Here is a 57,671-nt window from a genome sequence, read left to right as displayed (position 1 = left end):
GTATTGCCTGGAAGGCGCCACCCGGCAGGCCGCGGAAGAAAGGATGCGCAACGTAGTGATCGAAGGCACGGCCGCCAATTCGCTGGAACTGGCGAAACGTATCGTACGGGACGGCATTACGGGCAAGGTGATCTTTTTCAGCGGCAACATCCGCCGGCCGGACCTGCCGGATTACCTGCAGGAAAATGGCATTGCGCTGGAGGAAATGGTGGTATACAATACGGTGGAAACGCCCGCCGCGCTGGATGAAGATTACGACGGCGTGATGTTTTTCAGTCCCAGCAGCGTGCGCAGTTTTTTCACCAGCAATTCGCTGCCGGCCGATACGGCATGTTTCGCCATCGGCAGCACCACGGCCACCGCCATCGCGGCGTTTACGGCCAACCGGGTGATCACCAGCCCCGGGCCCTCCGTGGCCAAGCTGGTCGAAACAGCTATTTTTTACTTTGACAATATCAATTGCTACGAATGAGCGGATTACAGAATGACTTACTGCTGAAAGCGCTGGCCGGGGCCCCGGTTTCCCGCCCGCCTGTATGGATGATGCGCCAGGCCGGCCGTTTCCTGCCCGATTATATCAAACTGCGCGATAAATATTCCTTCTTCGAACGTTGCCAGACGCCCGAACTGGCCACCGAGATCACCGTAATGCCGGTAGACCAGGTAGGCGTAGACGCCGCCATCATCTTCTCCGACATCCTCGTGGTGCCGCAGGCGATGGGCATGGAAGTGCAGCTGGTGGAAAAGGTGGGCCCGCTGCTGCCGCAACCCATCAAATCCGCCGCAGACCTGGCCCGCATCGAAATACCCGATGTGAACGACCGTCTGCATTATGTAATGGACGCGCTGAAGCTCACCAAACAAACGCTGGCGGGCCGCGTGCCCCTCATCGGGTTTGCCGGCGCGCCCTGGACGCTGCTGTGTTACATGGTGCAGGGCAAAGGCTCCAAAACTTTCGACGAAGCAAAAACATTCTGTTATACACAGCCGGAAGTGGCGCATGAGCTGCTTAACCGTGTGACCGAAACCACCATCGCCTACCTGAAAGCGCAGGTGCTGGCCGGCGCGGACGTGGTGCAGATATTCGATTCATGGGGAGGGCTGCTGAGCCCGGAAGACTTCGAAGAGTTTTCTCTCCGCTACATCCGCCGCATCGTGGCTGCTTTGCAGGGCGTTGCCCCGGTGATCGTGTTCGCCAAAGGCGCATGGTTCGCGCTGGAAGAAATGGCCGCCACCGGCGCGCAGGGCCTCGGCCTCGACTGGTGCATCAAACCGCAGCTGGCACGCCAGTTTGCCGGCCCCGGCGTAACTTTGCAGGGCAACTTCGATCCCGCACAGCTGATGAAGCCGATCCCGGAGATACAGAAATCCGTGAAAAATATGATCAACGCGTTTGGCCCGCAACGTTACATCGCCAACCTGGGCCACGGCATTTTGCCCAACATCCCCGTCGATCACGCGAAAGCGTTCGTGGAAGCGGTGAAGAGTTTTGCTTAAATTGACCAGGCCATGAGCATCAAAGACGAATTTATTTCCTTCATACACCAGCTGCAGAACGATATCTGCCACGGCCTCGAAACGGCCGACGGCAAGGCGAAGTTCCGTGAAGACCGCTGGGAGCGCGCGGGCGGCGGCGGGGGCATTACCCGCGTGATCGCCGATGGCAACGTATTCCAGAAAGGCGGCGTGAACACCTCCGTGGTGCACGGCACGCTGCCCGCCGTGATGGCGCAGCAGTTCAACGTTGCAGACAACAGCAGCTTCCTGGCGGCGGGCATTTCGCTGGTCATTCATCCCCAAAATCCCTTCGTGCCCACTGTACACGCCAACTGGCGGTATTTTGAGCTGTACGGGGAAAACGGTGAAGTGAAAGACAGCTGGTTCGGCGGCGGCGCCGATCTTACGCCGTATTACATTTTCGAGGAAGACGGCGCACATTTCCATCGTACCTTTAAGGATGCCTGCGACCCGTTCGGCAAAGAACTGTACCCGCAGTATAAAAAACATTGCGACGAATATTTCATCAATAAACACCGCAACAACGAAGCGCGCGGCATCGGGGGCATCTTTTACGATTACCTCCGCCCGCAGCCTGAACGCACGGCGGAAGACCTCCTGAAATTCCAGGTGGCGGTGGGCGGTTCGTTCATCGCGTCTTACCTGCCGCTGGTGAACAAACGCAAAGAGCTGCCGTACACCGAAGCGCAGACGGACTGGCAGGAATACAGGCGCGGCCGTTACGTAGAGTTTAATCTGATACACGACCGCGGCACGCTGTTCGGCCTGAAAACGAACGGAAGGATAGAATCCATTTTGATGAGCCTTCCGCCCAGGGCCCGCTGGGAGTACGACTTTCAGCCCGAGCCGGGCAGCGAGGAAGCCAGGTTGCTGGAATACCTCAAACCGCGTGAATGGGTAAAAGATTAGCAGACAACATAAACAGAAAGTGATGATCAGAAGAAACAGAATCTTACGCACGACCCCTGCCATCCGCGCGATGGTGGCGGAAACCATTTTGACGCCCAACGATTTCATCGCCCCGTTGTTTATCACGGAAGGAAAAGGCGTGAAAGAAGAGATCTCCTCCATGCCCGGTTATTTCCGCCATTCGCTGGACGGTACCGTGCAGGAAACAAAAGAACTCTGGAGCATGGGCATCAAAAGCGTGCTGCTGTTCGTAAAATGTGCGGATGAACTGAAAGACAACAAAGGCACCGAAGCCCTGAATCCCGACGGTCTTATGCAAAGGGCCATCAAAGCCGTGAAAGACGCTGTGCCCGGCATGGTGGTAATGACGGATGTGGCGCTCGACCCCTTCTCTTCTTACGGTCACGACGGCATCGTGGAAAACGAAGAGATCGTGAACGACGCGACCGTGGAAGTGCTCGCGCAGATGAGCGTAAGCCATGCACAGGCCGGGGCGGACGTTGTGGCGCCGAGCGATATGATGGACGGCCGCATCCTGGCAATCCGCGAGGCATTGGAAGAAAACAACTTTACGAAGACCGGCATCATGGCCTACAGCGCCAAATACGCCAGTTGTTTCTACGGCCCTTTCCGCGACGCGCTGGATTCCGCGCCCGGTTTCGGCGATAAAAAAACTTACCAGATGGATTTCGCCAACGCCCGGGAAGCGCTGCGCGAAACGCTGATGGATGTGGACGAAGGGGCGGACATCGTGATGGTGAAACCCGCCATGGCTTACCTGGACATCATCCGCCTCATTAAAGACAGTGTAACCCTTCCCGTGAGCGCTTACCACGTCAGCGGCGAATACGCGATGATCAAAGCCGCCGCCAAAATGGGATGGATCAATGAAGAAAAGGCCATCATCGAAAGCCTCACCAGCATCAAAAGAGCCGGTGCGGACCTGATCGCCACTTACTTCGCAAAAGACGCGGTGCGCCTGTTAAACCAATAAAAACCTTATTCCGCATGTATACCAAAAGCAAAACATTATTCGAGAAAGCCCGGCAGGTAATACCCGGCGGCGTTAACTCGCCCGTGCGCGCCTTCAGGAGCGTGGGCGGCACGCCCGTGTTCATGCAGCACGCGAAAGGAGCTTACATGTACGACGTAGACGGCAACCGTTATATCGATTACATCAACTCCTGGGGCCCGATGATCCTTGGTCATGCCTACGAACCGGTAGTAAAGGCCATCCAGGAATACGCGACGTATTCCACTTCGTTCGGCGCGCCTACCGAGCTGGAAATAGCCATGGCGGAGCTGATCGTAAGCATGGTGCCGAATATCGACATGGTGCGGATGGTGAACTCGGGCACGGAAGCCTGCATGTCCGCCCTGCGCCTGGCCCGCGGCTTCACCGGCCGCAATAAGGTGATCAAGTTCGAAGGCAATTACCATGGCCATGCGGATTCGTTCCTCGTGAGCGCGGGCAGCGGCGTTGCCACCCTCGGCATTCAGTCTGTGCCCGGCGTAACGGCCACTGTGGCTGAAGACACGCTGAGCGTGCCTTACAACAATCTTCCCGCGGTAGAACAGCTCGTGGCTGAATACCCCGAACAGATAGCGGCCATCATCGTAGAACCGGTGGCCGGCAATATGGGCTGCATCCTGCCGCAGCCGGGCTTCCTGGAAGGCCTCCGCACGCTGTGCGATACGCACGGCATCGTGTTTATCATGGACGAGGTGATGACCGGCTTCAGGCTGGCGAAAGGCGGCGCACAGGAACTGCTCGGCGTAAAAGCGGACATCGTGACATTCGGCAAGATCATCGGCGGAGGCATGCCGGTAGGCGCTTTCGCGGGCCGCCGCGAGATCATGGAGCACATTGCGCCTTCGGGCAAAATATACCAGGCGGGCACGCTCAGCGGCAACCCCATCGCGATGATCGCGGGTTACACGCTGCTGAAAACGCTGCAGGAACGCCCGGCCATCTACACACAGCTGGAAGAAAAAACTTCCCAGCTGGTGGCAGGCCTCCGCGAAACGTTCGGCGCCGCCGGCGTAGTGTACCAGATCAACCACATCGGTTCGATGATGAGCGTGCATTTCGCGGAATATCCCATCGTCGACTTCACCGCCGCTTCCGGCGCGAACAACGAACTGTTCAGGCGTTTCTTCCACGCCATGCTCGAGAGAGGCGTATACCTGCCGCCCAGCGCATTCGAAAGCTGGTTCATCAGTCATGCCCTCGGCCAGGAAGACATCGAATTTACCATCAATGCCGCCAAAGCGTCTATGCAGGCGATCAAATAAGAAGTTAACGATCAAGATCAATCCAGGAATGTGAAGAGTGGCCCCGGTACTTGCCGGGGTTTTTCCATAAATAAAAATGTCCCGGCGCTTGCGGGACATTTTTATTTATGCGTTCGTTTTTGTTCAGAGATGATGGGAGAACAGCCATGGCAGCAGTTCCGGTTCGGCGAAAGCATTGTCCCAACTGTTGTGCCCCACGCCCGGGTATTCCGTGTAACGCACGTCGGCGCCGGCTTGTTTGAGCAGTTCGTAAAATTTGCGGGAAGAGCCTGGCGGCACTACATTATCGTCGCCGCCGTGGAAGATCCAGAGGGCGGTATTTTTAGCGTAACGGTTGCTGAGCGTTTCGTTGCCTGCGCCGCAAATGGGGAAGGCCGCCGCGAAACGCGAAGGGAAACGCGACAACATGTCGAACGTGCCCATGCCGCCCATGGACAGGCCGCCCACGTACACGCGTTTGGTGTCTACGCTTTTGGAAGCGAGCAGGCTGTCGATCAACTTGTATAAAAGCATAGAAGGCACGGTGGGCGCGGCTTCCGCGGGAAACAGGAAGCCGGTGCGGTTGCCCGCGCTGTCCAGCTGCGGGCGAAGCGTGGCCCAGGAAGTATTTTTAGCGCATTGCGGGAAAATCACGATAGCAGGAAACTCCTTGCGCACGCTGTCTTTCAGGAAAAGCGCGCTGCCGTGCGTGAGCTGCGCCTGGTTGTCGTTGCCTCTTTCGCCCGCGCCATGCATAAATACGACCAGCGGGTATTTTCTTACGGCGCTGTAATTTTCAGGCATCAGGATGCGGTATGGCAGGGTATCGGCGCCGCGGAGGAACAGTTTTGCTTCAAAATCCTGCGCCCCGGCAAGGAAAGGGCAACACAGGAACAGGTACAAAAAGATGTGTCTCATGGTGCAAATGTGGGTTTAAGCCCATTAATTTACAATTTTCCGCAGGTCTTTTGCTTTATGTTCCCAATAATATCCTTTAGTTTGACTAAAATTTAACGTGCTGACGTTCTCTTTCGTTTCGATCTGCACCCCTTTGAACCGGTTGCGGTACTGCAGCGCGAAATACACGGCGCCCTGCGGCGGCATGGCCATTGCTTCGTATTCCAGCTTCACTTCCCGCTCCTTTCCGAAACGAAAACCTTTAAAACTTTGCAGGTATTCCCAGCGGTCTAGCAGCTTTTCGCCGGTACGGTCGAAATGATAATAAAATTCTCCGCCGTACATGGCTACTTCAGCGGGTTGCAAGGCCGGCAGCAGCCAGATGGTGATAGTTTGATCGGCATGGCAGCGCACGAACTTGTTGAAACGCACGTACGATTTCCCCAGCCGTGAGCCGGCTTCAGCATACGCGGCGTTGATCGCTTTGGAAACGGCAATGAGCAGGGTGCTGTCCACCTTTTCTTCCTCCACTATTGCGATGGAATCGGCTTCGATGATGCGGTAATGAATGACGAGATCGTAGCGGTCGTCTTTATATTTCCCGTAAACACCATTCCAGAGGCTATCCGGCCCGCGGAAGCAGAACCATTCGCGGCCCATGCGGGCGAGCAGGTCGTTGTCTATATGCGTAACGAGGTCAGACATGCGCCAGGCGGCGCTGTCGTAGGCCAGCATCCATTCTGCCGTACGCACTTTATCGTTGAAATCGGCGATGGGAAAGGTCTTTACGGCTGGCTGCGAAAAATTCAGCTGCAGCAGGAAAAAGGCCAGGAATTGGAGGGTATTCATAGGCAAGGCGCTAATTCAACCCAAATATATGAAATTAATAACACATATGTCATGTAAATTACCTGATCCGGGAAAACAGCCATGCATGTAATTCCACACATTCCACAGTCAAAGGCTTGTAAAACAGCGGTGTAGGCGGATGGCATAATCTTTTCACTATTATTTGCGAATCGAAAAACCGAAACAATGAAAAACCTAACCACATTATTATTGCCGCTGGCCATTACCGGGCTGTTCGCCTGTAACAGCGGCGCCAACCGCAATGCAAACGATACGACGACGGCAGCGGACACGGGCATTACGCAGGACCTTGCGCAGGACGTGAACAAGGATATGCTGGAGGGCGATAGCCTTCGCGGCGATTCCAAAGCCATGACGGAAGCGGCTGAAGACGGGCTGTGGGAAGTAAAAGTATCTACCGACGCGCAGACCAAAACTACCAATGCCGGCGTGAAGAATGTAGCCAAACACATGCAGGAGGCGCATGAAAAAGCGAATAAGGAGTTGATGGACCTTGCAGGAAAGAAAAACGTGATTTTGCCGACGGCCATTTCCGATGCGAAAGCTAAAGACGTTTCGGACCTGTTTGCAAAAAGCGGCACGGATTTCGATAAAGCTTATTTAGAGGAATTGAAAGACGCGCACGAAAGAGCCATCAACCTGTTTGACAAAACAGCGGCCGACGCAAATGACCCGGATGTGAAGGCATGGTTCGGCAAAACGTTGCCAGAGTTGCGCAAGCATTTGGACATGATCAAAAAAGAACAGGAGAAGATAAAATAAGAGTTTACTCACTTTTTCTCAATAAGGGTGGCAACTTCAAGCCTGAGATTACACCTTTAGAACCTGATCCGGGTAATTCCGGCGCAGGGAAATGGGAGAGTGAAGTAGAGACTCCGGCCTTTTGGGGCCGGAGTTTTTTTGTCCGTGAATTACATGATATACCAGCCGGAACCCATCCCGACCAGCCGCAGCACCTGGTTATTGTCGGTTAGTGTTGCGGAGGTTTGACCGTCTATTTTTTCCGAGCCGTACGGGGTGAGCGTTACAACGTTCGCTGCGTGTACCTTTTTAAACATCAGTACCCGGCCGACTGTTGAAGGAGGAAGAGCAATCGTGATATTCTGGAATTGTGTATTCATCGCAAAGAAGTATCCTTTTTTTCCAATCGTATGGTTCATTAGAAGGAGCATAAAATCCATTGTCACAGCCCCTTCCAGCCGGACACCCGGACTCATGCTCGTACTTGCCCCCACGGAGAGGGATGCGCTATCAACCATGAGCAGCGCCCGACCAACATCCAATTGCATAGACACCACCCGTGTACCCGAACTGAGCAAATCCCAGTTACTTTGCCCACCCTGCAGGAGCAAACTGGCTTGCGTGTTATTTTGACCACCGACAACGCTGACCAAATTCCCTTTTGCTCTGAATTGATTCAGCGAGTCCAATGTCAAACTATAAGCACGGCCGCTTCCAAGCAGAACCCGGTTACCGGTTAGCGTTCCATCTGCTGTATAGATATTTGCGCCTCCTCCTGAACCGGGTGCCGATACGCCATAAGCTACCCCGTTCTTCACATATATCAAACTATCCCCGCTCCTGTATATCGAATCTATCCCGCCACTCAAGCCGGAGAGGCTGGCAATATCAAGCGTATCCTGCCCGGTGATCGCGATCTGGCTGCTTCCGACGGTTTCCAGCCGGATAGGCCGGAATTCAGTGCGTCCGTTGCCTTTGTTGAACAGGTAGCCCGATACGCCGCGCGTGCGGTTTTCGATGATCAGTTCCGCGGTATCGCATACGTTGTAGATGCGCACGCTGTCTGCTCGGATCTGGTATACATGCTGTGAATATGCATTGGTAGCCAGTAAGAAAAACAAGGCGAAGAGCCATTTGATCCTTTTCATAGGTATTAATCTTTATTGGTTTTGATCCGGACCGGAGCGCCAGGGTTGGTCAATTGATAAGCACCCATGCGCCGCCAATCACCTGGATGGTTTTTAAGCCTGCGAGAGTACTGGTGGTAGTTGCGGATGCCGGGACTTCGATGCTGTAGTTGGTGGTCCAGCTGGCGCCGCCGGCTGCGTATATTTTGAGGATGCGGCCTTCTGCCTGACTTGGGTCCGGAAGCGTGAGATTGTTAGCGCCGCCCGGGTTCGGCGAGGTGAGCTTTACTACATGATCGGTCGCCAATATCTCATAGCTTGTTGCGGTCGCCGGAAGGGCGGTATGCTCATAAATAGCGCTTTCTGTAGTGGTGGAACCTTTAACAAGCAAATTTATCTTGGTGGCCTCCGGGAATATAGAACCTATTGTTACCTGGTTTTCCAAAGCTACCAACAGGTCGTCTCCCATGTAATTCTGAATTTTAACAGTTGACCCTGAGATATATGCATCGCTCAATGCACGAACGTTTACTATTCCGTTTGATAATACATCCAACTGTGATTCGCCCATTAATACCGGCACCTCCCACCCCCAGGGAGTTGTGGGTATCGATAAATATCCTCCCCCGGCATACATTTTTGCCTCAGTCGTACTCACGTTAAAACCATTGAATCCTACAGCTGCACTGAGCTCAAATTCCGCGGTTGCCCACAGGCTGGAGGTGGACGCCAACGTCAGCACACTGGCATTGGATATGGTCGTTGCAGTATTATCGACAACAATCCTGTCCGTTCCGGATTTCTGCAGGCGCAGGCTTTCCCCTGCCCCATTGATCTTGCCGCTTTCCATCGAACCGCTGGCGCCTAAGTTTAATGTCTGGTTGGAATTATCCCATTTGAAGCTGTCTGATCCGCCGAAAGCACCGGCATTGTTAAATTGCACCTGTCCGTCCAAGCCGCCCGGGGAGCCTGAGCCACCGGTCTGCGGTGCATAAACGGCGTGTTGACGGCCATTTTTTTGGTACCGGATGCTGTCTCCTGCGCGGAAGATCGTATCGATTCCTGCCGCGATTGTGCTGATATCGATCGTATCCTGCCCGGAAATGGCCAGCTTGTTGTCGCCAATTGTCTCCAGGCGTAATTGCCGGAATTCCGTGCGGCCATTGCCTTTATTAAATAAAAAGCCGGATATGCCGCGGGTACGGTTTTCGATGATCAGTTCCGCGGTATCGCATACGTTGTAGATGCGCACACTGTCTGCCCGGATCTGGTACACGTGCTGTGAATAAGCATTGGTCGTTAGTAAGGTCACCAGGGCCAGGAGCCATTTTATTTGTTTCATAGGGCATTAATCTTTTACTAATTTGATCTGGGCGGAGCTCCAGCGAAAATAAAAACCGTTTAATTTTTACAGCCTATTGCCTTCCCCAGGCACGATACTATCACCTACATATTTTTGATCCTCAAAAGGAGCCGGATATGGCAAGGACATCAGATACGCAAAATCCAGTTCCTCAAATAGTTCATCCATAAAATCGGGCGATACTTTTTTATAGATTGAAGTAAAAAAGGCTTTAATTGCCTCGTACATTAACGTTATCGTCTTACGATAGGGATCTTCAGATTTCAGGATCGCCGTATATGATACAAATACCTGGAAGATCTTTAATCTTTCAGCTTTTACCGTCCTGGCTGTTGCAGTCTGCTGAAACAAAACGCCATTCAGCTGAAAACGGGGGCCGTCCTCAATAAAAAACATGGATAACCGCACATTCCACTGGCCATCCAATATGATCCGCTTTTCCTTTAGCACACGTTCGGTAATAAAATGCTCCAGGTATTTCGCGACCTGATGTGAAATCGGCGGCCTGGCCTGATCCACAGCGTTCTGAGATATAAGAAATTTAGCGTTCATAAATGGTTTAGAATTTTAAAAATTTACTTAATGCCGAAATGGCCCTTGCGCTGAGCCCTGCACGGCCAAACGATCCCACAAAGTTTTTAATATGCGCCACATTCCCGATAGGAACACCAAATTTTCTTGCATGTGCGGCAATTGCAGTTGTTTCAATATCAATCATCGCCCCTTTGGTCACATTATACACTTCTGACATTTTGTGTATAACCTCCAGATGCGGAGCGTACTTTTTTATTTTCGCCAGCTGTTGCGCCAATCTCACCGGAAGCCCCTTAAATTCACCTGTCTTGCGAATTCTGCCCGCATCAGCTATTCCGAACTTGAACGTTTGCCCGTCAACTATGATCTCATATAAAACAAAAGCTCCTTCCGCAGCATGGGTATTTAAATTCAGCATCTTTGCCCCTGCCAATACTCTTGCCGTTGTACCGCCTACTCCTGATAACTTCTGGTGAACAACCCCTTCTACTTCAAGATGTCTGGCGTCCTGCACTTCCATCTTCAGGGACTGCGCAGCGTAAGAATAATTGAGATATTCGTTGTTATATTCCTGAATAATGCCGTGAAGTTCCGTTAACCTTGCTGAAATCTGGGCCGCCATATAATCCGTCTGGCTTCCAAAAACAGCCCCGGATGCCATATCCGGCACCCAGTAGTAGGGATTCCAGAACATGCCCAAATCCACAACATTCTTCTGGTTCAACAGGCTTTTCATCTGGTTGATGGCGTCCGTATATTTCTGATAGGAAATACCAAGCTCCTCCATTCTCTTCAGGCTATAGTCCATTACGCTCTTATACATAGAGATCCGCGCCGCACTTGCCGTATCGGAATCTCCATTGACATCCACCCTGTCTATCGGACTATTGGAAAAAGCGGCATAGGGGCTCTCCCATTCCTTAAAAACGGGGTCAATATTCCACCGTCTTCCAATTCTGGAATCATATTCCCAAAACTCAGCCGTATAGACGTTGCCGTCTCCGTTCAGGTCATCAGCCTTTTCCTGCCCGTTAAAACCGTACCTGTATTTATCCGTCTCGAACCCTCTTCCGATCATCTGCATACCAAATGGATAATAATCCTGGGCGGAAAGAATGTCAGGGCGATAGCTGGAAATCATTCCATCACCGGCAGTTATTCCTATCTTCCGGTCTGTTATGGTCGCCAGAACATTGCCCAAATGGTTGCTTAATTCAAAGATCTTTTCTCTTCTCGCAAAACTACTATTAAATCCCGTTCCCAGGGCTGGCAATGGAACTACATTGTTACCTTCCCCTGTTTCCACATCAAGATTAACGTTCACTACGCCCAGTCTGCCGTTACCGTACAGGTACACCTCCCGTTGCGTAAGTTTGCCGCTATTAAATTGACTATCGTCCTCAACATACAGGCTCAGCACATTTCCTCCTGCGTCCCGTATATACCGTGTTTCTTTTCCGTTGATTACCTTACCTATCCTTCTTCCTGAAAAGTCATACTTGTATTCAATTACGGTACCGTCTGTTTTGGTTACCTTGCTGACCTTCCCGCTTGTATTCCATTCAATGTTTACTCCGGCTTGCTGATCTGCTATGAGATTACCCACTTTGTCATAAAGATAATTTCCCGCCTCTTGCTGATCAATATCTTCAGCATAAGCCGCCCCCGGAATAGAATCCGTAATGTAATCAAGCTGATTGGTCCCGGGTTTGTAATGATAACGGAGACTATCCATACCCAAAGGCTTATTCATCCAGGTATGATTACCATTGCGTTTGTATCCGAGAATATTCCCATTCGGATCATAGGCTATTCTTTCAGCAAAATCGGGAACAGCAACAGGCGACCATGTATTATTGTTTGAATTCAGGTTTCTTGATACATCGTATTTTGTAAGGCGATTCAATGCATCGTACCGGTACAGGTACAAAAGCGGCTCTCCCAGCTTTGGTATATTCACGCTGATCGCGCTGATGCCTCCATTATACATCGGGCTTGTGGCGCTTCCTAAAAGTGCAAAGGGCGTTTTTCCTGAATTAACAGGCTGATAGTCTTCATTTCCAAAGTAATTCAGTGAAAAACCGATCGCGTCTTCCGCCGTAATCCCCCCCGGGTTGCCATCGCCTCCCATATCAAATTCTGGCTTGAGCGTTGTTGCATTCATCCCCTTCAACCAGCCCTGAAGGGTATAGGCGTAATCCAAACCCTGCACCTGCTGCTGACCCAACACAGCCCTTGCCAGTAAGCCGTGCCTATAAAAGAGGTAATAAGCATCATTTTCCCAATACACGCTATCCCGGCTGGTTTCCACATTGATCAGATTATCTTCCGCATCGAATGAATAACGATGATAAAATGCATCTGCCTGCCCAGGCTGATAGTTTATCTGCTGAACATTTCCATTCAGGAGATCATATTGATAGGTAATCGTCTTAAATCTATTGGAATGATCGGATGTTGTTTTGGAGTTGTAATCCTGGATCAATGTCTTAACATTTCCGAGAATATCATAATCATAAAATGACCCGGAAGCTCTTTCACCCGCGGCAAGATCTGCAGCGTTGTCGTATACCGCCGACCACGAAACCCGGTTCCTTAGATTTTCCGCGTTCAGTGCCAACCCGGCAAATGGCGTATGAGGCACGTCGTACACTATTTTTTTGATCTGCGTTTTGCTTCCGGCGCCATCCGCAAGCCACTGTCCAAACATATCGTTGTTACGGGAAATGCTTTCGGTCATGGGGGTGGAGCTCGTCACCTCGCCTGTTTCTGTTGTGCGGCCTATGAAATCGTATAACGAATAGCTATAGTTATTTGCGAGCAATTGTTCCGCATCCTGCGAAATTACCAGGCGTACTAATTTGTCGTACCAAAAACGGCTGAGGCCTGCATCCGGGGATTTTCTCGCTATTACTTTATTTAGCGTATTGTAACGAAACTCCGTTGCCATCGTATGACCCGGCACCAGCCATTCCCCGGCCTTTCTGGCGGCTGCCACGCTATCCAGCCAGCTTCTTTCCCTTCTTTTGTTTACACCTGCCGGAGGCACTGTTTTCACCAGGTTACCTGCCTGATCGTAATAATAAAGGGTATAGTGATATTCCGCGGAAGTGTATGTTACGGAGAACTGCTCCAGCGCTTTTGCAGACAGCGCGGTATTGATATATCCGGCCACAAAATCATTCTTCACCGAGTCCACATAATTCTTATACTTCACAGATCCTGCGCTCACGGCAAAATACGTGCTATCCGCACATGCCGTGATGTTTTCCAGTGCCACCGGCGGGAATACCGGCGCTGCATTTCCGCAAAGCATGATGCGGTCGCTCACTTCATAGCAGCTGTCCATACCCGGGCAGTTCATTACCAGCCTTTCCGGGGTTACGGCTGTTTCAATAACATTCACCGTACTTACCTGGTTGGTGGAAATTGCCACGACCTCCTGGAAATAAGTTGCCGTTCGTGCGCCCGCGTATGTGATATTCGCAGAGCTGAGAGCAGCGACAGTATCAAGGCAACCGGAGCGCCCGTCTGCCCCAGCGAGCATTAGCAGGGCAGACTGTTCGTTGTATTCACCCGCTCCTGCCAGTGTGCCGTCAGGATCCTGGAGGATGCGGCGGATGCGGTCCGTTCCGCCATTGCGGGACTGTCGGGTCCACTGCACGGAGTTGTCGGTGCGGAGCTTATGCCAGTATACGTCCTGGTTAGATTGGGCGGCATAATAACCGCCGTCCAGTGCAGGGCTTACGGTAAAGGACCGCAGATCCAGGCTTCCCGGATTGTCGAGCCTGGTGATGTTCATAATAAAATTGCCGCTGGTAACGTCCATCAGCACCCCGTTGCCGTTGGTGCTGCCCATCCCGGTCATATTCACCATGGCGATCTTGTAACCGTTGGGAATTTTGAGGAAACCGGTCACTATATTGTCTTTTCCTTCCACATCAAACTGCGCCAGCTGGATCAGCGTTCCCGTGTTTTTGTTCATTCTTATCAGCAGCACATCATAATTGGCCGTTTCCCTGACAGAAGCCGCGGCAATCAGCGTGTCGTTGTGCTCAAGGATGTTGATCTCCTGTCTCGGGGCGATATACCCCACCCGGTTGAGCCATTTCATTTCGCCGTACGCGCTGAATACGCCCATGAGCCAGTCCGTATTGGCGGCGGTGCTATTTCTCAACCCTGCGAACCCGAAATTGCCATTCTGCAAAGGGAGAATATCCACGCCTTTGGCACCATGCGTCTGTCCGAAGTCGATCACGCGGTTCCATTCGATATTGCCGGCAGAATCAAGTTTGAGAATAGTTGCCGCACCGCGATCGTAACAATAGGAGAAGGTGTTACCGGTGATAATGAATCCGCCGTCGGCGGTCGTTTTCAGCCGGGCGAACTCATCATCCATTTCCGCACCGAAAGTTTTTGCCCAACGGAAATTACCGAGGCTGTCCGTTTTAACGAGATAACCGTCTTTGCCGCCTGCGCCTCTTCCGGTAGTGGAGCCAGCAAGAATATAACCGTTATCGGCCGTACGCTGGATGTCGTTGATCACATTATTGCCGCCATTGGTATAAGCGCTGACGAGCTTTCTGGATGCGGAATCGCCGGCAATACACACCATTTCACTGTGAACGGGATGGGGCACGTCGCAGCTATCCATAAAATGTACATATTCCCAGCCCTGTTTGCTGTAGCCGAAACGATTGTTCATGTAGCGGGTGAACAGGTCATTCTTTGCCGCCTGCGCTGAATCGTTCGTAACATAATCCGGCGCAAAGGAAGGATATTCGCCGAGATACTGCTGAAATGCAGTTTTTACTTCTTCGCAGCTCACACAAGGGGGCGCTGTGCGGCATTGGATTACTACCGGGATGGATACCGGTGACGGCAGGAAGTTGCAATCCGCCATACCACCGGGCGAACAGGCGTCTAACAGGATGTTGAGGTTGGCCTGGGATACATTGATTTTGCGGGTTCTGTTCAGATATGCGGCAAACGTGCTATCTGCAGAGGTTTTCAGCTTGTTATACTCCTGGCTGAACGCTTGCAGTGTACGGCATTCGCAATCCTCCGGGCGGGTATAACTAAGTTTGTCACCACCGGGTGGCTGTTTGCCGTAAGGCAGCGGCATGGTGATCAGTTGCGGGTTGCACCGAAGGGAATTGGCAATTCCGTGCTGCACATTGTATTCATTGATAACGTCTTCGAAGCTACGGTAGCGGTAAGTAGAAGTTGGCCTTACCGTGCCGGCGCCGCGGGGGTGATCGCGATCGGCTCCCTGGCGGCATACTTCCTTCAGCCTCGGGATGATAACGTTGTCAAGATCTGCCTGAGGATAGTTGCAGGGGGCAAGCTGCTGTACCCAGGCTGTTACCCAGGCGTCGCAGTTATCGCTGTACATCTGCTGCTCGCGCTGGTCGGCTTCCTGTTTCAGTGCCGCCTCTGACTGGTTCGTGCCGGTAAGATCGCCAACACCGCTCTGCGACAGCATCGAAGCCCGATCCTGAATGCGGGCCTGGTATCCCATAAGCGTCAGTTCAACGGCGGTGGAACCACAGCTTACGCTGTTCACTGCCTTGCCAATGATGTCCTTCCTGGCATTCAGATACATTCCCCTGAAGTGCCTCCAGGCCATATCCAGGTCTGCGGCACATTTAGCAATACTGTCAAATGCGAATTGAGGTCTGCGGTTGGCATACAAGCAGTCTTTGTCTTTGGGACCGCAGCTGACCATTGCACCGGCCGTACTCCAGGCTGAATAACCGGCAAAAGGTCCATTCAGGGACATGTTCAGCGCATTTTGGTGTGTAACAGCGAGCGGGTCGCTGCCTTTTGGGAAAGGAACACTGTCAAGACCGGTAGGGTTCAGGTAACCTAGCGCTTTCGCTTCGTGATAAGTATCAGTGGCTTCGAATCGTTTTTCCCAATCAATGCTTTGCCTGAATTTTTCGTACTCCAATAACCTGCAATATTCGGGATGGAAACGTAACAGATTTTCCGCCCATGAAGCCCTGAACATACTGTTGAACGATTCAGGCGTAAGTTGCTGCGGTATCCATCTGGATCCCGTCAATGGGTCTACAACGGTATCCTTCCTGCCGTTTTCGTCTGTATACAGAATGCCCGCCTGCTTATAAGCAGGTAAAACGCCGGGCGATGACTGGTAAAATATATTATGCAGTTTGTCCCTGTTCTCCAGGCCTGCGTATTGACCGGAAGGCGCCATCATGTCCATTACCATGAATTGCCGCATTTTGTCGATGATATTGGCTTTGCCGCAGAGATCGTCGCAGGCTGCAATAGCATTATTGTAGGCTACAAGCGCCTCGGAGCGGTAGAATACCGTATCTGCAACCGGAATGCCTGCTTCTGACATATACCGGCTACGGAATGAGGCCCAATCCCCGATCCCATCAAGACAGCTTTGGCAGTCCGGCACACAGGCGGCGGTGCGCTGCTCTATTTTTTCCTGTTCAATAAGCTCTTCCTGCGTGGTACATATATTGGAAAATCCGAACACGCTGTCGCGGTAATATTGTAATACTTCCTGGTTAACCGAAAGGGTTTTGGCAATATCGTAACTGCCCCTTTCCAGATAAATGGTAAAGTCCACCTCAATGGGCTGCGGCGCAGAACAGTTTACCAGCAGGCTATCCGGATGGAAGTTCCGGATAATCGTATCAAATGGTCTTCCTCCGAGGTGAAGATTGTCTACATCATCCGTGATCCGGATGCGCAGGTCATAAATCCCGTTATAACAAACCGTGTTGTTATTACAATCCTTTTTACTAAACACCGGCGGTATTAGCCGGTATTTAAAGCTATATACGCCCGCTTTGGCCACCGTTTGGGAATTGCGGCTTTCGATGGACATTTCCCTGATCATATTTTTTCCGTCGCCGGAAAGAGAATCAGTTACCTCGATCTCATCTTTTGTAGGCAGATCATCCAGTGAAGCGCTTTCGGGCGAACCTACCAGTGCGGTGGCCACCGTGCGTCCCTGCATGTCCTGATAATTTACGGCCACCTGGCCGTTGGGGTCCATCACGGTGTTCTTAAAATAATGATATGCCAACCCCGCTTCGGTGCCGAAAAGGGCGTCCAGCTCTTCCTGGGTGGGTGTGGTATAGAAGTATTTCGTTTCGTGATTGCTTCCCAGTTTAAATGTCGGCCCCAATCCGCCTTCCCGGGAAACCCTTCCGGTATTGTCTTGTGTATACTCTGTTTCAGCAAATGGCCTGCCTCCGGCATCCGGAATGAATTGATGTACGCCCGATGATTTCAGGGGGTTGTTGTCAGAATAATATTGGCTGGCGCCCGAGCTTTTACCCATTGGCGCGGCACTGCCGGTGAGATATTCTTCGGTGCCGGCGATATAATCGTAATGATCTTTATCGTATTCAGCGCCGTTAATATCCCTGTTAAAAAGCGGGGTATATTTAATAATTGTGTTGAGCGTGGGAGCCGGAAGTACCTGTATAACCGGGCGGCCCTGATAGTCGTAAAAGCTTTCCGTTACTACCGTTGTCTGGGAAGTATTGTCTTTTGTGACCACCTGTCGGTTCCGAAGGCTGCCATCAAAATATTCGGCCACCACGCTTTTTTTACCATTCTCGGCAAACGTGATACTCGCCTGCCAATTCAGCTTTCTTTCATGCCCTTCAAATGAAAATTCGCCCGTTCCCCCGGTAAACTGCGAGCTCCACGCTGTTTCCACCCGTTGTTCACCTGCCTTCACCTGTATTGCTCTTACCCGGAAAAACAATTTTCCGTTACCGTCAAACATCAGCGGGATAACATAGGCATTGTCTGTTATGCTTACCCTTGTGGCATTATTGTCAAACACCCGTGCCGGGTCTACCGGCTGGCCGAAACGCAGGGACGCAAGCGTGCTGGAATCCACATAGGCCCACTCCAGGTCGTAGGCATCAGCGCCCTGCACAACCGGCCAGTATACCTGCAACTCATCCGGCGTTTCGCCGGAAGGCATATTAAAAGAGATGGTTCTTATAGCATCACCGGTGCAGGACAGTCTGTATTGCGGCTGCACTTCCATTTCATTGTCGAGTTGCAGTATATCAATCATTTCCACCGGCGCGGCCAGATCCAGCACTTTTACCTTTACGCGGTGTGCATTGTTGAACACGAAACTGTTTCGCATGGTATACGGCTGCAGCGTGTCATAGTTGATCACAAGCGTACGGTCTACTGAATCGTGCACGCTTCCGCCGCCGTAATAATACAGGCGAACGGATGCTGTAGCCTGGAAATTTGCAGGGATATATTTGCTGGAGTATTCATTGATCCTGAAGGTGATGATATTCCTTACGTTGTAAGGAGTATCCAGCTTGCCCGCCAGCGCCGGGTTATAAAAAGCGCTGTCGAACACTTCCAGCACGGAGTCCTTAACAAGCTGGCCAGCCGCCCCGTCCAGGGTCTTTTTCAGTACAATGCTTTTCCGGTGCTGGGCACCGGCTGTTGTTGCGGCCAGCATAAAAAAGGCCAGCAGGGCTACAACAAGGGGATGTTTCTGTAAGAACAATTTCATAGGTTTCGGTGCTATAAATTGGTCGATGCTTTAAATATGGTATAATCCTGATAAGCGGCTGTGGTCTTCAGTTCTTCGCCTTCCCTGAAAAAGAAGTTCTTTTCATCGAACTGCGCCGCGCTCCATTCCGGTTTCCGGTATTTTTCGAAATACATGGAAACGACGACATGTTCCCCGAAATCGCCCGCATGCTCTGTGGAGATTTGTCCCAGGCTGCCGCCCCGGATCATTTCTGTACGGATCGTGTACCTGATTTTTTTCACCACGCCATCCACAGGATTTGTTTCCAGTTCTATCTTTCTGCATGGGCCCTGTGGGTCAAACTCCAGCTGTAGTTTTTTCCCGTCCGCTGTTTTTTCGACACTGAATTTGCGTACGCTGCCCTGGCCTATCATTGCGCGCATTTGCTGGAACGGGTCTGCAGGCGTCATAAAGAAAGCTTTTGAGAGGTACATCAGTTTATCATCCTTAAACAGCACGATCACATAACGGTTGTTGTTCACGCACACAACGTTAGACAGCTCGTACCGGCTGCCTGCTTTTGTCATCTCCATCTTTCCCTTTGCGGAATCGATGATAGCAAGCGGCCTGCTTTCATCCGCATAGGTGTATCGCATATCGAATGCCAGTTCTTTATCACGGAACATGGCCTGTACTTCCGTGATCTCTCTGAACAGCCTGCTGGTGTCCACCTGTTGCGCTCCCGCGCCCAGTGCGGATAATACGATCATAATAATTGCCGGTATCCTGTACATGTTTATTCTTTTATAAGTCCGCTCCTTGTTTCCTTAATGGTTTTAATGCCTCGTTCCGTTTCTTTTTTCACGCGTATCAGCACGCCGTCGTCGTCGTATTCGTAGAAGGTGGCGTAATTATTCTCATCAAGTTCGGCCATCATACGCATAGTCATAGGGTCGTAAGCATAAGATTTCATATTGGCATTGTATGGATGGAACCGCACGTCGTCGATAAAAATATCGGAGGTGCCGGTGGCGATGAAGAGGACCGAAATCTGTGAACTGCCGGCCGGCACGTCCACTGCATATTCGTAGCGCTGCCATCCTTCAATGATATTGCCGGATGGCTGTACGGTATGGATAAAGGTCTCTTCTCCTTTTTTGATCACCAGCTTCACCACGTTTGAACTATAAGCGGAACAATTGCAGTCAGCCTGTTCTTTCACCCATGCACTGAACAGTACCTTTTTACCGGTAAGGGGCGAAAAGGAAGGCAGCAACACGGTAGAATCCGCCTTCACGGATTTCAGCACGAGCCCTGGGGTGCTGCATTGCGCCGCGCCGGTAACGAATACCGGAAGGGTTGCGGCGCCTCCTGTGTCCGTCACTGCATGACTGGTAAACATGGTATCGCCTGCCGCAAGACGCATGGAGTACCTACCGGTATGGCGCTGGGTCGAATCCAGCATACCGAGGTAACCGCTAAAATCGAAACGGCGCCCTGCAGAACAATCCATTTCGCATACGTCGGAGGCGAGATCATAATCCTCGAATCCTTCGAACGCGGCTTCCCGGTACCGGCTGTTCTGCACCACCGCCACAGCCAGTGTATTCTCGAAGCCGTAGATCGCTGCGTTAAATCTTCCCAGCGGGTCTTTGTTTTCCAGTTCATACCCTTTTTTATTGAATAAGGTCGATTCTGTCGTCCAAAGCCAGCGGGTTGTATCCTGGCTTGCTTTCCAGCCATTCTGCTGTTTTTGCCAGAAACTGAGGAAATCCTGGTAGGTACCGTCTGTACGGGTATTGGTCGGCTGGCCGGGGTCGGATTCTTTCCGCGCGCCGTAATAAGCGTAGGATTTAAATGCTCTCCAATTGCCCAGCAGCCCGGCTGTATAAGGATTTACACTGGTATCGGTAACACTGCTGTAACAAATGCGTTCAAAGTCTGCAAGATCCAGCGTCACTTCACCACGGATAGTATCCTGGCAGATATCCGCGCTAATAGCCACTTTGAAAATACCGCGATGCTGCGGCCCGAGATCACGGATCACAGGGGCTTTCGCCGTATCAACGGCGCCATCGGGGAAGGCCCAACGGTAAGTAATGGCTGTTGTAGGCAGTTGTAACACATTCAACCGGGCAACATCGCCTACGCAATAGGTTTCTTTATCCAGCATAGCCAGCTGGGCGGTGGCGTAATCCAGTATCTTCACGGTTTGAACGGCGAAAGCACCGCAACCATCTACTACTTTTACATCATAGTTTTCGTTTACCATCAGTGAATACCCCGAACCGGAAAAGAACCTGCCAGTGTTATTGGCATCGAGGTAGGGCCCGTTGAGCCCGTTTCCCGCTTCGGCCAGCATATACTGGTAACCTCCGGTGCCATTGCGTGCATGTACCACGATACTGCCGCTGTTGGGTGCGCCCTGGGGACATATGAAGCCAGACGTGAGCGTTGCGTCGATGGCAATTCGTTTTGGTGCGTAGTTGACCACCATCGTGTTGTTGTCCCAGTCGCTGACACTAGTGGGAGAGGCCGTTACACTGATCTTGTAATTGCCTTCCGCGGGTAAAGTAAGGGGAGAGCCGGCCGGAACGATACTTTGGTCTACGATTATGCCGGGAGGGCTGGAGGTGATCTTATAATACGTAGGTCTGACCTGCCCGTGGAATTTTACGGTGCCGTTTCCTCTTACTGCCATGCCCCCACAGGTATCGGAGGTTGAATAATCCCATTCATAAAAGTATACATCTTCAGGTGCGATGTTCATATTGATATAATGGGAGCCGCACCGGTCCGTAATTTTCCAGACGTAATTGTTCGGTGTAAAAGGCAGGCCGTTATCTGACTCATAAAACAGGTAACCACCGCTGCCGGCAAATGGCACAACACGTCTTGCACGGTGGGTGGCAGGCGCCACCAGCTCAATCACGTCGCCTGCCGCCCACGAAAGGCCGGACCGCATATTCACCGTCACGAGCGCTGAATTATGCATGCCGTTTGTTTGAGCGGTAAAATAGATGCTGTACTGCGATGCCGGGTCCTCCGGTTGTATTACCAGGCTGTCCGCAGTGTACAGTGGATAATTATCCGCCGAACGGACGTCAATATCATAAATGCCATAAGGGAAACCCTGTTCGCTCCAGCCATTCGGGTCATATACCGTGAAGTTCCACTCCTGCAGGGTATTCCTGTTCCTCACTTTTATTTGCATGGGCATACAGAAGCGGTCTGACATAAAACTGAATATACAGGCGAGACCAAAATCGATATTACAGTTCTTAACCTGTGTTACATTCACGAGCGGCGGATTAACTGTGTATGGCAATATCCATATCTGCCCGCAGGGGGATTTGATATAATAGTTGATCACCTTCCCGTAAGCATAGGAAGCCGTTTCACCGGCAGGCAGGTCCAATAACAATGTATTGCCGTAATAAACATCGTGGTAAGCGGCGGGTGTCTGGCCCGGCCATGCAGCGCCATACTGAAAGCCGGACCCAGCGTAGACGTAACCTGCGTATGCGGAGGCGGACGATATGGGAGGAGACGGCACCACCAGTTTGTTGCAGTTCTGCTGCGTGACACTCATGCTATGCAGGTTCAGTGAAGTGAGGGTAGGTTCCGGAACGGTACCCATGCTTACTTCCTCCTCGGACCCTATGCCGCAGGAATCCGAAAGCACAAACGTATAATTCCCGGTAGGCAGGTCACCTACTATCAGTTCCAGGTTGCTGGAAAAAAATTCTGCAGCGCCTGTGTACGTTCCCGGTGCTGCGGTGATGGTTGCCCTGTAAGGTTTCCGCCCGTTGGTAAAAGTCAGCTTTACCTGTCCGGAGTTGCAGTTAGGGAAAGGGTCGCGAACCTTCAACGCGTCTCCGGAAAAAGGCACATAATTCCCGGGAACGGTCGCAAGTACCATAACAGAATCCAGCTGACCGCCGCAAATGCCGGATACCAGTACGGAATATTCTCCCGCCGCGAGGTTCTCGAACACCGGCGTGCCGATCTCAGGGTATTCAAGCCCGGATGCCGATTTCAATTTATACAGTTTGTTGGTCACGTTATCCTTATCCGGCCCCGTCAGCAATATGGTAATCTTACCGCTTGCTGCGCAGCGGGAGGAATCAGTAACGGCCTGAGCAGACCAGTCGCACTGCGCCCGGGCCGTTTTTACCGATGTAAGCATCCATCCGGATACCAGTATGACTATCAGTAATATTTTTCCGCTTATCCTCATAGGTAATCCAGGTTATTGTTTTTGGGGAATTCTTCTGTATTGGCAGGTATAATCCGCTTTTATCAGTTGACCGGAGGTGTCTTCCGTTACGGTATACGGACGGGCAAGTATCAGTATATCTTCCGAAGGCCTTGCCCATGAATAGGTAAAATGCCACTGATCGTCCGGCTGTTGCCGGGTAAGCCGTACAAGGCCGTTGCCAGCGGGGATAAATACTCCTCCCTCCGTTCTGCCCTGGCGGGTGCTGCGGTACGAGTTGCCACGGAATTCCATTTCTGTAAGCAGTTCCGCCCTCACCGTCCCGATCCGCGTTTTGTCGGTAAGCGTATATTCTTTCACTAAAGCGCCGGTACCGTACGCTGTTTCCTTTACCGTTACTTTTTCCAGTTCCCATTTCCCCGTCAATCGTAATGCGCTCGTGTCTGTATACTGCGCTGCAGTATTCGAAAAACTCACTGCCATCAGTACACAGGTCAGCAATAAATATTTTTTCATATTGTGCATATTATCGTCGTTAAAACAGGCAGATGATCTTTTCCTTTTTTCTGTCTTCTACCTGCCAGTTCTGTTTGAATTCCATCATCTGGGCGTTGATGATCCGGCTATCTGCATCTATTTGCAGTACATATTCGCCGGATGGCAGCTTCTTCAGCGGGTTTTCCAACATCGTTACCATTCCTGCGGCGGCGGAAATGTTTTTTCTTCCGGAGCGAATCACCTTCAGATTCACGCCATCCCCCGAAAACGGCCTGCCGTTTTTGTCCATGAAAAAGATATTGGCCGGTTCGCCGCTGAGTGCGTTTGCATCCACCGCCCATATCACCCCGGCGCTTCTGAAAGTGGCTATCAACGGGTCACAGCCATTCCCGCTGATATTATTCTGGGAATACACCAGTATCTCATCACCCGATGCGAACATACCGGATATGGAATCCATACCGAGGTTTGTAACGAGCCTGCCCTCGCGGAACGTGGCTTCCTGCAGCAGTGTGCCAATATTCTTGTACGCGCCGCTCATGCCATCATATACCCAACCGGCAGGATAAGTGAATTGGTAAACGAGATCATCATGTTCGTTTTGGATGGCGGTGAGGATAACATTACCGCTTTCCGCATCAAACAGGAGATTGCGGGTGGCGACGCGGCTGCCTTTATCTATTACAACGGTGCTGTCCATGATACCATGCCGGTAAATGACCTTCGTGGCGGCGACCGACCTGAAAAGATTCTCCTGCCGGTGCGGAAATGCCCAGAAAGACGGGTAGCCGAGGATCGGGGGAAGGCCAAAACTAAAGATGTCGCCGTTTACATTGAAGTCTATGGCATGGCTGATGCTCAACTGCTGGCGCATGTCCAGCATCAGTTCCATGTCTTTTCCCATCTGCGTTTCAGGATCTATCTGCCCGTTTGCATTCATGGCGGGTACAGTGCTGCTGAGACGGCCGGAGAGCGATGGCGTATTATCCAAGTGGTAATGATAGGTAGTGCTGCTGATAGGATTAATGCTGTCTGTTTCCGCGTATACCTTTTTGTACTTCATCTGGCCGTGCATGTCGTTCAATTCGACTTTAAAGCCCTGGCTTATTACGAGGTGGCGCATCACGTTTACCTCCAGCAGGTTCGTCAGCCATGGACTGTAGCGCAGCTTGGTATCGGGGCCCAACAGTGAATGCTCGACAATCACGGGAAAATCAAATGCAGTGTAAAAACCTGTTTCCACAAAACCGTTGGCGGAACGGGTTTTGGCGGTACGGATGGAACGTGTGCGAACGTTACTGTAACCCACCGTCGGAGCGGGAAAAAAGGTTTCGCCAAGCGGCGTTTCGACATAACCCAGCGTGGTAGGTGCCAAAGAAGCCACCTGTTCGCGATATTCGAGAGGTTGTTTCCAGGGATTTTCCTCGCCGCCGATAACCGGTTCGTAAGCGGCAACGCCGCTGCTGATCACAACATCCTTTCCATGTATGCGGCGCCTGGTGACGTACGAATACTCCGTGCCATAAATGGATTCTTTCTGACCGGTCATAGCATTCCAGTTATCATAAACGAGTATCTGGCGAACACGGTGGCCGCCGCCCAACTTTTTGTAGGCGGGTGTGTTCAAACGCACATAAGCACGTGCAAGATCAACTTCCTGCACCCAGTGTTGCGATCTTGCCGCCTCATCAAAGGAACGGAAAGCATTCACGATATTACCTGCCATGCCTGCGATCATCTGTACGCCGGCAGCCAGGTCCAGGTCATCACCTACGTCCGACCCGCGATACGCTTTGCCTGGAAGGTTCAGCCGCAGGAACTGCGATGCCGTGCGCGCCATCGGACTGTAAGGGCCATAGTCGAATCCTTTTTTATCCACCGGGATCATTTTCATCCAGATGGTGTTTCCACCCGGAAGGTAGCCATACTGCCCCGGCTCCAGCTTGCAATAACCGGAAACAAAGTCGTACCCCCCGCCCCAATTGTCCGAAGGCATTTTTACGTTCAGGCGGAAGTACAGCTTTTCGATGCCTTCAAGATATTTTTCCATGACTTCTTTATTAGATGAGACCGCATCAGGTACGTCCACCGCTATATAAAGATGTTCCCGCGAACCGTAGAGCTGGTTGCTCAGGTCGTTCCTGGCGGCAGGTTGTGCAGCTGAAAAACCCGCTACCCGAAACATTTGGGCGGCTCTTTTATTTTGTACGAATGCATAGTCGTCGCTTTCATAGTTCACTTTCAGCCTGCCGCCCGAGGGAAGAACGACTGAATCCAACGCCCAGGCGGCGGCATTGTTAGCGGCAATTGCACTGTCTTGCAGGGCATAAGGATAATCTGCGTTCGTAACAACGTTACCGGGCTGAGAGCCGGGGTTGCTCATGGCGTTCTTGTAATTGCCCCATCTGTCGTATGCGTTGCTGCTGTACGAAGGGTTGTTGGCATGGTAGTGGAAATGGTAGGCATTCTTTTTGCCTTTTTTATTGCCGTTGTAAGTGAAATAAACGCTCTTTAGCGTGAGCTTTGCCCGGGGCATACCGGTATAGGTATTATCAGGGCAAAGCACATCACCATATTCAAAATGAACGGTTTTGACGGGTCGTGCCTTTGTGCCGTAGCGGAGATATTCCGCTTTGGAATACAGGTTGATCTCCACGAGCTTTTTAGCCCGGATATCTAATTCCGGCTCACCATTTTCTTTCACCGAAAAAAGGTCATTCCGGTCTTCCAGCTTAAAGGTGGCGATCATGGTTTTCGATTCTATAGAGTTGAGGTACCAGAGCTCTTTTTCACCATATACATAACTACCTTTATCGTCCCGGTTCTCGGAGCGCAGCCCCTGATTGTAAGAAGCGGCATATCCATGCGGAGTTCTCCATTTGAATGGATTTTTTATGCCGGCAACCTTGGTGTAATTAAACTTAACGGCATCCCCCGGATCGTCGTCTGAAATGCCGTCGCCGGTAGCATCCACATAATCCGGGGAAAGGATGCCGGAAAGCAGGAAGGTATGCGCGTAAGCAGGCGTCACTTCGCTGCTGTAATAGTTGTCGATGCCATTGCGGTTCTGTTTGGCCGTATTGTCTATACCATGTGCATATTTCACAGTATCCGCGAGCGGATCGCCGTTCTCACGCCTGGCGGCAAAGGTCACTTCTTTCTGTTTCAGGTTGTACACGGGAACGCCGTATATATACCTCCTCCCGTCCGTGTTCAGTACATCGATCTGGGAAATGTGGTTTTTCTTCCGAAAGGCGTTGACGCGTTTTTCTTTATACAGCTTGTCTTTTACAACCTCAAAAGTGTCCGTCCTGGGAGGAAGGTACATATCCTTCCAGGAGAGCTGCGTATCCCCGCACTGCCACACCATTTTAAATTTCGCCTGTTCGGGGTTGCGGTTAACATATTGTATCTCCAGGGAATATATCTCGCCGGCTTCGAGGTTCAGATAGCTGATCCTCTCGGTGCTGCCATCGTTCTCCCCGTCGAATGTTTTCAGTACATGGAGATCGTTCACCCAGAACTGGACACCGTCGTCCGCCCACATCGAGATCTTGTACCGCCCCGTCACCGGCGCCTTGATACGCCCGGTCCATCGCACGGTAGACCGCTGATTCCCCATGTAATTGTAATTCTGGTCCTGCCTGGTATAAAACTCCTCCTTATTGGCAATATCAAAATCGGTATCTATGCGGGAAAATTTGAAGTTCTGGAACTGGTCTCCCTGGTAATATTCACCCTGCAGGCCAACGCCTTCCCCTTCCGTATCTGTCGGAAACTCGTCGTTGCAATTGGCAAGTACGTACTGATTTAACCCGTAGTTCTCGATATACTTGGAGAAACCTGCCGTGCCCGCCTCTTCCGCATTCAGGTAAGAGATCACCTGCGTCCGTTTGTCTCTTTCCGTCTTCACCGCCTGGCCGGGCGTAACTGTCACCTCGCCTACCTCGTTCCCACCGCGATAACGTACAAGTTTGTTGGTGGATGTAATGGAAGGCAAAACGCGGTTCGGCTGGCTCAGTTTGGCATATACCACATCGTCGCCACCGATCTTGTCATAAAAAGCTTTGGTGTTCACCGCCTTTTCTCCCGGGTTGCGGAAATATGCAGCTTCGTATTTGCCGGACGATCGAGTGAAAGGCACGGCGGAAGCAAGCGGATTGGCGCTTTTCCAGGCAGAGGTCTCTGAAAACGCTTTAGTGGCGGACACGTCTACACCCACATGCAACAGGTCGCCAAAACCAAGATCCAGGTTGCCGGTCAGGGACTTATCCCTCGTGCGCATCTGGTGATCGAATACATAACCTACGTCGCTGCGGTATGCACGGAAAGTACCGCCCGTTCCTTCACCTGACATAGTGAACACATCATAGGTATATACCGGCACCGCGATATTCGGGAACTCGGGTTTCTCCCGGTAAGGGATTTCCCTTTCCCGGTTGTAATCAAGCAAAGCAACGGGGTTATCCGCTCCTTCCTGGTAATACAGGTAGCCAAACGCGGGCAGATAACGGGTTGTATCCGCGTCTTCGATATATTGTTTGGTCACATACCCCCCGATATAGAAGTTAGGATCGATGGATTTATACTCAACTCCTACTTTTACCATGGCTGTGAACATGCTGTTGGTGAAAGGCATGGAAATAGTGGGAGAATAACCGGGATAGGCGAATGAAAGACTGCTGCTGAACACGGTCCCCGAACCGGTGTGCAGCAACCGCAGGTTATTATTCTTACCCTGTTTGATCTTATTAATTTCCTTCTGAATATTGGCTGCTGACTTGAATTGCCGAACGCCGCCGGAAAATTGCAACGCCTTCATGCCCGAACGGGAATTGTAGGAAGTGCCTATGCCTACATTGCCGCCAAAGCCACCGGAACCATCCGCTTCCTGCCTGGCCCATGCGTATGACAGGCTTGGCGAAAGCGATAAGCCTTCCTGTGAGTTGTTGGTGATGGCCAGCCCCCCACTGAGCGAACCGCCTGCCACACCACCGGCGTTAATACTGGGATTAATGCCCGCTTCCAGCCCCCATCCCCTGTAGGTATTGTGAAAGATGCCAAGGTTCACGCCAAGACTGACATTCACGCTGTCTTGCACGCCACCTGCGCTGGCCGCGCCTTTCGGGAATCCCGCGATCTCGATGCCGGCGCCCGTTGTGACGCCAATGGTCTTATTGGTTTTTACCCAAGCAGTTTTTGCAATGGTATCCTGCCCGTTAAAATCATCCGGGATGCCACGCATATTGCGCGTGATGGAGCCCGGGTTGATATTCCACCCGAGCCCGCACCAGCTGGCTTCCTGGTCCATGGTCACACCGCTGTTGTAACCAAGCGCAAGCGGATAGCCACCCACGTCTATCAATGGGATGTTGTAACTGAAATCGCCGGTAAACAGGTCTACCATATTATCGCCGTTCACCGAGGAGAAAGCTTGTGTTTCCGGTTGGGTTGGGCCACCGTTGAAAGGCGTTTTTCCCGTTTTTGGAATGGCAGCAGCCGGTTGCGGGCTGATGCGCGACAGGCCGGCCATTTTTCTGCTTTCCCGGGGCCATACCTCGGCGCCCCGGGTCAATGCCGCCCGGGCAGGTATCACCGCCTCGAAATAGAGCAGCCCAAGCATTCCCCATGCAAGTCCTTTTCTTCCTTTAGCCAATGCAAGAATCATCGTAGAATATTTTCAGGTACAGGTTAATTTTCGGATTGATATACAAACTTCAGCTGCCAATATTCTCCCCTGCTGTTCAGCAGGCGGAAGAGATAGCTGGCGCCATTATGGAGGCCCGCTTTGGCGGGGATGGTTACTTCCAGCCGGTTCCCGCCGCGCTGTAATGCCAGCGAACCGTGGTGAATAGCGCGGTTACCGTCTTCCAGTGCGAGCACTTCATACCGTACCGTGCTATCCGCGGTTTCGTTGATATAGTCTATATATACAGTACGGGAAGTATAGAGAATGTTACCGTCCAATTGGCGGCGAAGGCGGGCGTACACGGCATTGGAAGAACCGGATATATTTTTTTTACCGGCGATGCGGAAGGCCCATACCTCGGTTTGCGCGGCGAACTGCTCTCCGTTTTTCGCGATCACACACCAGGCATAGGTTCTACCAGTGTCGAGCCTGGCGGCCGAAGAAGGATAGATCGCATAGTTATCACGCAACTTCGTGAGCCGCAGCACCGGCAGGTTTTGCTGGATGGCTTCCGGGGCCGATTGCCCGGCATGCACCTCCGTCAGCAGCATTTCATAGTTCAGTTGCGAGAACAGGTTTACCGGGGCCGGCGGCAGCCAGGTAAATTGCGGCAGGCGGCTTTCCAGTACGGCTCCATCTTCCGGCAAGTTCAGCATGGGCGGGCTTACCGGTTCTATGGTAAATGGAATGCAGTCTTCACGATTGTTATATTCTTTGCCGCCTTCCACATGAAGGCTATAACAGGCGAGGTATTGCCCTGCAGGCAAAAAACCGTTTACGCTCCGGTCGATATTGGCGGAGAGATATTCATATCGCACCGGCGATACATCCGCCATCTGCAGCTGTTTTGCTCCTTTGGTAAGCGTGATGTTCTTCGTAATGCCGGTAAGCAGGGGCTGATTTTGCTGCGCGTCCAGCAGGCGCAGGCTGATGGTTACATTCACCGGCCTGTCTGAAGCGGAGACCAGTAAAATATTCCACAACTGGGCCTTTAATATCACGCCCGCAGGAGGCACCTGCGGCATCATGCTCACCTGTGCGCCGGCGCGTAAAGCCAGTAAAAGCATGACAAGGCATAGGGATTTTCTCATTATATATTCTTTTAAAATATCCTGGTATAAGTAAGCCGCCCCGTTTTATTAGGCACAAGCCTCCGGTCTGTTCCCGGCACAAAACCCTGGTCTGCCAGCAACATCAATTCTCCCACCTTCGGCACTTCCACCCGCACATTGGCAGCATAACCCAACTGTCGCAACCTGTACACAGTCTGGTAATTATATTTCAGCCCGCCGCCCACGTCCAGCCATTTCCTCACTTTGTAATGCGCGTTCGCATCGCCGCCATATAAAGCATAATCCTGGTTGGCAGCAAGGTTTGCACCGCCGTTCAGCGTAAGCCTGCCCAGGAAAACGCTGTGCTGCAACACCAGGCTGGTACTGTTGAAATACACAAAACTGCTGTCTGACTGGCGGTTGTAAAACCGGGTACCGGAAAACATCGTGTTCATACTTACGCCGCGGTGCTGGTAAAAATGACTGACAGTGCCTACCATGGTGTAAAACATGTTCTCCATGAATTTGTCTTCCCCTGTTTTTATCAACTGAGAGCTAGGGAAATAGCCAAGCGATACCACGGGCCAGCGCCTTCTCCTGAAAGTGGCCTGGATGCTTTTAAACACGGTATTGCTCAAATAACTGGAACTTTCGAAAATGCTGGTGAACGCATTTTTCCTGACAGACGCCGAAACAGTCAACTGTTGGCGGAAAAACGGCTGATCCACTTTAACCATCCACCCTGTTTGCGAAGCACCGGAAGCATAAAGGCTGAAGGACTGAAAATTGGCGCCCATCATTTTGTACATGCCGGTAATGCGTGTGCCGGTGGCGGGAACGAAGGAGTTGGCAGACAAAGCGTAAGCCTGGTTACTATGTTCGCTGATGGCAAGCATGCTGCCCATCATTCCCTGCTGGTGAGCGGTTCGTTCATGCTGGGGAAGGCTCGACTTTGCCACTTCGCCTATGATATAATTGTTTTTGTCCACCTGCCAGCGGCCTTCCAGCGCCACTCCCATGATCCTGTTGTCTGGCACGGAAATGTTCGGGTCTGCACCCGTATTAAAATTGTAAGCCTGTTTTTTACCGGTGTAATAAGACAGGATGAGATTATTTCCGTCGCGCATGCCGTACCCGCCGCGGATAATATTGAGGTATTGTTTCCTGCGCCCGGTATTGACCACGAAATCGCGGAAACGGTAATCCACCGCGCCCGATCCGAAAGCGAAATACCACGAGGGATTGAATTCCGCCTGCACGCCGATAATACTGATGTGCCTGGCGGTCAGTTCCGAGTAGTCTACCATGGTTCGTCCAATACCCGCTGAACGTAAGGCCAGCAAAGGTTTATATCCGCGCGGCAGCACGCTGTCCGGCAGGTTCATAGCCTCCAGCCGTTCCGTCAGTTCTTTGGTGCTCATCTTTTGTGTAAGCACTTTGGAAAGGCTTTCCTTTTTAACACCCAGCCTTTTTAACGCCGCATTATATCGCTGTTCCATTGCACCGATCTCCTTTTCAAGGGAATCGATCTTCGCTTTTTTAATCTCGTATTCTTTTGCGATGCGCTGCACGCTGCTATCGTTCGCCGGTAGTTTTGGTTTGTAATCCCTGATCCCTCCTTTTAAGGGCAATGACAATCTCCCGGGCAAAGCAGGCATTTTCAGTTCTTTCACACCATACAACTCCCGTTCCCTGGCTTCAATCAGCCGCTGTATTTGCGACGGCGCGGAAAACCAGTTTTTGAGGCGGTACAGCGAATCCCATTTTTCATTCAGCTTCCGTTTCATTCCATCCAGTTCTTTCCATTGCTTCAACCGGCCCGCGTCCCATGCATTCGCTTTCTGAAGGACGGAACGTTTGAGATCCAGGCTGTTGTATTGAAAGTTCATGCCGGTAATGTCCCGCAGAAGGCTGGAATTACTCCTGCTGGTGCTGAACGTAAGATGCAGCGGATATTGATCGCGCACCATAATGTCCAGCGTGGTTTGCAGCGTATGCTGGTATATTTCTTTTTCTAAGTATGGCGTATCCGTGTTGGACTGATAATAAAAATCATACATCACATTCCCGTGGACGGACAGAAAAGGTTTTTTAGAAGGGCCGGCGGAGGGCGCATACCGGCGCGGCTCCCTGATCCGTATGCCCGTTACCGTATCTTCACGTAACGTATAACGGAACATCGGCAGCAGCATTACGCTTTTGCAATTTCCTGCAGGCATAACAAAAAAACCGCTGTCTGTAACCTGGTAATAAAAACCACCCAGCGTATCCGCGCGTTTTTCGTGTGAAAGGACGCGGAATGTTTGTTGGGCATGGCACAGGCACGCACTACAGATCATAAGTATGAGAAAAACCAAATATCTCAAAACGGTGCTGTTAGGGTTACTCAAAAAAAAGAAAAATGAATGCCGGGTTACACTCGTCAGGCGAGCACATTCCGTGAATACACGCCGATCACATACCATTGTAGGCCATCACAATACAACTGAACGGCCATGTTATTGCCGCAGGCACTGAATCCGTTCGAATTATCGATCTTTTCCCCTATGGCGGCGTTCAGCCGCACGGTGTTCACACAAGCGGGCCAGGGGTTCATCAGGCTTTTGATCACGAATATCCTGCCCGAGCATTGCGCCGCAGGCGGCAGGGTAACCGTTATCTGGATGGTATTCCGCACTATCACGAAACGGTGCGACGGGCTCAGCACGGTATCCCTGGTGATCAGCAGCGGGTCTCCCAGCTGAAACAGGGCCATCATCCTGATGTCGAGCGTATCGTGCCCTTTTATGGCAAGCGAAGAATCTCCCACACGCTCCAGCTCCGCTTTGCGAAACTCGGTGCGGCCGTTGCCTTTGTTGTACAAAAAACCCGGGGTGCCTTTCGTACGGTTCTCAATTATAAGCTCGGAAGTATCACAGTCACTGTAAATCCGCACACTGTCTGCGCGTATCTGGTAAACTTTCTGGGCACAAAGCTGGTTTCCAAGGAATAACAGGAAAACAAACCATATTAACTTATTCATAGGGTAGGGAAAAACAATTAATGAAATAAAACGATTACTGCAATAGGTTAACCAAAGTAAATTAAAACATTTGGCATTTCATAATATTAACGGAAAAAAAAGACGAAGAAAGCTAAACATCTTTGTGGTGGTGGGAAATATTTTTTTTAACCGCCAAAACACCTGATTTTCGCTGACATCATGCCCTTCCTACACTGTTAACGCCCTCCTGATCGATCATACACCGTTTTCATTCCCAGCCTTTCGAAGCCGGAATTTTGCCTTTTTACAGGTACAAGGTGCCTTAACGGCCAGGATATATTCCGATGTATTGACGAGGCTTGCCACGGTAGTGATGTTCATTTCATCCGCCGGCGAACCGACGCTGATTGCAAAAGGCGAAGCGCTATATTTCATCACCGAATCGATCTTGTTTGAGAAAAATAATAAGCGTGCCCATGCTCCGGAATATTCCTGTCAAAAAAGGCTTATAAACTCCACGCAGCATTGCGTCACCGGAGCTGTCGAAGCATCATATGTGGTGCTCCCTACCGCGTCTTACTTCCCCTGCCTAAAACTTCAACTCAAACGCCTGTTTCTCCTTAAAATCCGGGCTAACAAACACCAGCCCGATAAAAAACAGGTCGATGGAAGTCGTAACGGCCGGGTGCGCTTTGATGGTTTCCCAGGCGCGTTCCATTCCTTCCGTCCAGTGCACATCGTCGAAAATGAGCAGCGACGAGGGTTTGAGATGCGGGAGACAATCCAGGAAATATTGTACGGTGGGCTCTTCGCGGTGATTGCCGTCGATATACACGATATCGGGGGAAGGGATCTGTTGCAGCACTTTGGAAAGTTCCGTATCGAAGTTGCCGATATGCTGATGGATCTTGTTTTGCAGGCCAAGGTCCCGGAAATTTTTCGCGGCGCGGGCGGCGATGTTGGGGCAGCCTTCGATGGTATAAACGTCTGCCCCGGCGGAAGCCATGTAAGCGGTGGAGAGGCCCATGGAAGTGCCCAGTTCGAGGACAGTAGAGGCGCCGAGGTATTTTACGAGGCGGTAGAACAATTGCCCGAATTTGGGCGGTTTGGCGGCATGACGGGTGATATCCTTCACTTTGCGCACATTGGTGGCGCCCATTAGCGAACCGGCGCCGAGATCGGTCACATTCAGCACCTCCGCGCTTTTAAGCAGTCCGGCCCGCAGGTTTTCCATGGGGGCGTATGCGGAGAGGAATTGTTTTTTATTGAGCACATCCTCCACCAACGCATAAACGAAGGGAGAATGCACGCTGTGGCGGTTGCCCGCTGAAAAATAATAGCGGATGTATTTTTTTGCCAGTTCTGCCTGATGCCTTACGCTCAAAATGAATAAATTTTAGCCTTTATCAATCCCCGTTGATGCATGCGGTGCCGTATCGGAACCCCGGAGCAGACCCGGGCCACATTTGCCGCTTCGCGCGAAATTGATGCAGCACCACTACTACCTTTTTTTGTTGTTTCAGCATGAAAACAGGGCCTTTGAGCGGCAAAGGTATAAAAATATGCGTAATACGTTCGTCGCTTATACAACCCTTTGGATTATGCAGTAGATAAATTTGTTATCTTTGTCTCTTGGACATTTTTGGCATTATATTTTCTTTAAGGTTTTCTTAACATAAAAAAAGGAGTTTTCAAGCATGCTCAAGCTAATCAGATGGATGATGCCGCTGTTGTTGACGGGATTTGTGAATATGACCGCCTCCGCCCAGGATACGCCTAGAACGGAGGTAAAACCGCCACTAGAGGTCAAATCGCCACAGGTGCGCACTGCGGATACTACCATTAAGAAAATCATGGAAGATCTCCAGCGGGTGGCAGACAGCGACAAACAGAACGCCAAAGCCATCGAACAACTCTCTCTCGGCAGGGAGCTGGACAACATCACCAAATACGACCTGATCAAAAATAACCTGATCCAGGCATCGGAAACCTACTATTTGCTCAACAAAAAGATAATCGATCTCAAATCCAGGACCACCACCAGCAACCTCGACGTTTTTATCACCTCGCTCAACAACCCGGAGAGCAAGGAACTGGGCTTTTCCCTCAGCGACCGCGTGGTGGAGCTCGTGGAAAAGATCATCCTGAAAGGCAAATCCGACAAAAACGAAAGGAACACCAAACTGGTGGAATCCACCAAATCCATCATCAATAGCCCCATCTTCAAAAGCTTCACCTCGCTCACCCCACCCCTGGCCATCGCCAGCTCGGTGATGAATTTCCTCCACAGCGTAAGCCAGAGCAACAAGGCCATCAACCACAAACTGTTGCAGGAATTCGAGAAAGAGCTGAATAAATACGTGATCTATTACACCGCGCTCAACGACGCGAACCAGAAATTCGAGTTCGGGCTCAACTTCAATAAAGACCAGCTTTCGCTGCTGCAGGACAATATGTACGACCACCTCGCCTTTACGTCGAACGTACTGAAAATGCCCCTGCCCGCGCGCGGGAACAAAACCATCGCCGAATCGCTGAACGATTATTTCATCGATTTCAAAAAAGATAAAGTGATCGATTTTTTCCAGAAACTGGAAACACAGTATACCAAAAACAACAAGATCAACTACGAAGCGCTGCTGCGGGACAATCCCAACCTCAAAGAGGCCAACAACCAGCTGGAAGACCTGGTGCTGCAGACCAAACGTTTCGAAAACCTGTACAACGAATATTTCAGCCTGCTGGATTCCTACTACACCAAGGTGAACCATTCCCTGCGCCTCGCGCAAGACAATGCCCTCGCCGAAAGACCCGTTGTAGAAGCCAAACAGGCCGAATTCCGTGCCCTGAAAGACGAGGCGGTGAAGGAGATACAAGCTTCCATCAATATGAAAGAACTGACGCTCAACGTAGACAAGATCAAATACAGGTACCGGATATTCTAAAAATATTCATTGTACGCCTTCATTGTACGTCTCAAATCGGAATTACGAACGGCTCATACCCGTTCGTAATTCTTTTTATAGAGTTTACCTATACTGTATTACCTTGCGATTGATTCCAACTATTTATTACTGAATTATGACTACCGTACAATTAGAATACGTAGTAGCAGTAGACACCTACCGGAGCTTCGTAACCGCCGCCGAAAAATGTTTCGTGACGCAACCCACCCTGAGCATGCAGATCCAGAAGCTGGAAGACGAGCTGGGCGTAAAAATGTTCGACCGCAGCAAACTTCCCGTAGTGCCCACCGAGATCGGCTCCGCCGTGATCGCGCAGGCAAGGGTGATACTGAAGGAAAACGCGCGTATCCGCGAGATCATCGCCGACCAGAAAAAGGAAGTGCAGGGCACCCTGAAAGTGGGCATCATTCCCACCCTGGCGCCGTACCTGCTGCCGAGAGTGCTCACCGCTTTCATGAAAAAATACCCGAAAGTGAAACTCGAGGTATGGGAATATTCCACCGAACAGATCATCCAGCTGCTGCGGCAGGAACAGCTGGACTGCGGGCTGCTGGCAACGCCGCTGCATAACCAGCACCTGGAAGAGCACCCGCTTTTCTACGAGAACTTCGTGATATTCACCGCCAAAAGCCATAAACTCTCCGATAAAAAACTCATCCAGCCGGAAGACCTGGAAACCAAGGACATATGGGTGCTCAACGAAGGGCATTGCATGCGCAACCAGGTGCTCAATATATGCCGGGACAAATTCAGCATGGGCGAGTTCAAAAACCTGGAATACAATACCGGCAGCGTGGAAACGCTCAAACGCATGGTAGAGCTGAACGAAGGCTACACGATCCTGCCCGAGCTGTCGCTGCAGGACCTGAGCGCCAAACAAATGAACATGGTGCGCTTTTTTAAGGCCCCTGAGCCCGTCAGGGAGATCAGCCTGGTTACCCACCGCTATTTTATCAAACAGGCCGTAATTGAGGCGTTTAAGAAGGAAATATTGGCGCAGGTGCCGGAAAAGATGAAGGCGAAAAAGACGAGAAAGGTGATTGACATCGGGCTGAACAAAAAATAACGGCATTTGAAGGCATAAAAAAGGGTAAAGCAGCCAGCTTTACCCTTTTCTTTTTTTATTGTTGATGCCACTGCTATTTGTTAGCGGGCACTTTGGCGTCTGTGTAGTTGTTTTTCAGCTTGGGATAAGCGGTTTGCATGATGAGGTCGTTCATCACGTTCACGGCTTCGCTGAGGTACGGGTCTTTGTAACGCGCTTTGATCCAGTCTTTGTTGCGCGCCACCTTTATTGTATCGTTCTGGATCTTCGCCATATCCACCTTCAGGCTGGTGATGTTGAGCGGCGTTACTTTTTCGTTTACGGCGTCGTAACGTTTGGAAGCGGCGGCGCTCTTTTTCACATCGGTCTTGTAGCTGGTGATATCGAGCGGATAGGTTTTCTGCTCGTCCAGCTTTTTGAGGGTGGCGATGTTCTCATTGATCATTTTGAAGGCTTCGTTGTTGGCGACGCGTTGTGCGCTGTTGCGTTTCAGCGGCTCAACGTCTACCGGGTCGCGCCAGGTTTCGTAATTGGCCTTGGGTATAACGTCCCATTTAAGGGCGTCTTTATCGCGTTTTTCACCTACTTCATAATACGGAGAAGGCAGCACCACATCCGATTCCACGCCTTTCAGCTGGGTGGAGCCGCCGTTGGCGCGGTAGAATTTCTGTACGGTAAGTTTGATGGCGCCGAGGCTGCCGCCGAGATCGCCGCGAACGAAATTGTCTAATTCGAGCAGGCGCTGAACCGTACCCTTGCCGAAGGAAGACTGGCTGCCGATAACCACGGCGCGTTTGTAGTCCTGCATAGCGGCCGCCATGATCTCGGAAGCGGAGGCGCTGTATTCGTTCACCATAATGGCGAGCGGGCCTTCGTACTGCACGGATTTATCGCGGTCCCTTTGCTGCTGGATCTCCCCGCCGCGTGAACGTACCTGCACCATGGTGCCTTCGGGCACGAACAGGCCGGCCATCTTGATCACGTCGGGCAGCGAGCCGCCGCCGTTGAAACGAAGGTCGAGGATGATGCCTTCCACTTTTTCGTCTTTCAGTTTCTTTATTTCCGCGGCCACATCGTCGTAAGAAAATGCGCCGTCGCGGTCGGTGAAGTCTGCATAGAACTCAGGCAGGTAAATATACCCGATCTTGTGCGCGCCGTTGATAATGGCCGACTTGGCGAAAGTGTCGTCGATCTTGATCTCGTCGCGGATAAGCGAAACCTCCTTGATGGTACCATCGCCGCTTTTTACGGTGAGTTTCACTTCGGTGCCTTTACTGCCGCGAATGAGCGTAACGGCTTCATCTACGGCGTAACCGCTGATGTCTACCGCTTCCTTGCTGCCTTCGCCTACTTTCAGGATCACATCGTCCGCCTTCAGCTTGCCGTCTTTCCAGCTGGGGCTGCCGGGCACGATGCTCACGATCTTGATGCGGCCTTCGTCTTCCCGCAGCTGCGCCCCGATGCCGTAGAACTTGCCGGCCATCGATTCCTGGAAAGAGCGTTTTTCAACGGGCGGGAAATAATCGGTATGCGGGTCCATCGTGGTGGTGATGGAATTTACGTACAGGGAGAAACGGTCGTCTTCGCTCGTACGGTTCTTCAGCCGGTCGAAATACCGGTCGTAGATCTTTTTCACACGCGCGCGGGCTTCCACTTCCAGTTCGGCGTCGGTTTTGCCGGTTTTGTCTTTATCGCGCTGGTCGGTAAGCTCCGCGTATTTTTCAAGCGCGCGGTACTTCAGCGACTTGCGCCACGCTTCCTTGCGCTCCGCGTCGGTTGCGGGCCAGTCTGCGCTTTCCGGGTCTATCACTACCGTTTCCTTTTTGGTGAAGTCGAAAGGTTTGGCGAGTATTTCCGGGTACAGTACCGCTACTTCGGCGATGCGTTTTTTAATAATTTCGTTGGTGCGGTTGAAAAAATCGAGCGGCGCGCCGTTCAGCTCTTCGTCCACATGCATCTCAAGCGGCTTGAGCGTCTGGATGTCGTTTTTCAGGAAAAACTTCTTTTCACCGTCAAGATTTTTGAGGTATTTGGCAAATACTTCGCGCGAAAAGGCGTCGTCGATCTCTTTCGGCTGGTAATGGCCTTCCTTCAGTATCTGGCCCACCAGTGCAATAATGGCCTGGTACCGGGTGGGCGGATCGCCTTTTGCGGCGATCTTAGTAAATGCAAATATGCCAGCGGTAAGCACGATCAGCATTACCGGAACTATCACTTTCAGTTTCATCTTCATAACCCAAAGATCAATTACTAAATATCATTTACGAATGACGAACAACGAACAGTTGTTCCGAAATTCTTATCCAAATATAAGCCATATCGCGCAGCGGACATGCATTGTTCCCAAGGCCCGCAGGCATTTTAACATATTCTTGCCGTTGAAAAAGCACGTTTTCTTCTCACTTGTTACCACTGGAACAAACATTGCGCCATTCGTAACCCGTAATCGATCGCCCGTACTTATTTCACCAGCTTGTACACACCGCCTTTGTTGCTGGCGCCCGCGATGGTCACGAGCATGTACAGTTCGCCGGCATCGTCCTGCCCCCAGCTGAGCAGCTGCAGGTTGCCTTCCGGCTTGTTTTCAAAAACGAGGTCTTCGCGCTCCCATTTGTTGCCTTTTTGGGTCAGCGTCCAGGTTTTGCCGTTGTAATCGCCGAAAACATATTTTCCCGTGAGCGCCGGAACGGCTTTGCCGCGGTACACATAACCGCCGGTAATGCTGATGCCGTCGTCGTGATCGTATTCGTGTATCGGCGCGATGAGTTTGCTTTTATCGGCGCCTTCCGGCACATTGAACTCGTGGTAACCTTCCATGATCCTCCAGCCGTAGTTGCCGCCTTTGGTGATGATGTCCACTTCCTCATATTTATTCTGCCCTACATCGCCCGCAAAAAGGCGGCCGTTGGCCTTGTCGAAGGAAATGCGCCATGCGTTGCGCAGGCCGTAGGCCCAGATCTCGGGGCGAACGTTGTTTTTGCCCACGAAAGGATTGTCTTTCGGCACGGAATAAGGCTCACCGTTCACATCGATGCGGAGGATCTTGCCCAGCAGCGTGTTGAGATCCTGCCCGTTGCCGGTAGTGCCGTGTTTGTCGCCGCCGCCGCCGCCGTCGCCGGTGGAAATATAGAGATAACCGTCGCGGCCGAAAATGATATCGCCGCCGTTGTGGTTGCTCTCGGGCTGGTCAAATTCCATCAAAACCCTTTTGGTGGCGGGCTGCGCCACGTTGTCGGAAGATTTGTTCACACGATATTCCGCCACTACGCTTTTATGGTTCAGGCCTTTGCGGGCATTGGCCACGGGTGCGCTGAAATAGAGATAGAATTTTCCGTTTGTCTTAAATTTCGGGTGAAAGGCCATGCCGAGCAGTCCGCGCTCGTCGTAGGCGGGGTTCACCTTCACCATATCGGCGCTCACGTCGATAAAAGGCTGATCGAGCAGTTTGCCGTTCCGCACCACCCAAACCCGTCCCTCCTTCTGAACGATGAACTGGCGGTGGGAGCCGTCGGCCGGGGTAGCCATGCATACGGGCGACTGCACCTTGTCGGTGACCAGCTGCACTTTTATTTTCTGGGCATGAACATGCCCCGCAGCGGGAACGGTCAAAGCCCCGGCCAATAATAATTTAACTAGCTTCATACGTGTGTTGGAATTTTAGGTGATAAAAATAACAATTGCCCGCATACTTGTTATAAAAAGTTGACCATTGGATAATGAGTGGACAGTTTAACGGGAAAGATTTAATTTTAGGGCCGCAAAAACTTACAGATTGGACGAAGCCGCTACCCTGCCGAACGACCCGTATGCATCACTGCGATACAAAGAATTCAGGTATTTCCTGGTCATCCGTTTTTCACTCATTTTCGCGCTGGCCATGCAATTCGCCATCGTGGAATGGAAAGTGTACCAGCTCACCCGCAACCCGCTGAACCTCGGTCTGATCGGCCTCGCGGAGTTTGTTCCCGCCATCGGCCTGGCATTGTTCGCCGGCAATATCGTCGATAAAAGAGAAAAACGCGGGATGGTGCTCAAATGCATCACCGGTTACCTGTTTACCGGCACGGGGTTGTTCCTGCTCACCTGGGACCAGCTGATGACCGGCATTCCCACACCTACCGTACTGATCCTGATCTATTTCCTCGTGTTCTGCGGGGGTATTATCCGTGCTTTTACGGGGCCGAGCAATTTTACGTTGCTGTCGCTACTGGTGCCGCGGCCGCTATACCCCAACGCTACTACCTGGAGCACTTCCGCCTGGCAGATCGGCGCTATCGCCGGGCCCGCGCTGGGCGGGCTTTGCATGGGCTGGCTGGGTATTCACTGGAGCATGTTGCTGGTGATCGGCTTTGTGCTGGTGGCGCTGTTCTGCATTTCGCGGATCACCGTCAAACCCGTGCATTACAAGGAAATAGGGGAAACAGTAAGGGAAAGGCTGTCGAAGGGTTTAAAATTCGTGTGGAACACGAAAGTGCTGCTGAACGCGATGGCGCTGGACATGTTCGCCGTGCTGTTCGGCGGATCGGTGGCGATGATGACGATCTATGCAAACGACATTCTTCACATAGGCCCGGCGGGTTTCGGCGCGATGCGCGCGGCCCCGGCCGTGGGCGCCTTCCTCACCCTTTTGCTGCTGGCTTACCGGCCGATCGTGACCAAACCGGGCATCAAACTGCTGTCGGCAGTGTTTGCGTTCGGGCTGTGCATTATCGTGTTCGGCCTGTCCAAAAACTTCCTGCTGTCGCTGGCCGCGCTGTTTTTCAGCGGCATGATGGACGGCATCAGCGTGATTATCCGGCAAACGATCCTCCAGCTAAAAACCCCGGACGATATGCGGGGGCGCGTATCGTCGGTAAGCTCCATTTTTGTGGGCAGCAGCAACGAACTGGGCAGTTTCGAGAGCGGGGTGGCCGCAACCATCCTGGGGCCGGTGGGCTCCGTGGTGTTCGGCGGCTGTATGACGCTGGGCGTGGTGATCACCACTTACATTATTTCGCCGGCGATGCGGAAACTGGATTTGAAGGCTTGATAATCAATTGGTTAAAATCAAACTTTCATAAAAGGCCGCTCCGCCTGGAGCGGCCTTTGTTTTTGAGCCCTGCGGCGAAGTTTTCCTTTGAATGTTATTTTACCGGTATGGCGCATATACGAACGTTATAGGATCGATATACGAGTGATATAGGAGAGAAGAAGGAGAGCAAAAAGCAAAAAAGTATCATTATCCAGCTATCGTTTTCAGTCTTTCCAGCACAAAATACACCGCGGGGCAAATGGTGGAGTTGAGCAGCGTGGTATTGGGGCGTTTGAAGAACTCGCCGCTGTCTGTATAAGGGTAATTGCGGCAGTCGCCGGGGCGCACGTCGTAAATGGAGCAGTAGTTGTCGCTGCCGAGGAACGGGCAGGGGCTGCGTTTTACGACGTAATCGCCGTCTTCGTCCAGCCGGAGGTAAGTTTCGATAAAAACGGATTCGCGCAGGCCGAGGTATTTGGACACCTTTTTGATGTCCGGCGTTTTGAAACGCGGGCTGATGGTTTTGCAACAGCCGGCGCATTGCAGGCAGTCGATCTGCTCAAACGCCTCGTCGTGCAGGCCCGGCAGGAGCTTTTCGGCCCCTTTGCCTTTTTTGGTCTGCATTTTCTGCAGGAACTGTTTGTAAGATTTCTGCTGCTCTTTCGCCTTTTTCTCCCAATCGGAGAGGATATCGCCCATTGCCGGTTTTTCCGCAAAGCTAACAAACTCCGGCCAGATGAAAATCCCGTGACAATCACGCCCCGCCCGGCAGCCGGAATATCAGTCTACTTTCCCTATACCCCGGCGGGTTTGGCGGTTGCTTAAAAACATCATAGCTTTGCGCATTCTTTTATAAATACCTGCTTACATCATGAATCTTTTGAATACTTTCAAGAATGAGTTCATTGGTCGCCATATCGGCCCCAACGAAGCGGAAACCCGCGCCATGCTCGGGAAGATCGGCATCGGGTCGCTGGACGAACTGATCGACAAAACGGTGCCTTCGGCCATCCGCATGAAAAAAGACCTGGACATTCCCGAAGCGGTAAGCGAATTTACCTACCTGAGCCAGCTTAAAGACATCTCCCTCAAAAACAAAGTATTCAAATCGTATATCGGTCAGGGTTATTACGACACCATTACCCCCAGCGTCATTCTCCGCAACGTTTTCGAAAACCCGGGATGGTACACCCAATACACGCCGTACCAAGCGGAAATTTCCCAAGGCCGCCTCGAAAGCCTGCTGAATTTCCAGACCATGGTGAGCGACCTCACCGACCTCCCGATCGCCAACGCCTCCCTGCTGGATGAAGCCACCGCGGCGGCTGAGGCCATGACCATGTTTTTCAACGCGCTCAATAAAGATCACGACCATATTACCCGCGGCAAGTTCTTCGTAGACGAAAACGTGTTCCCGCAAACCAAAGACGTGATCCTCACCCGCGCCAATCCCCTGCAGATCGAAGTGGTGTCCGGCGATTTCGCGAAAGCGGAGATCGACGGCGATTATTTCGGCGCACTGGTGCAATACCCGGCGGCAGACGGTACGGTGGCGGACTTCCGCCAGTTCATCGAAAAAGTGCATGCCGTTGGCGCTTACGTAGCCATGGCTACAGACCTGCTGGCGCTTACGCTGCTCACGCCTCCGGGCGAGCTGGGGGCAGACGCTGCATTGGGCAGCGCACAGCGTTTCGGCGTTCCCCTGGGCTTCGGCGGCCCGCACGCAGCTTTCTTTTCCTGTAAAGACGAATTCAAACGCGCCATCCCCGGCCGTATCATCGGCGTAAGCATCGACGCGCAGAACAAACGCGCGCTGCGCATGGCGCTGCAAACCCGCGAACAACACATCAAACGCGAAAAAGCAACTTCCAATATCTGCACCGCACAGGCATTGCTGGCCAACATGGCCGCGATGTACGCCGTGTACCACGGTCCGCAGGGCCTGCAAAACATTGCGCTCAAAACCGCGCTGCTCACCGGCGTGCTCTCCGCCAAACTGAAAGCGGCCGGCATTAAGCTGGCCAACAGCAGCCAGTTCGACACCCTCACCATCGAAACTGCCGACGCTGCCGCACTGCACGCAAAAGCCAACGCGGCAGGCATCAACTTCCGCGCGATCGGCAACACGCAGCTCGGTATTTCGCTGGACGAAACCACGCAGACGGACGATGTGAACGTGATCCTCGGCGTGTTCAATGCCGGCAGCATTACCGACGCGGACGTGGAAAAAGCGCAGAGCGGCATTCCCGCTTCGCTGGAACGCAAGTCTTCCTACCTGCTGCACCCGGTGTTTAACAGCCACCACAGCGAAACCGAGATGATGCGTTACATCAAGATGCTGGAAAATAAAGACCTTTCCCTCAATACTTCCATGATCTCCCTCGGCAGCTGCACCATGAAACTGAATGCGGCCACCGAAATGATCCCCCTGAGCTGGAGCCACTGGAGCAAGATCCATCCCTTCGCGCCGCTGGCGCAAGTAGCGGGTTACGGGCAGATCGTGAAGGAATTGAGCGAATACCTTTGCAAGATCACCGCATTCGACGCATGCAGCCTTCAGCCTAACTCCGGCGCGCAAGGCGAATATGCAGGCCTGCTCACCATCAAGGCTTACCACGAAAGCCGCGGCGACCATCACCGCAACGTGATCCTGATCCCCATTTCCGCACACGGCACCAACCCCGCCAGCGCGGTAATGGCCGGTTACAAAGTAGTGATCGTAAAAGCGCTGGAAAACGGCTACATCGACGTGGCAGACCTGAAAGCAAAAGCGGAACAGCATAAAGACAACCTCGCCGGCGTGATGATCACCTATCCGTCTACCTACGGCGTATACGAAGAAGGCGTGAAAGAAGCCTGCGACATCATCCACGCCAACGGCGGCCAGGTGTATATGGACGGCGCCAACATGAACGCACAGGTGGGGCTTACCGCACCCGGCATCATCGGCGCAGACGTTTGTCACCTGAACCTGCACAAAACCTTCGCCATCCCGCATGGCGGCGGTGGCCCCGGCATGGGCCCCATCTGCGTGGCAAAACACCTCGCGCCTTTCCTGCCCGGCCACGTAAACCAGCAGGCCACCGGCAACGGCAGCAAACAGGCACACGCAGTATCGGCGGCGCCGTACGGCAGCGCCAGCATCCTGCTGATCTCTTACGCGTACATCCGCATGCTGGGCAAAACCGGCGTACGCAAATCCACAGAATTCGCCATCCTGAACGCCAACTATATGAAGGCGCGCCTGGAGAACGCATACGAGATCCTTTACACCGGCGTAAGCGGCACCTGCGCCCACGAGTTCATCGTGGACCTGCGGCCGTTCAAAAACACCGCCGGCATTGAAGCCGAAGACGTTGCCAAACGTTTGATGGACTATGGTTTCCACGCTCCGACCATGAGCTTCCCGGTACCGGGCACCATCATGATCGAGCCGACGGAAAGCGAGGACAAAGCCGAACTGGACCGCTTCTGCGACGCCCTGCTGGCCATCCGCGAAGAGATCCGCGCGGTGGAAGAAGGCAAGGCAGACAAAACAAACAACGTGCTGAAACATGCTCCCCATACGCAGGCCGTAATTACCGCCGATGAATGGACGCGCCCGTACAGCCGCCAGCAGGCTGCTTTCCCGCTGGAATACGTAAGCCTGAACAAATTCTGGCCTTCCGTAAGCCGCATCAACAACACCTTTGGCGACCGCAACCTCATCTGCACCTGCGAGCCTGCAAGCTCTTATGCCGAAGCGGAAGCATAACAACGTCAATCAATACAAAAAATATAGAGCAGCGGCCTTACAGCCGCTGCTTTTTTTTCGCAGGTCATCCGGGGAAGCCGTCCCTGCCGGCATTGCGGTTTGCGCCGCATCGTGTAATTCATTCGTTTTTCTTCTCCGTAAACTTCAGCCGCCCAACCTTTTTTACATCCACCCGGCCAGTTTTTAACTAGAAAATTCGTCTTTCTACGAAACTTTCGTATTTTGAATGCCGAAACAACTACCGCCATGTTACGTAATGCAATGCTATTGATCCTTGTATGTATGACCGGCAGTGCCGCGGTCGCCCAGCAGCGCACGCAGCTGAAAGGCAGCGTGGCGGATTCGGCCAGCAAAGAAATGCTTGAAATGGCCACCGTGAGCGTGCAGGACGCCAAAGACAGCAGCCTCATCACCTACACCCTTACCGACAACAAAGGCGCTTTCCGTCTCTCGGGTCTTCCCGCCAATAAACCCGTTCGCCTGCTTGTGTCTTACACCGGCTACCGTACCTTTTCAAAAATACTGGGCGCCGACCGTACGGATGATGCGGGCAACATTCACCTCGCCATGGCCGCTACTGAGCTGAACACGGTAGTGGTGGAAGGAGACCGCCCTCCCATCGCCATCCGCAAAGATACCATCGAATTTAACGCCGCCGCTTTTAAAACAAAACCCAACGCGGTGGTGGAAGACCTTCTCAAAAAACTGCCCGGCGTGGAAGTAGACGAAAACGGCGGCATCAAAGTGAATGGAAAAACCGTGAGCCGTATACTGGTAGACGGCAAGGAATTTTTCGGCAACGACCCCAAGCTCGCCACCAAAAATCTTCCTTCCGCCATCGTGGACAAAGTGCAGGTGGTAGATACCAAAACCAAACAGGAAGCCAAGCTGGGCATCGAAAAAGACGGGGAAGACCGTACCATCAACGTTACGCTTAAAGCAGACAAAAAACAGGGTTATTTCGGCCGGCTGTCTGCCGGGGGCGGCACAGACGACCGGTTTGAGCTCAGCGGCATGCTCAACGCCTTCTCCGGCTCCCGCCAGATCAGCGTGCTGGGCTCTTCCAACAACCTGAACAAGATCGGCTTCACGCAGAACGAAATGATGACGGCCAGCGAAAGAAAAGGCGGCGGCATGTACATGTCCGTTTCTTCCGAAGGCGCCCTTAACATGAACGGCATCAACTTCGGCGCGGGCGGCGAAGGCATCCGCACCGCTTCCATGGCGGGGTATAATTACAACGACGCCTGGGGCAAAAATGTAAATGTCAACAACAGCTATTCCTTCAATAACACCGACGCGCGTTTCACCACCCGCACCAACAACCAGTACAACGACGGGCGCAACATCAGCGGCATCCGCAGCGGCAACGGGCGGAACTACAGTCATAACGTCGCGCTTTCCCTGGACGTGGAGCTCGATTCGATGACCACGCTGAACATTGCGCCGAAATTCGGTTACACCCGGCAAACGTCCAACACATCGAGCATCGATACCACCTACCTCGGGCCGAACGACCTGGGCAATACCAATCACAGCGCGAACCTGCTGCGCATGAACCGCCTGAACTTCGAAAACAGCATCGGCATCAACCGTATTCTCAACAAAAACGGCCAGGCCATCGGCTTCACTTTCGCCAATTCGTACAACACGCAGGACGGGAATGCATTCAACAATTCCACCCAGCAGTTCTTCGAAGATAACGTGCTCGATTCAACGAAAATACTGGACCAGAAAAACGTGATCAACAGCCGGAACGAACGTTACGACATCAGCCTGTATTACGGCCAGCCGCTCTCCAAAACCTGGAAGCTGCACCTGGACTACAAATACTCCTACGGCATCAGCACTTCCAACCGCAACACCTATAATTTCGACGGGGACCTGAAAGGTTATACGGACCTGGACAGCCTGTATTCCAACCGTTTCCGCACCATCAATACCACGCATCAGCCGTCGCTCCGTTTCAACCACAGCAGCGCCGACAAAAAACTCAACGCCAGCATCGGCGCGGCGGTGTATTTCACTTCGCTCGACAACCGCTCTTACCTGGACAATACCAGCCTGAAACAGGACCAGACGAACTTTGCGCCGAACAGCCGCATCTCCTACAAGTTGAAAAACAACAGCCAGCTGTCTCTCAACTACAGCGGCTATATGATGCAGCCCAGCGTGGAGCAGCTGCAGCCGGTGCGCGACAATACCAACCCGCTCAATATCCGTATCGGCAACGCCGATCTCAAACCGCAGTTTAACCACAACGTGAGCATTCAATACGCCAAATACAGCCCCACGGGATTCGGAACATTTTCTTCCATCGGTTTTTCGCCGATGATGAACCGGTTCTCCACGATCACGCGGGTAAACGCAAACGGCGGGCAAACGGTGCAGACCGTGAATGTGGACGGCGCTTACAGCGCGAACGTGAACCTCGGCGGCAGCTACAGCAAAAAAACAAAAGACTGGCAGATGCGCGCCAACGGCAACCTGTACGGCAATTTCGGGCGGCAGGTGAATTTCTCCAACATCAACAACCCGAAAGGTGATACCGCCGTGCGTAAAAACGTTTCGCAGAACCTCATGCTGGCGCCGTTCTTTTCGATCTCCTATGCCTATAAAGAAGTATTTGAAATGAGCGTGAATTACCGGCCGGGTTATAACCGTGTAAAAAGCCAGCTGAACGACGTAACGACCAGCAATTTCACGCAGCGGTTATCCGTGGGCGCCACGGGTTACCTGCCGAAAGGTTTTTTCGTAGAGAACGACCTGGCATACACCTACAATTCCCAAACGGCGCCGGGTTTCAAAAAAGGCATCGTGGTGTACAATGCAGCGCTGGGCTTCGATTTCCTGAAAGAAAAACGCGCGCAGGTGAAACTGTACGCTTACGATCTGCTGCGTCAGAATACCAATATCCGCAGGAACGTGACCGAGCTGGGCACGTTCGACACACAAACCGACCTGATCGAACAATATTTTATGGTCACCCTGAGCTACAACATTTCCAAATTCGGCAAAGTGAGGCCTTCCCGGCGTTACAATGGCGGCGGCGGTTTCATGATATTTTAATTTCGTAAAACGGCACCATCGAAAAAGGCTTCCTAATGGAAGCCTTTTATTTTTCATATCTGACGGGTGATGCTTAAAGATACCGTTCGCTGACAATCCCCATGTGGTGAATGGCGTGGCCGATGAGGATGTAACCCAGGCTGAGCACGCTTACCGGCACGCCGCTGGCGATGCCGCTGCGCTGAAGCTCTTCTTCGTTCAGCGACCGGAACAGGTGCTCGGACGAAAGCCTGACCAGCTGGAACTCCTCGACCATATCCATCCATTCCCGTTCATCTACCCGCGCTTCGGCGGCGTAATCGTTTTCTTCGAATGGAGACAGCGGCGTGTAATCTTTACGGGCAAAACGCAAGGCCCTGTACGCGAAGATCCTTTCCGCGTCTATCAAATGCTGCAGCACCTGTTTGATCGTCCATTTGCCGGTGGCGTAAGCATAGTCCAGCTTCTGCGCCGGCACCTTCTCGAAAAAATCCAGCACTTCCGCCGTATGTTTTCTGAACGCTTCGTAAATATCGTCTTCCTGCACCTTGCTGACGTAGGTTTCGTAAAACGCGCCGTAGTCGCCTTGCGATGGTCTTGCCATAGGTTTAAAATTTTACCGGAAGTTAGGATAAATCCCGTTTATCAGGCCAATGGCTTATATTTATCCCTCGATCGGATAACCCAATCTAACCTGCATTATTTTAATCAAAGAACATGCATAAAAAAGTATTCGCCCTGATACTTTTGCTGGCTGGCTGCTTTAACGCTTACGCACAGCAAACCGACTGGTTCCCCGCGAATTACACCAAAAAGGAAGTGATGATACCCATGCGCGACGGGGTGAAATTGTTTACGGCGGTGTACCAGCCGAAAGATGGCCGGGAAAAACATCCCATCCTCATGAGCCGCACGCCGTATTCCTGCGCGCCTTACGGAACCGATTCGTTCCCTTCGATGAAAGGATATTTCCGGCATTACACCGGTGAGGGATACATCATTGTTTTCCAGGACGTTCGCGGCCGCTGGATGAGCGAAGGCGTTTTCCAGGACGTGCGGCCCTTTAATCCCGCCAAAACCGGCAATGCTACCGACGAGGCCAGCGATACTTACGATACGATAGACTGGCTGGTGAAAAACCTGGAGAACAACAACGGCAAGGTGGGCGTGCTGGGTACCTCCTATCCTGGCTTTTATTCCACCATGGCCGCTTTGAGCCGGCATCCCGCGCTGAAGGCCGTTAGTCCGCAGGCGCCGGTAACAGACTGGTTCATTGGCGACGACTTCCACCACAACGGCGCGTTTATGCTCAACGATGCGTTCGCGTTCTACACTTCCTTCGGGAAGCCGCGCCCGCAGCCTACTACCAAACGCCCGACGGATTACGTGTATCCCACGCATGACAATTATAAATTTTATCTCGACGCCGGCGCCCTGCCGGATATTGCGAAGCTGATGGGCGACAGCATTGCGTTCTGGAAAGACCTGTATGCGCATCCCAATTACGATGCGTGGTGGAAAGCGCGCAACGTGCGGCCGCATCTCAAACAGGTACAGCCCGCGATGCTCGTCGTGGGCGGCACGTTCGACGCGGAAGATTGTTTTGGCGCCTGGGCTACGTACCAGGCCATCGAAAAACAAAATCCCGGCGCGAACAACCGTATCGTAATGGGGCCCTGGTATCACGGCCAATGGGGATCGGACGACGGCACTTATCTCGGCCATGTGAAATTCGGCGCCAATACTTCCACCTGGTACCAGGAGAACATTGAAGTGCCGTTCTTTAATTATTACCTGAAAGGGAAAAGCCCTGAGCCTGACATCAGCGAAGCGACGGTATTCTTCACCGGTGAAAATGAATGGAAGCGGCTGGCAGCCTGGCCTCCGGCGGACATGCAGACCCGTGCGCTGTACCTGCAGCCGGGAGGCGGATTGTCGTTTAACGCGCCCGCCGCGCAAAGATCCGCCAGCCGGTATACCAGCGACCCGGCCAAACCGGTGCCTTATACGGAAGATGTGCACCATACCCGCACGATCAGTTATATGACGGACGATCAGCGGTTTGCATCGCGCCGGCCGGACGTGCTGGTGTTCCAAACGGAGGCGCTGACGGAGGATATAACGCTGGCAGGCCCTGTGGTGGCTGATCTGCAGGTAAGCATCAGCACCACCGACGCGGATTTTGTGGTGAAAGTAATAGACGTGTTCCCGGACGATTTCAGCTACGGGCCAGATACGGTGAAGCTCGCGCACCGCCGCTATACTTCCCCTACCTATCCCATGGGCGGTTACCAAATGCTGGTGCGCGGGGAAATTATGCGGGGCAAATACCGTAACAGCTTTGAAACGCCCGCGCCGTTCACGCCCGGGAAGATCACGCCCTTAAAATTCACCCTGCCCGATGTGGCGCACACTTTCAAAAAGGGCCACCGGCTGATGATCCAGGTGCAGAGCAGCTGGTTTCCGCTGGCAGACCGTAATCCGCAGGTTTTTACGGATATTTACAAAGCGCGGAACGATCAGTTCGTCAAATCAATTATCAGTATACATCACGACGCGGCGCATCCTTCAAAGATCCTGCTGCCCGTGGTACCGTAAATTCCACACGTTAAAACATACGCAATATGAAAGCACTTATTCCCGCAGCGCTGTTGCTGCTTTCGCAGTACGGCTTTGCGCAAAACCTGGACGGCGCCTGGAAACTCGCGTCCGCCAACGGCGACCCGCAAACCGTAAGGATCATTGAAGACAGTTATTTCATGCAGACCCATTTCGACGAAAAGGGCAAACAATTCATCAGCACCCATGGCGGCAAGCTGGAAACCAGCGGCACGGGCTTAAAGGAAACGATCGAGTTCAACACGGCGGACAAGGAAAAAGTAGGCACCGTGAACGAATGCACTTACCAGCTGAACAACAACCAGTTAGTGATCACCTGCAACGGCCAGGCCAGCACCTGGCAGCGGGTAGACGAAGGCAAAGCGCCGCTGGCGGGCGCCTGGCGGATCACCGCGCGCGAAAACGGCGGCTCGATGGTGCCTATGCGGCCCGGGCCGCGTAAAACGCTGAAGATCCTTTCCGGCACCCGTTTTCAATGGGCGGCCATCAATACCGAGACCAAAGAGTTTTTCGGCACGGGCGGCGGCACTTACACCTTTGAGAACGGCAAATACACCGAAAACATCACCTTCTTTTCCCGCGACAATACCCGCGTAGGCGCGGCGCTTACTTTCGACGGCAAGGTAGACGGCAAACAGTGGCACCACAGCGGCAAAAGCTCGAAAGGCGACCCGATCAGCGAAATATGGAGCAGGATTGAATAATGTGCTATATTGCAGCTCAAATTTTACATAGCTGTATGACATTCAAGAAATGCCTGTTTATCTGCACATTGAGCCTGCTCAGCCTGCAAACTGCCTATGGCCAGCGGAGAAAAAGCAAAACGCCTCCCCCGCCGCCCGCCCCGGTCATCGCCACCACGCTCGATTCCGTGAGTTATGCGATCGGGAACGACATGGGGGAAATGATGAAAGGCCAGGGCCTCGATTCGCTGAACCTGAAATTGTTCATGGCCGCGCTCGAAGATTGTTTTAAAGGCGATACTGCCCTGCTGACGGCAGACCAGGGCAAGACGGTGGTGAGCGCCTACATTCAGAAAATAAAAGCTGAAAAAGCCGCAAAAAATAAAGCCGAAGGCGAAGCCTTCCTGGCGCAGAATAAAACCAAACCCGGCGTGGCGGTATTGCCCAGCGGCCTGCAGTTCCAGGTGCTGAAAGCAGGCACCGGGCCCAAGCCCACCCTGCAGGACAAAGTGAAAGTGCACTACCACGGCATGCTGATAGACGGCACCACTTTCGACAGCAGCATCGACCGCGGCGAGCCCATCACCCTGCCCGTAACCGGAGTGATCGCCGGCTGGACGGAAGCGCTGCAGCTGATGCCCGTAGGCTCGAAATGGAAACTCTTCATCCCGGCGAACCTTGCTTACGGCGAACGCCAGGCAGGTGCGAAGATCACGCCGAACAGCACACTGGTGTTCGATGTGGAACTGCTGGAAATACTTCCCGCCACGCCCGCGCAATAAGTCAAATATCATTGTCATAAAAACGGCTGATCATTTTCGTGATCAGCCGTTTCTTTTTAGAGGTTTGTAGCGCACTTCCACACGCACAAACAACATTGCATACAATGCTGTCTCACATAAGCGGCTTTGTGTTTTATTGTAGAACATATAAAGCGCAAACGCTTTACCGGTAAGGCACCGGAGCATTACGGCAATGATCAGGCATCCTAACGTATTACATATGAATATAAGTTAATACCAGCCGTAATTTTATGGAAAGTCCTATATTTAAGACGCAGAGTCATTTTTAAACTACGCCAATGACCATTAAAACTTCGGACGGAGAAGATACCTATATTGAGAAAGCATTGCAGATTGCACCTATTGGAGCCTTCCTGGCGGATATGGAGGGTAACTGTTTCTTCGTCAACAAAGAATTGGAAAAGATCACCGGCCTGAGTTTTTCAGCATCACAAGGTAAAGGCTGGCTGAAGATCGTCCTGAAAGACGATATCCCTGAACTGACCGCTCTCATGCAAAACGCGGTACAGTCGCCTCCCGCCGCACCGGTGACCTATACCTACCGCATCACGCATCCCGAAAAAGGCCTCCGTTATTGCAAGGCCAGCCTGCATTCCGTGACCGGTGCGCCCGGCACGCGCGGGGATTATTTCCTCGGTTATGTGCAGGACGTTACCGCTGAAAAACTGACCGAAAACAATCAGCCGGAGCTCACCACGCACCTGCAGGCGCTCATTGCCTCGCTGGAAGATATTGTGTTCGAGATCAACGCCAGCCAGGTGTTCCTCAACGTTTGGGTGAAGGATGAAAGCACGCTTTACATGCCCAAAGAAGCCTTCCTCGGCAAAAAGGTCGGCGACGTGATGGGCCCGCAGGCCGCCATGTTCAGCAGCCTGATCGAAGAAGTGGTGCGCTGCGGCGAAGAACGTGAGATGGTGTACCGGCACATAGACGAATCCATCCCGCAATGGTACAAAACCAGCGTAAAACCCGTCATTAAATCCGGCGATCCCGACAAATACATCATCATTATCAGCGTAAAGGATTACACCGCGCAACATAACGCCGAACAGGAACTGATCGCCGCCAAAAACGCGGCGGAAGAGGCTGCCAGGGCAAAATCGGACTTCCTTTCCATCATGAGCCACGAGATCCGCACGCCGCTCAACGGCATTATCGGCATCGCCAACCTGCTCAAGCTGAATTATTCCGAAGAGCAGAAAGAATACGTGACCAACCTGATGTTCTCCGCCGATCACCTGCTGCAGCTGATCAACGACATCCTCGATCTCAACAAGATCGAAAAAGACCAGTTCGAACTGTCTTATTCCGTAACGAACCTGCACGAGCTGCTGCGCAATATCCACAACCAGTTCAAATCCCTGGCCGACGCTAAAAAGATCACGCTGATCACGGACATAGATAAAGACATCCCGAAAAAAGTGTTGGCCGACGTGATACGGCTCAGCCAGATACTCAATAATCTTGTCAGTAACGCGATCCATTACACGGAACAGGGCGAAGTGATCGTGTCTGCTTATCTCATCAAAAAACAAACGGAAAAGGTGCATATCCATTTTTCGGTGAAAGACACGGGCGTGGGCATCGCCGAAGAACATCACCATACCATCTTCGAAAGTTTCCGGCAGGTGGAGCATTCGGCCCTGCGAAGGCCTTCAGGCACGGGCCTGGGCCTTACCATCACGCAGAAACTGATCGCGCTGCACAACAGCCAGATATTCCTGAAAAGCAAGCCAGGCGAAGGCACGGAATTTTATTTCGACCTCACCTTCACCATACCCACCAAAAAGAACAGCCCGCCCAAACGCGCGCCGATCAGCGAGCTGTCTGCCTACGAAAAAAAATTCAAAGGCCTGCGCCTGCTGTTCGTGGAAGACAATCCCATCAACGTGATGGTAGCGAAACGGCAGCTGGAATATTTCGGCATACAGCCAGATTGCGCGCTGAATGGCAGCGAAGCAGCGGAACTGCTGAAGGAGAACCGTTACGACATTGCGTTCGTAGACCTGCACATGCCCGAAATAAACGGCTACCAGCTGTCTGAAATGATCCGCAACGAATACCCGGATACGCATATCGTGATCTTCACGGCGGATATTATGCCTGAAGTACGAAGACAATTTGCCCGCAAAGGTATTTTCGATATTCTCAACAAACCTTTCTTCCCCCGCGAAATGCTCTCCACCCTGTTGAAGATCGCGCAGATCAGAAAGATGGACATCAAATAAAAAAAGGGCCGCTCAGCATTGAACGGCCCTTTCTATTTTTTCCAATGATGTATCTTATTGAGCGAACACTCTCGGCACGCGCATTTCCAGCAGCATAAAATCCGCCAGCACCATGGCTGTAACCGCCTCCAGCACTACGGGCACGCGCAATGCGATGCAGAGGTCGTGGCGGCCTTTCACGGAAAAAGTTTCCACCTGTCCGCTGGCGATGTTGAGCGTTTGCTGTTCTTTCGGCGTGCTGGACGTTGGTTTTACCGCTACGCGGAACACCAGCCGGTTACCGTTGGTAATACCGCCTACCACGCCGCCGGCGTGATTGGTGGCCGTTTTGCCGGAAGCGTCCACGATCGGGTCGTTGTGCTCGAGCCCTTTCATTTTTGCCGCTGCAAAACCGGCGCCGAACTCGATGCCTTTGATAGCGGGGATCGCGAAGGCCGCGTGCGCCAAAGCCGATTCAACGGAATCGAAAAAAGGTTCGCCGAGGCCAATGGGAAGCCCGTCTACCGTGCATTCCACGATGCCGCCCACGGAATCTTTCGCTTTGATGGCTTCTTCCAGCCCTTCTTCCGCATCCGCGTAACCGCCTACTTCTTTGATCACGGCGTTTACCTGGATGTTGTCGCCGAGGATCTTTTTAGCGATCACGCCCGCCGCAACGAGGTTGAGCGTGAGCCTGCCGCTGAAGTGGCCGCCGCCGCGATAGTCTTCGAAACCGCCGAACTTTTTGGCCGCTACGAAATCGGCGTGCCCGGGCCGGGGAAATTCGCGCAGCTTGGCGTAATCCGCGCTGCGGGTGTTATTGTTCTCGAAAAGGATGGTAACGGGCGCACCGGTGGTACGGTTGTTGAAAACGCCGGACTTCAGGAACGGCAGATCTTCTTCTTTACGAGGCGTAGTGCCGCGTGCGCCGCCTTTCCGGCGTTCCAGGTCAGGCAAAAAGTCTTCCTGTTCCAAAGGGATGCCTGCGGGAATGCCGTCGATGTTCACGCCGACGCTTTCCCCGTGCGATTCCCCGAAAACATTCACCCTGAATATTCTGCCAAAACTGTTCATGGTACTGATTTTTACACCGTTTGTTCCTGCCGTTGCACGGCCACACCCAGCAATTCCAGGTGATCGTAGAACTCGGGATATGATTTGTTGATCGCTTCCGCGTTTTCGATGGTAACGGCCCCGCTCGCATTGAGCGCCGCCACGGCGCAGGCCATAGCAATGCGGTGGTCGTTGTGCGAATGCACGGTAGCGCCTTTAATGCCGGTACCGCCGTGCACGTACATGTAATCGCCGTCCAGGTCGATTTGGATGCCCATTTTACCGAACTCCTGCTGCAGCGTGATGCCGCGGTCGCTTTCCTTGTGCGCCAGGCGGCTTACGCCCTTGATCTTGGTAACACCGCTGCAGTTGGCGGCCAGGGCCACCAGCGGGGGAAACAGGTCCGGGCAGTCCGTAGCGTCCAGTTCGAAAGCTGTCAGTTCTTTTTTCTGCACGATGATGGTGTACACGCCGGGGAGGATTTCGGCTCCCGCTTTTTCGAGCGCTTCCATGATCACTTTGTCTGACTGCGCGGATTGCGTGTTCAGGTGATGCACTTCGGCTTTACCGGCCACGGCTGCGGCTACCAGCAGGAAGGCCGCACCGCTCCAGTCGCCTTCCACGGTGTATTCCACCGCTTTGTACTGTTGCGGGCCGTCGAAATGGAACACTTCGAAATTCTCGTTGCGCACTTTCACGCCGAACAGTTCCATCAGCTGCAAAGTAAGCGCGATATACGGCTTGCTTTTCAGGTCTTTTACGGTGATGGCTGTTTTATCCGCCACGCTGCCGAAAGCCATGAGCAGGCCGGTGAGGAACTGCGAGGAAAGGCTGCCGTCTATCGTAATGTTCTTTGCCTGCAGCGGCCCTTTGATCTCAAGGGGCAGCTTGCCGTCCCTGCTTTTGATCGAAACGCCGAGCTGCGGCAGCACTTCCTCGAAGAAGTGCATGGGGCGCGTAATGAGGCTGCCATGACCGTTGATGGTGATGGGCGTTTCGGCCAGCGCCGCAATGGGCGTGAACATGCGGATGCCCAGGCCGGATTCGCCGCAGTTGATCTCGTCGTAAAAAGGTTTTACGCCGTTGCTGGTGATGTGAATTTCCTCATCCACCCGTTTTACCATTGCGCCGAGGTTTTCGGCCACTTCGAGGGCGGCAAGGCAATCGTTGCTGAGCCCCGGGTTGCGGATGATGGTTTTGCCCTTTGCCAGCAGCGCCGCCGCCACCGCGCGTTGCATCGCGCTTTTGGACGGGTTGGCCGTAACGGTGCCGCTTACCGGCGCAGGCTGTATGGTTACTTGCATT

General features: G+C 52.4%; 35 protein-coding genes and 1 riboswitch (1 of these 36 cut by a window edge). Of the genes, 15 read left to right on the top strand and 20 right to left on the bottom strand.

All coding sequences use genetic code 11. The annotated features are described in order from the left end of the window. The 5 genes in view from J7I43_RS03030 to hemL are tightly spaced (at most 22 nt apart) and all read left to right on the top strand, a layout consistent with a single transcriptional unit that may run on beyond the window. Positions 1 to 472, top strand: the 3' portion of a protein-coding gene (locus J7I43_RS03030) for a uroporphyrinogen-III synthase (protein WP_209143093.1). 260 nt of this gene lie to the left of the window's left edge; 472 of the gene's 732 nt are visible here — the last part of the coding sequence; the start codon falls outside the window, past its left edge; its stop codon occupies positions 470 to 472. Then, positions 469 to 1,497: a uroporphyrinogen decarboxylase gene (gene hemE / locus J7I43_RS03025; protein WP_209143091.1), complete on the top strand. Its 1,029-nt coding sequence runs from the start codon at positions 469 to 471 to the stop codon at positions 1,495 to 1,497. Before J7I43_RS03030 ends, hemE begins: the two co-directional genes overlap by 4 nt. A gap of 12 nt (positions 1,498 to 1,509) precedes the next feature. After that, complete coding sequence (gene hemF, locus J7I43_RS03020) at positions 1,510 to 2,427, top strand: oxygen-dependent coproporphyrinogen oxidase (RefSeq protein ID WP_236023282.1); 918 nt, start codon at positions 1,510 to 1,512, stop codon at positions 2,425 to 2,427. A 22-nt stretch (positions 2,428 to 2,449) separates the two neighbouring features. Then, positions 2,450 to 3,421, top strand: coding sequence for a porphobilinogen synthase (hemB, locus tag J7I43_RS03015; protein WP_209143089.1), 972 nt, complete (start codon positions 2,450 to 2,452; stop codon positions 3,419 to 3,421). Between the two features lie 14 nt (positions 3,422 to 3,435). Then, entirely contained in the window at positions 3,436 to 4,722 is a 1,287-nt protein-coding gene (hemL, locus tag J7I43_RS03010) for a glutamate-1-semialdehyde 2,1-aminomutase (RefSeq protein WP_209143087.1), read from the top strand. A 123-nt stretch (positions 4,723 to 4,845) separates the two neighbouring features. Here the strand turns inward: hemL and J7I43_RS03005 are convergent, their stop codons facing one another. Both J7I43_RS03005 and J7I43_RS03000 read right to left on the bottom strand, forming a co-directional pair. Beyond that, positions 4,846 to 5,619 carry a carboxylesterase family protein gene (locus J7I43_RS03005; protein ID WP_209143085.1) on the bottom strand — a complete coding sequence of 258 codons (774 nt, stop codon included), beginning with the start codon at positions 5,617 to 5,619 and terminating at the stop codon, positions 4,846 to 4,848. Between the two features lie 24 nt (positions 5,620 to 5,643). Beyond that, positions 5,644 to 6,447, bottom strand: coding sequence for a hypothetical protein (locus J7I43_RS03000; RefSeq protein ID WP_209143083.1), 804 nt, complete (start codon positions 6,445 to 6,447; stop codon positions 5,644 to 5,646). Positions 6,448 to 6,633: 186 nt separating this feature from the next. On the opposite strand from J7I43_RS03000, the gene J7I43_RS02995 reads away from it, so the two are divergent. Further along, positions 6,634 to 7,230 (top strand): DUF4142 domain-containing protein, encoded by a 597-nt coding sequence (locus J7I43_RS02995; protein WP_209143081.1) that lies wholly within the window; start codon positions 6,634 to 6,636, stop codon positions 7,228 to 7,230. A gap of 13 nt (positions 7,231 to 7,243) precedes the next feature. Further along, a riboswitch (TPP riboswitch) is annotated at positions 7,244 to 7,337 on the top strand. Positions 7,338 to 7,379: 42 nt separating this feature from the next. On the opposite strand, the gene J7I43_RS02990 is transcribed toward J7I43_RS02995, so the two are convergent. The 12 genes from J7I43_RS02990 to J7I43_RS02935 all read right to left on the bottom strand — a co-directional run bounded on the left by J7I43_RS02990 (position 7,380) and on the right by J7I43_RS02935 (position 34,561). Beyond that, positions 7,380 to 8,357: a hypothetical protein gene (locus tag J7I43_RS02990; protein ID WP_209143079.1), complete on the bottom strand. Its 978-nt coding sequence runs from the start codon at positions 8,355 to 8,357 to the stop codon at positions 7,380 to 7,382. A gap of 49 nt (positions 8,358 to 8,406) precedes the next feature. Continuing rightward, complete coding sequence (locus J7I43_RS02985) at positions 8,407 to 9,678, bottom strand: hypothetical protein (RefSeq protein WP_209143077.1); 1,272 nt, start codon at positions 9,676 to 9,678, stop codon at positions 8,407 to 8,409. Between the two features lie 66 nt (positions 9,679 to 9,744). Then, complete coding sequence (locus J7I43_RS02980) at positions 9,745 to 10,251, bottom strand: hypothetical protein (RefSeq protein WP_209143075.1); 507 nt, start codon at positions 10,249 to 10,251, stop codon at positions 9,745 to 9,747. Between the two features lie 7 nt (positions 10,252 to 10,258). After that, entirely contained in the window at positions 10,259 to 18,775 is an 8,517-nt protein-coding gene (locus tag J7I43_RS02975; RefSeq protein WP_209143073.1) for an RHS repeat domain-containing protein, read from the bottom strand. Between the two features lie 11 nt (positions 18,776 to 18,786). After that, a complete protein-coding gene (locus tag J7I43_RS02970) occupies positions 18,787 to 19,506 on the bottom strand; it encodes a hypothetical protein (RefSeq protein ID WP_209143071.1) in 720 nt (239 codons plus the stop codon). A 26-nt stretch (positions 19,507 to 19,532) separates the two neighbouring features. Continuing rightward, positions 19,533 to 22,976: a hypothetical protein gene (locus tag J7I43_RS02965; protein ID WP_209143069.1), complete on the bottom strand. Its 3,444-nt coding sequence runs from the start codon at positions 22,974 to 22,976 to the stop codon at positions 19,533 to 19,535. Positions 22,977 to 22,988: 12 nt separating this feature from the next. Further along, complete coding sequence (locus J7I43_RS02960; protein ID WP_209143067.1) at positions 22,989 to 23,471, bottom strand: hypothetical protein; 483 nt, start codon at positions 23,469 to 23,471, stop codon at positions 22,989 to 22,991. 19 nt (positions 23,472 to 23,490) lie between these two features. Beyond that, the gene (locus tag J7I43_RS02955) at positions 23,491 to 29,121 is read right to left on the bottom strand and encodes a PA14 domain-containing protein (RefSeq protein ID WP_209143065.1); all 5,631 of its coding nucleotides are present in this window, start codon (positions 29,119 to 29,121) and stop codon (positions 23,491 to 23,493) included. 23 nt (positions 29,122 to 29,144) lie between these two features. After that, positions 29,145 to 30,233 (bottom strand): hypothetical protein, encoded by a 1,089-nt coding sequence (locus tag J7I43_RS02950; protein WP_209143063.1) that lies wholly within the window; start codon positions 30,231 to 30,233, stop codon positions 29,145 to 29,147. Between the two features lie 11 nt (positions 30,234 to 30,244). Then, the gene (locus J7I43_RS02945; RefSeq protein WP_209143061.1) at positions 30,245 to 32,533 is read right to left on the bottom strand and encodes a hypothetical protein; all 2,289 of its coding nucleotides are present in this window, start codon (positions 32,531 to 32,533) and stop codon (positions 30,245 to 30,247) included. Positions 32,534 to 32,616: 83 nt separating this feature from the next. Next, a complete protein-coding gene (locus J7I43_RS02940; RefSeq protein WP_209143059.1) occupies positions 32,617 to 33,216 on the bottom strand; it encodes a hypothetical protein in 600 nt (199 codons plus the stop codon). 550 nt (positions 33,217 to 33,766) lie between these two features. Next, positions 33,767 to 34,561 carry an O-methyltransferase gene (locus J7I43_RS02935; RefSeq protein WP_209143057.1) on the bottom strand — a complete coding sequence of 265 codons (795 nt, stop codon included), beginning with the start codon at positions 34,559 to 34,561 and terminating at the stop codon, positions 33,767 to 33,769. A gap of 313 nt (positions 34,562 to 34,874) precedes the next feature. On the opposite strand from J7I43_RS02935, the gene J7I43_RS02930 reads away from it, so the two are divergent. After that, positions 34,875 to 36,122, top strand: a complete 1,248-nt coding sequence (locus tag J7I43_RS02930) for a hypothetical protein (RefSeq protein ID WP_209143055.1) — start codon at positions 34,875 to 34,877, stop codon at positions 36,120 to 36,122. Positions 36,123 to 36,258: 136 nt separating this feature from the next. Beyond that, positions 36,259 to 37,209 (top strand): hydrogen peroxide-inducible genes activator, encoded by a 951-nt coding sequence (locus tag J7I43_RS02925; protein ID WP_209143053.1) that lies wholly within the window; start codon positions 36,259 to 36,261, stop codon positions 37,207 to 37,209. A gap of 73 nt (positions 37,210 to 37,282) precedes the next feature. Here the strand turns inward: J7I43_RS02925 and J7I43_RS02920 are convergent, their stop codons facing one another. Together J7I43_RS02920 and J7I43_RS02915 are read right to left on the bottom strand one after the other, a co-directional pair. After that, on the bottom strand, positions 37,283 to 39,421 hold the full coding sequence (locus tag J7I43_RS02920) for a carboxy terminal-processing peptidase (RefSeq protein WP_209143051.1): 2,139 nt from the start codon (positions 39,419 to 39,421) through the stop codon (positions 37,283 to 37,285). Positions 39,422 to 39,648: 227 nt separating this feature from the next. Continuing rightward, complete coding sequence (locus J7I43_RS02915) at positions 39,649 to 40,830, bottom strand: PQQ-dependent sugar dehydrogenase (protein WP_209143049.1); 1,182 nt, start codon at positions 40,828 to 40,830, stop codon at positions 39,649 to 39,651. 130 nt (positions 40,831 to 40,960) lie between these two features. Between J7I43_RS02915 and J7I43_RS02910 the strand changes: the two genes are divergently transcribed. After that, complete coding sequence (locus tag J7I43_RS02910) at positions 40,961 to 42,217, top strand: MFS transporter (RefSeq protein ID WP_209143047.1); 1,257 nt, start codon at positions 40,961 to 40,963, stop codon at positions 42,215 to 42,217. Between the two features lie 189 nt (positions 42,218 to 42,406). Here J7I43_RS02910 and J7I43_RS02905 read toward each other — a convergent pair whose 3' ends face one another. Further along, a complete protein-coding gene (locus tag J7I43_RS02905) occupies positions 42,407 to 42,898 on the bottom strand; it encodes a YkgJ family cysteine cluster protein (RefSeq protein WP_209143045.1) in 492 nt (163 codons plus the stop codon). A 172-nt stretch (positions 42,899 to 43,070) separates the two neighbouring features. On the opposite strand from J7I43_RS02905, the gene gcvP reads away from it, so the two are divergent. Next, positions 43,071 to 45,953 (top strand): aminomethyl-transferring glycine dehydrogenase, encoded by a 2,883-nt coding sequence (gene gcvP / locus J7I43_RS02900; protein ID WP_209143043.1) that lies wholly within the window; start codon positions 43,071 to 43,073, stop codon positions 45,951 to 45,953. A gap of 282 nt (positions 45,954 to 46,235) precedes the next feature. Beyond that, positions 46,236 to 49,022, top strand: a complete 2,787-nt coding sequence (locus J7I43_RS02895) for an outer membrane beta-barrel protein (protein WP_209143041.1) — start codon at positions 46,236 to 46,238, stop codon at positions 49,020 to 49,022. Between the two features lie 73 nt (positions 49,023 to 49,095). Here J7I43_RS02895 and J7I43_RS02890 read toward each other — a convergent pair whose 3' ends face one another. Continuing rightward, positions 49,096 to 49,605 carry a DinB family protein gene (locus J7I43_RS02890; protein WP_209143039.1) on the bottom strand — a complete coding sequence of 170 codons (510 nt, stop codon included), beginning with the start codon at positions 49,603 to 49,605 and terminating at the stop codon, positions 49,096 to 49,098. Positions 49,606 to 49,718: 113 nt separating this feature from the next. Here J7I43_RS02890 and J7I43_RS02885 point away from each other — a divergent pair, with 113 nt between their 5' ends. The 4 genes from J7I43_RS02885 to J7I43_RS02870 all read left to right on the top strand — a co-directional run bounded on the left by J7I43_RS02885 (position 49,719) and on the right by J7I43_RS02870 (position 55,334). Then, entirely contained in the window at positions 49,719 to 51,599 is a 1,881-nt protein-coding gene (locus J7I43_RS02885) for a CocE/NonD family hydrolase (RefSeq protein ID WP_209143037.1), read from the top strand. Between the two features lie 26 nt (positions 51,600 to 51,625). Next, positions 51,626 to 52,324, top strand: coding sequence for a hypothetical protein (locus J7I43_RS02880; protein WP_209143035.1), 699 nt, complete (start codon positions 51,626 to 51,628; stop codon positions 52,322 to 52,324). Positions 52,325 to 52,359: 35 nt separating this feature from the next. Further along, entirely contained in the window at positions 52,360 to 53,085 is a 726-nt protein-coding gene (locus J7I43_RS02875; protein ID WP_209143033.1) for an FKBP-type peptidyl-prolyl cis-trans isomerase, read from the top strand. 299 nt (positions 53,086 to 53,384) lie between these two features. Further along, positions 53,385 to 55,334, top strand: coding sequence for an ATP-binding protein (locus J7I43_RS02870; RefSeq protein ID WP_209143031.1), 1,950 nt, complete (start codon positions 53,385 to 53,387; stop codon positions 55,332 to 55,334). A 54-nt stretch (positions 55,335 to 55,388) separates the two neighbouring features. On the opposite strand, the gene J7I43_RS02865 is transcribed toward J7I43_RS02870, so the two are convergent. Further along, a complete protein-coding gene (locus tag J7I43_RS02865; protein ID WP_209143028.1) occupies positions 55,389 to 56,387 on the bottom strand; it encodes a chorismate synthase in 999 nt (332 codons plus the stop codon). Between the two features lie 11 nt (positions 56,388 to 56,398). Beyond that, positions 56,399 to 57,670, bottom strand: coding sequence for a 3-phosphoshikimate 1-carboxyvinyltransferase (gene aroA, locus J7I43_RS02860; RefSeq protein WP_209143026.1), 1,272 nt, complete (start codon positions 57,668 to 57,670; stop codon positions 56,399 to 56,401). Position 57,671: the final 1 nt, after the last annotated feature.

It is taken from the genome of Chitinophaga chungangae (genome assembly GCF_017742215.1).
In the GTDB taxonomy this organism is placed as follows: domain Bacteria; phylum Bacteroidota; class Bacteroidia; order Chitinophagales; family Chitinophagaceae; genus Chitinophaga; species Chitinophaga chungangae.
Note: the sequence above shows the minus strand (reverse complement) of the source record. Positions and strands in the feature narration are given on the sequence as shown.

Bases quoted from the DNA above. Each gene is read 5' to 3' on its own strand.
- hemE (WP_209143091.1), top strand. From the start codon at position 469: ATGAGCGGATTACAGAATGACTTACTGCTGAAAGCGCTGGCCGGGGCC.
- hemF (WP_236023282.1), top strand. From the start codon at position 1,510: ATGAGCATCAAAGACGAATTTATTTCCTTCATACACCAGCTGCAGAAC.
- hemB (WP_209143089.1), top strand. From the start codon at position 2,450: ATGATCAGAAGAAACAGAATCTTACGCACGACCCCTGCCATCCGCGCG.
- hemL (WP_209143087.1), top strand. From the start codon at position 3,436: ATGTATACCAAAAGCAAAACATTATTCGAGAAAGCCCGGCAGGTAATA.
- J7I43_RS03005 (WP_209143085.1), bottom strand. From the start codon at position 5,619: ATGAGACACATCTTTTTGTACCTGTTCCTGTGTTGCCCTTTCCTTGCC.
- J7I43_RS03000 (WP_209143083.1), bottom strand. From the start codon at position 6,447: ATGAATACCCTCCAATTCCTGGCCTTTTTCCTGCTGCAGCTGAATTTT.
- J7I43_RS02995 (WP_209143081.1), top strand. From the start codon at position 6,634: ATGAAAAACCTAACCACATTATTATTGCCGCTGGCCATTACCGGGCTG.
- J7I43_RS02990 (WP_209143079.1), bottom strand. From the start codon at position 8,357: ATGAAAAGGATCAAATGGCTCTTCGCCTTGTTTTTCTTACTGGCTACC.
- J7I43_RS02985 (WP_209143077.1), bottom strand. From the start codon at position 9,678: ATGAAACAAATAAAATGGCTCCTGGCCCTGGTGACCTTACTAACGACC.
- J7I43_RS02980 (WP_209143075.1), bottom strand. From the start codon at position 10,251: ATGAACGCTAAATTTCTTATATCTCAGAACGCTGTGGATCAGGCCAGG.
- J7I43_RS02975 (WP_209143073.1), bottom strand. From the start codon at position 18,775: ATGAAATTGTTCTTACAGAAACATCCCCTTGTTGTAGCCCTGCTGGCC.
- J7I43_RS02970 (WP_209143071.1), bottom strand. From the start codon at position 19,506: ATGATCGTATTATCCGCACTGGGCGCGGGAGCGCAACAGGTGGACACC.
- J7I43_RS02965 (WP_209143069.1), bottom strand. From the start codon at position 22,976: ATGAGGATAAGCGGAAAAATATTACTGATAGTCATACTGGTATCCGGA.
- J7I43_RS02960 (WP_209143067.1), bottom strand. From the start codon at position 23,471: ATGAAAAAATATTTATTGCTGACCTGTGTACTGATGGCAGTGAGTTTT.
- J7I43_RS02955 (WP_209143065.1), bottom strand. From the start codon at position 29,121: ATGATTCTTGCATTGGCTAAAGGAAGAAAAGGACTTGCATGGGGAATG.
- J7I43_RS02950 (WP_209143063.1), bottom strand. From the start codon at position 30,233: ATGAGAAAATCCCTATGCCTTGTCATGCTTTTACTGGCTTTACGCGCC.
- J7I43_RS02945 (WP_209143061.1), bottom strand. From the start codon at position 32,533: ATGATCTGTAGTGCGTGCCTGTGCCATGCCCAACAAACATTCCGCGTC.
- J7I43_RS02940 (WP_209143059.1), bottom strand. From the start codon at position 33,216: ATGAATAAGTTAATATGGTTTGTTTTCCTGTTATTCCTTGGAAACCAG.
- J7I43_RS02930 (WP_209143055.1), top strand. From the start codon at position 34,875: ATGCTCAAGCTAATCAGATGGATGATGCCGCTGTTGTTGACGGGATTT.
- J7I43_RS02925 (WP_209143053.1), top strand. From the start codon at position 36,259: ATGACTACCGTACAATTAGAATACGTAGTAGCAGTAGACACCTACCGG.
- J7I43_RS02920 (WP_209143051.1), bottom strand. From the start codon at position 39,421: ATGAAGATGAAACTGAAAGTGATAGTTCCGGTAATGCTGATCGTGCTT.
- J7I43_RS02915 (WP_209143049.1), bottom strand. From the start codon at position 40,830: ATGAAGCTAGTTAAATTATTATTGGCCGGGGCTTTGACCGTTCCCGCT.
- J7I43_RS02905 (WP_209143045.1), bottom strand. From the start codon at position 42,898: ATGGGCGATATCCTCTCCGATTGGGAGAAAAAGGCGAAAGAGCAGCAG.
- gcvP (WP_209143043.1), top strand. From the start codon at position 43,071: ATGAATCTTTTGAATACTTTCAAGAATGAGTTCATTGGTCGCCATATC.
- J7I43_RS02895 (WP_209143041.1), top strand. From the start codon at position 46,236: ATGACCGGCAGTGCCGCGGTCGCCCAGCAGCGCACGCAGCTGAAAGGC.
- J7I43_RS02890 (WP_209143039.1), bottom strand. From the start codon at position 49,605: ATGGCAAGACCATCGCAAGGCGACTACGGCGCGTTTTACGAAACCTAC.
- J7I43_RS02885 (WP_209143037.1), top strand. From the start codon at position 49,719: ATGCATAAAAAAGTATTCGCCCTGATACTTTTGCTGGCTGGCTGCTTT.
- J7I43_RS02880 (WP_209143035.1), top strand. From the start codon at position 51,626: ATGAAAGCACTTATTCCCGCAGCGCTGTTGCTGCTTTCGCAGTACGGC.
- J7I43_RS02875 (WP_209143033.1), top strand. From the start codon at position 52,360: ATGACATTCAAGAAATGCCTGTTTATCTGCACATTGAGCCTGCTCAGC.
- J7I43_RS02870 (WP_209143031.1), top strand. From the start codon at position 53,385: ATGACCATTAAAACTTCGGACGGAGAAGATACCTATATTGAGAAAGCA.
- J7I43_RS02865 (WP_209143028.1), bottom strand. From the start codon at position 56,387: ATGAACAGTTTTGGCAGAATATTCAGGGTGAATGTTTTCGGGGAATCG.
- aroA (WP_209143026.1), bottom strand. From the start codon at position 57,670: ATGCAAGTAACCATACAGCCTGCGCCGGTAAGCGGCACCGTTACGGCC.